The 57,671-nt window shown below is 40.9% G+C and carries 52 protein-coding genes and 1 other annotated feature (2 of these 53 running past the window's edge); of the genes, 15 read left to right on the top strand and 37 right to left on the bottom strand.

What is annotated here, in order from left to right; translation table 11 throughout:
* Window positions 1-11, bottom strand: partial view of a septation ring formation regulator EzrA gene (gene ezrA, locus CSV69_RS01155; protein WP_085426571.1) — the beginning only. Its footprint begins 1,681 nt before the window's first position; the window shows 11 of its 1,692 coding nt (coding positions 1-11); it begins with the start codon at window positions 9-11; its stop codon lies beyond the left edge, outside the window.
* A gap of 205 nt (window positions 12-216) precedes the next feature.
* A complete protein-coding gene (locus CSV69_RS01150) occupies window positions 217-2,163 on the bottom strand; it encodes a FapA family protein (protein WP_158232580.1) in 1,947 nt (648 codons plus the stop codon).
* 180 nt (window positions 2,164-2,343) lie between these two features.
* Here CSV69_RS01150 and CSV69_RS01145 point away from each other — a divergent pair, with 180 nt between their 5' ends.
* A complete protein-coding gene (locus tag CSV69_RS01145; RefSeq protein ID WP_085426573.1) occupies window positions 2,344-3,147 on the top strand; it encodes a S1C family serine protease in 804 nt (267 codons plus the stop codon).
* A 116-nt stretch (window positions 3,148-3,263) separates the two neighbouring features.
* On the opposite strand, the gene CSV69_RS01140 is transcribed toward CSV69_RS01145, so the two are convergent.
* Window positions 3,264-3,581: a YflT domain-containing protein gene (locus CSV69_RS01140; protein WP_085426574.1), complete on the bottom strand. Its 318-nt coding sequence runs from the start codon at window positions 3,579-3,581 to the stop codon at window positions 3,264-3,266.
* Window positions 3,582-3,797: 216 nt separating this feature from the next.
* Between CSV69_RS01140 and CSV69_RS01135 the strand changes: the two genes are divergently transcribed.
* Window positions 3,798-4,178 carry a carboxymuconolactone decarboxylase family protein gene (locus tag CSV69_RS01135; RefSeq protein WP_198166214.1) on the top strand — a complete coding sequence of 127 codons (381 nt, stop codon included), beginning with the start codon at window positions 3,798-3,800 and terminating at the stop codon, window positions 4,176-4,178.
* 44 nt (window positions 4,179-4,222) lie between these two features.
* Here CSV69_RS01135 and CSV69_RS01130 read toward each other — a convergent pair whose 3' ends face one another.
* Together CSV69_RS01130 and megL are read right to left on the bottom strand one after the other, a co-directional pair.
* Window positions 4,223-5,368, bottom strand: a complete 1,146-nt coding sequence (locus CSV69_RS01130) for a baeRF3 domain-containing protein (RefSeq protein WP_099692554.1) — start codon at window positions 5,366-5,368, stop codon at window positions 4,223-4,225.
* A gap of 433 nt (window positions 5,369-5,801) precedes the next feature.
* Window positions 5,802-6,992, bottom strand: a complete 1,191-nt coding sequence (gene megL / locus CSV69_RS01125) for a methionine gamma-lyase (protein ID WP_085426576.1) — start codon at window positions 6,990-6,992, stop codon at window positions 5,802-5,804.
* Window positions 6,993-7,336: 344 nt separating this feature from the next.
* On the opposite strand from megL, the gene rpsD reads away from it, so the two are divergent.
* Complete coding sequence (gene rpsD / locus CSV69_RS01120; RefSeq protein WP_085426577.1) at window positions 7,337-7,939, top strand: 30S ribosomal protein S4; 603 nt, start codon at window positions 7,337-7,339, stop codon at window positions 7,937-7,939.
* A 202-nt stretch (window positions 7,940-8,141) separates the two neighbouring features.
* Here rpsD and CSV69_RS01115 read toward each other — a convergent pair whose 3' ends face one another.
* The 5 genes from CSV69_RS01115 to CSV69_RS16590 form a co-directional block, all read right to left on the bottom strand.
* Entirely contained in the window at window positions 8,142-9,233 is a 1,092-nt protein-coding gene (locus CSV69_RS01115; protein WP_099692553.1) for an NAD/NADP-dependent octopine/nopaline dehydrogenase family protein, read from the bottom strand.
* Between the two features lie 60 nt (window positions 9,234-9,293).
* Window positions 9,294-10,685, bottom strand: a complete 1,392-nt coding sequence (locus CSV69_RS01110; protein ID WP_099692552.1) for a YfcC family protein — start codon at window positions 10,683-10,685, stop codon at window positions 9,294-9,296.
* Between the two features lie 122 nt (window positions 10,686-10,807).
* On the bottom strand, window positions 10,808-11,530 hold the full coding sequence (locus CSV69_RS01105) for a GntR family transcriptional regulator (protein WP_158232579.1): 723 nt from the start codon (window positions 11,528-11,530) through the stop codon (window positions 10,808-10,810).
* Window positions 11,531-11,874: 344 nt separating this feature from the next.
* The gene (locus CSV69_RS01100; RefSeq protein ID WP_099692550.1) at window positions 11,875-12,516 is read right to left on the bottom strand and encodes an HD domain-containing protein; all 642 of its coding nucleotides are present in this window, start codon (window positions 12,514-12,516) and stop codon (window positions 11,875-11,877) included.
* A 514-nt stretch (window positions 12,517-13,030) separates the two neighbouring features.
* The gene (locus tag CSV69_RS16590) at window positions 13,031-13,234 is read right to left on the bottom strand and encodes a hypothetical protein (protein WP_143560342.1); all 204 of its coding nucleotides are present in this window, start codon (window positions 13,232-13,234) and stop codon (window positions 13,031-13,033) included.
* A gap of 218 nt (window positions 13,235-13,452) precedes the next feature.
* Here CSV69_RS16590 and CSV69_RS01095 point away from each other — a divergent pair, with 218 nt between their 5' ends.
* Window positions 13,453-13,869, top strand: a complete 417-nt coding sequence (locus CSV69_RS01095; protein ID WP_099692549.1) for a hypothetical protein — start codon at window positions 13,453-13,455, stop codon at window positions 13,867-13,869.
* A gap of 155 nt (window positions 13,870-14,024) precedes the next feature.
* Here CSV69_RS01095 and CSV69_RS01090 read toward each other — a convergent pair whose 3' ends face one another.
* Together CSV69_RS01090 and tyrS are read right to left on the bottom strand one after the other, a co-directional pair.
* The gene (locus tag CSV69_RS01090; protein WP_099624693.1) at window positions 14,025-14,369 is read right to left on the bottom strand and encodes a hypothetical protein; all 345 of its coding nucleotides are present in this window, start codon (window positions 14,367-14,369) and stop codon (window positions 14,025-14,027) included.
* Window positions 14,370-14,384: 15 nt separating this feature from the next.
* Window positions 14,385-15,650 carry a tyrosine--tRNA ligase gene (tyrS, locus tag CSV69_RS01085; protein ID WP_099692548.1) on the bottom strand — a complete coding sequence of 422 codons (1,266 nt, stop codon included), beginning with the start codon at window positions 15,648-15,650 and terminating at the stop codon, window positions 14,385-14,387.
* A 370-nt stretch (window positions 15,651-16,020) separates the two neighbouring features.
* Between tyrS and CSV69_RS01080 the strand changes: the two genes are divergently transcribed.
* From CSV69_RS01080 to CSV69_RS01065, 4 genes are all read left to right on the top strand, one after another.
* Window positions 16,021-18,963 carry a transglycosylase domain-containing protein gene (locus CSV69_RS01080; protein ID WP_099692547.1) on the top strand — a complete coding sequence of 981 codons (2,943 nt, stop codon included), beginning with the start codon at window positions 16,021-16,023 and terminating at the stop codon, window positions 18,961-18,963.
* A 266-nt stretch (window positions 18,964-19,229) separates the two neighbouring features.
* Window positions 19,230-19,862, top strand: coding sequence for an N-acetyltransferase (locus tag CSV69_RS01075; RefSeq protein ID WP_085426583.1), 633 nt, complete (start codon window positions 19,230-19,232; stop codon window positions 19,860-19,862).
* A 15-nt stretch (window positions 19,863-19,877) separates the two neighbouring features.
* Window positions 19,878-20,522: an acetoin utilization AcuB family protein gene (locus CSV69_RS01070; RefSeq protein ID WP_085426584.1), complete on the top strand. Its 645-nt coding sequence runs from the start codon at window positions 19,878-19,880 to the stop codon at window positions 20,520-20,522.
* On the top strand, window positions 20,519-21,673 hold the full coding sequence (locus CSV69_RS01065; protein ID WP_085426585.1) for an acetoin utilization protein AcuC: 1,155 nt from the start codon (window positions 20,519-20,521) through the stop codon (window positions 21,671-21,673). The genes CSV69_RS01070 and CSV69_RS01065 overlap by 4 nt, the downstream gene beginning before the upstream one ends.
* Window positions 21,674-21,790: 117 nt before the next feature.
* Here the strand turns inward: CSV69_RS01065 and ccpA are convergent, their stop codons facing one another.
* Both ccpA and CSV69_RS01055 read right to left on the bottom strand, forming a co-directional pair.
* Window positions 21,791-22,792: a catabolite control protein A gene (gene ccpA / locus CSV69_RS01060; protein WP_085426586.1), complete on the bottom strand. Its 1,002-nt coding sequence runs from the start codon at window positions 22,790-22,792 to the stop codon at window positions 21,791-21,793.
* A gap of 134 nt (window positions 22,793-22,926) precedes the next feature.
* Window positions 22,927-24,009: a bifunctional 3-deoxy-7-phosphoheptulonate synthase/chorismate mutase gene (locus CSV69_RS01055; RefSeq protein WP_085426587.1), complete on the bottom strand. Its 1,083-nt coding sequence runs from the start codon at window positions 24,007-24,009 to the stop codon at window positions 22,927-22,929.
* Window positions 24,010-24,173: 164 nt separating this feature from the next.
* On the opposite strand from CSV69_RS01055, the gene CSV69_RS01050 reads away from it, so the two are divergent.
* A complete protein-coding gene (locus CSV69_RS01050; protein ID WP_369823916.1) occupies window positions 24,174-26,309 on the top strand; it encodes a cell division protein FtsA in 2,136 nt (711 codons plus the stop codon).
* Between the two features lie 102 nt (window positions 26,310-26,411).
* Here the strand turns inward: CSV69_RS01050 and CSV69_RS01045 are convergent, their stop codons facing one another.
* The 9 genes from CSV69_RS01045 to CSV69_RS01005 all read right to left on the bottom strand — a co-directional run bounded on the left by CSV69_RS01045 (window position 26,412) and on the right by CSV69_RS01005 (window position 36,124).
* Complete coding sequence (locus tag CSV69_RS01045; protein WP_099692546.1) at window positions 26,412-27,182, bottom strand: YtxH domain-containing protein; 771 nt, start codon at window positions 27,180-27,182, stop codon at window positions 26,412-26,414.
* 60 nt (window positions 27,183-27,242) lie between these two features.
* A complete protein-coding gene (locus CSV69_RS01040; protein ID WP_099692545.1) occupies window positions 27,243-27,695 on the bottom strand; it encodes a DUF948 domain-containing protein in 453 nt (150 codons plus the stop codon).
* A 162-nt stretch (window positions 27,696-27,857) separates the two neighbouring features.
* Window positions 27,858-29,171 (bottom strand): UDP-N-acetylmuramate--L-alanine ligase, encoded by a 1,314-nt coding sequence (gene murC / locus CSV69_RS01035; protein ID WP_085426590.1) that lies wholly within the window; start codon window positions 29,169-29,171, stop codon window positions 27,858-27,860.
* 130 nt (window positions 29,172-29,301) lie between these two features.
* A complete protein-coding gene (locus tag CSV69_RS01030) occupies window positions 29,302-32,259 on the bottom strand; it encodes a DNA translocase FtsK (RefSeq protein WP_233192307.1) in 2,958 nt (985 codons plus the stop codon).
* Window positions 32,260-32,464: 205 nt separating this feature from the next.
* A complete protein-coding gene (gene ytpR, locus CSV69_RS01025; RefSeq protein WP_099692544.1) occupies window positions 32,465-33,070 on the bottom strand; it encodes a YtpR family tRNA-binding protein in 606 nt (201 codons plus the stop codon).
* The gene (locus CSV69_RS01020; RefSeq protein WP_099624699.1) at window positions 33,067-33,882 is read right to left on the bottom strand and encodes a DUF1444 domain-containing protein; all 816 of its coding nucleotides are present in this window, start codon (window positions 33,880-33,882) and stop codon (window positions 33,067-33,069) included. The genes ytpR and CSV69_RS01020 overlap by 4 nt, the downstream gene beginning before the upstream one ends.
* A gap of 32 nt (window positions 33,883-33,914) precedes the next feature.
* Window positions 33,915-34,433: a hypothetical protein gene (locus CSV69_RS01015; protein WP_085426593.1), complete on the bottom strand. Its 519-nt coding sequence runs from the start codon at window positions 34,431-34,433 to the stop codon at window positions 33,915-33,917.
* Between the two features lie 78 nt (window positions 34,434-34,511).
* Complete coding sequence (locus tag CSV69_RS01010) at window positions 34,512-35,027, bottom strand: DUF84 family protein (RefSeq protein WP_099692543.1); 516 nt, start codon at window positions 35,025-35,027, stop codon at window positions 34,512-34,514.
* A gap of 23 nt (window positions 35,028-35,050) precedes the next feature.
* Entirely contained in the window at window positions 35,051-36,124 is a 1,074-nt protein-coding gene (locus CSV69_RS01005) for a M42 family metallopeptidase (protein WP_085426595.1), read from the bottom strand.
* A 199-nt stretch (window positions 36,125-36,323) separates the two neighbouring features.
* Between CSV69_RS01005 and CSV69_RS01000 the strand changes: the two genes are divergently transcribed.
* Window positions 36,324-36,638 carry a hypothetical protein gene (locus CSV69_RS01000; protein ID WP_085426596.1) on the top strand — a complete coding sequence of 105 codons (315 nt, stop codon included), beginning with the start codon at window positions 36,324-36,326 and terminating at the stop codon, window positions 36,636-36,638.
* A 354-nt stretch (window positions 36,639-36,992) separates the two neighbouring features.
* On the opposite strand, the gene CSV69_RS00995 is transcribed toward CSV69_RS01000, so the two are convergent.
* From CSV69_RS00995 to dat, 4 genes are all read right to left on the bottom strand, one after another.
* Window positions 36,993-37,838 carry a YtnP family quorum-quenching lactonase gene (locus tag CSV69_RS00995; RefSeq protein WP_099624703.1) on the bottom strand — a complete coding sequence of 282 codons (846 nt, stop codon included), beginning with the start codon at window positions 37,836-37,838 and terminating at the stop codon, window positions 36,993-36,995.
* Between the two features lie 116 nt (window positions 37,839-37,954).
* Window positions 37,955-38,599, bottom strand: coding sequence for a tRNA (guanosine(46)-N7)-methyltransferase TrmB (trmB, locus tag CSV69_RS00990; protein ID WP_085426598.1), 645 nt, complete (start codon window positions 38,597-38,599; stop codon window positions 37,955-37,957).
* A 39-nt stretch (window positions 38,600-38,638) separates the two neighbouring features.
* On the bottom strand, window positions 38,639-39,607 hold the full coding sequence (locus CSV69_RS00985) for a nuclease-related domain-containing protein (RefSeq protein ID WP_099692542.1): 969 nt from the start codon (window positions 39,605-39,607) through the stop codon (window positions 38,639-38,641).
* Window positions 39,591-40,475: a D-amino-acid transaminase gene (dat, locus tag CSV69_RS00980; protein ID WP_099692541.1), complete on the bottom strand. Its 885-nt coding sequence runs from the start codon at window positions 40,473-40,475 to the stop codon at window positions 39,591-39,593. The genes CSV69_RS00985 and dat overlap by 17 nt, the downstream gene beginning before the upstream one ends.
* Window positions 40,476-40,852: 377 nt before the next feature.
* Here dat and CSV69_RS00975 point away from each other — a divergent pair, with 377 nt between their 5' ends.
* Entirely contained in the window at window positions 40,853-41,074 is a 222-nt protein-coding gene (locus CSV69_RS00975; RefSeq protein ID WP_085426601.1) for a DeoR family transcriptional regulator, read from the top strand.
* A 51-nt stretch (window positions 41,075-41,125) separates the two neighbouring features.
* On the opposite strand, the gene CSV69_RS00970 is transcribed toward CSV69_RS00975, so the two are convergent.
* Both CSV69_RS00970 and CSV69_RS00965 read right to left on the bottom strand, forming a co-directional pair.
* Window positions 41,126-41,857 (bottom strand): pseudouridine synthase, encoded by a 732-nt coding sequence (locus CSV69_RS00970; protein WP_085426602.1) that lies wholly within the window; start codon window positions 41,855-41,857, stop codon window positions 41,126-41,128.
* 3 nt (window positions 41,858-41,860) lie between these two features.
* Entirely contained in the window at window positions 41,861-43,477 is a 1,617-nt protein-coding gene (locus CSV69_RS00965) for a putative polysaccharide biosynthesis protein (RefSeq protein WP_085426603.1), read from the bottom strand.
* Between the two features lie 151 nt (window positions 43,478-43,628).
* Between CSV69_RS00965 and CSV69_RS00960 the strand changes: the two genes are divergently transcribed.
* Window positions 43,629-44,885, top strand: coding sequence for a BaiN/RdsA family NAD(P)/FAD-dependent oxidoreductase (locus CSV69_RS00960; protein WP_085426604.1), 1,257 nt, complete (start codon window positions 43,629-43,631; stop codon window positions 44,883-44,885).
* A gap of 215 nt (window positions 44,886-45,100) precedes the next feature.
* Here CSV69_RS00960 and leuS read toward each other — a convergent pair whose 3' ends face one another.
* Complete coding sequence (gene leuS / locus CSV69_RS00955) at window positions 45,101-47,515, bottom strand: leucine--tRNA ligase (protein ID WP_099692540.1); 2,415 nt, start codon at window positions 47,513-47,515, stop codon at window positions 45,101-45,103.
* A gap of 80 nt (window positions 47,516-47,595) precedes the next feature.
* Window positions 47,596-47,813 (bottom strand) — a binding site (T-box leader).
* A 146-nt stretch (window positions 47,814-47,959) separates the two neighbouring features.
* On the opposite strand from leuS, the gene mnmL reads away from it, so the two are divergent.
* Complete coding sequence (gene mnmL / locus CSV69_RS00950) at window positions 47,960-48,913, top strand: tRNA modification radical SAM protein MnmL/YtqA (protein WP_099692539.1); 954 nt, start codon at window positions 47,960-47,962, stop codon at window positions 48,911-48,913.
* 1 nt (window position 48,914) lies between these two features.
* Window positions 48,915-49,523, top strand: coding sequence for a tRNA 5-(aminomethyl)-2-thiouridylate-methyltransferase MnmM (gene mnmM, locus CSV69_RS00945; RefSeq protein ID WP_099692538.1), 609 nt, complete (start codon window positions 48,915-48,917; stop codon window positions 49,521-49,523).
* Window positions 49,524-49,560: 37 nt separating this feature from the next.
* On the opposite strand, the gene CSV69_RS00940 is transcribed toward mnmM, so the two are convergent.
* From CSV69_RS00940 to CSV69_RS00920, 6 genes are all read right to left on the bottom strand, one after another.
* Window positions 49,561-50,286, bottom strand: a complete 726-nt coding sequence (locus tag CSV69_RS00940; protein ID WP_099624708.1) for an SDR family NAD(P)-dependent oxidoreductase — start codon at window positions 50,284-50,286, stop codon at window positions 49,561-49,563.
* A 25-nt stretch (window positions 50,287-50,311) separates the two neighbouring features.
* Window positions 50,312-50,446 (bottom strand): hypothetical protein, encoded by a 135-nt coding sequence (locus CSV69_RS17225; RefSeq protein WP_255396834.1) that lies wholly within the window; start codon window positions 50,444-50,446, stop codon window positions 50,312-50,314.
* 101 nt (window positions 50,447-50,547) lie between these two features.
* Window positions 50,548-51,213: a 3'-5' exonuclease gene (locus tag CSV69_RS00935; RefSeq protein WP_085426608.1), complete on the bottom strand. Its 666-nt coding sequence runs from the start codon at window positions 51,211-51,213 to the stop codon at window positions 50,548-50,550.
* Between the two features lie 68 nt (window positions 51,214-51,281).
* Window positions 51,282-53,210 carry a DUF294 nucleotidyltransferase-like domain-containing protein gene (locus tag CSV69_RS00930; RefSeq protein ID WP_099692537.1) on the bottom strand — a complete coding sequence of 643 codons (1,929 nt, stop codon included), beginning with the start codon at window positions 53,208-53,210 and terminating at the stop codon, window positions 51,282-51,284.
* A 186-nt stretch (window positions 53,211-53,396) separates the two neighbouring features.
* Window positions 53,397-54,944 (bottom strand): solute symporter family protein, encoded by a 1,548-nt coding sequence (locus tag CSV69_RS00925; RefSeq protein ID WP_085426610.1) that lies wholly within the window; start codon window positions 54,942-54,944, stop codon window positions 53,397-53,399.
* Between the two features lie 13 nt (window positions 54,945-54,957).
* Window positions 54,958-55,284 (bottom strand): DUF485 domain-containing protein, encoded by a 327-nt coding sequence (locus tag CSV69_RS00920; RefSeq protein ID WP_085426611.1) that lies wholly within the window; start codon window positions 55,282-55,284, stop codon window positions 54,958-54,960.
* Between the two features lie 457 nt (window positions 55,285-55,741).
* Between CSV69_RS00920 and CSV69_RS00915 the strand changes: the two genes are divergently transcribed.
* Window positions 55,742-56,401 carry a GntR family transcriptional regulator gene (locus CSV69_RS00915; protein ID WP_099692536.1) on the top strand — a complete coding sequence of 220 codons (660 nt, stop codon included), beginning with the start codon at window positions 55,742-55,744 and terminating at the stop codon, window positions 56,399-56,401.
* A 53-nt stretch (window positions 56,402-56,454) separates the two neighbouring features.
* On the opposite strand, the gene brnQ is transcribed toward CSV69_RS00915, so the two are convergent.
* Window positions 56,455-57,671, bottom strand: partial view of a branched-chain amino acid transport system II carrier protein gene (gene brnQ, locus CSV69_RS00910; protein ID WP_099624710.1) — the 3' portion only. The gene runs 166 nt beyond the window's last position; the window shows 1,217 of its 1,383 coding nt (coding positions 167-1,383); the start codon falls outside the window, past its right edge; its stop codon occupies window positions 56,455-56,457.

The raw sequence follows: 57,671 nt of genomic DNA, 5'->3' as shown, positions 1-57,671 counted from the left end.
ATGTATATCATCTCGCTATGATCCCCCTATCCCACACTTCGCGCATAAAGTGACTACTTTAGATATTATAGTATATCGTAACATGTTTAAAGCATTTTCGTCTTCTATTCACATCTTTTTTAAAAAACAACGAACTTTTTATCACATCTTGGGAGAATTCAGGAAGGATCCACACATTTTTATGTTCTTTCTCTACAAATTTTGCGTCTATTTTATTTACGTAATGGATAGAAGGCCTTGTTCATTCAATTTTGCTGTTACTTGTTGACGAATTTGCAAAAATTCATGGCGTTGCGATCCAATTTGAATCAATGTCCCAGGATAGGCTTTTGCGATATGGATGCTTCCTTCTTCATTTGTTTGGATAAATGTTTTCACACCAGCATTTGATCCTGTTTCATCTAATTCAATATGTCTTCCTGCAATGACTTCCCCGCCCCGACAGACACCTTTAATCGTAATATCATGTAGTGCCGTAACGGAACAATTATAGACACCTTTCGAACGAATATGAATATCTCCATTACTATATAAAATACTATTCAATGCGAATGTAGCTTGCAATACGGACTCTGGCCGGATTTCTTCGCTGTATACTTCTAGTAAATTATTTGCTTCCTTAATCAATTTACGTAAATACAGGATGTTCGTTTGTTCCTCTCGTAGCGGGTCGATAAATAGCAGATACAATCGATCGGCAAAAGCTATCCACTCTTTATCTAATCGTCTCGTATGGTTTTTCACTAATTGAATAAAATGTTTATTCAATTCTGTGAAATCACTATACTTTTGTTCCAATAATAACTGAATGACTTGTTTCAATATAAAAGGTGCAACTTCCTCTGGATCTTCATTACGTAATGTAAAGATCTGAACGAGTGCCGATTCAATATTGCGTAAGTAGAGCAAAACCTCCGTTAAATCATTGACCATCATGGTAATAACCTTTTCCTGAATGCCTACCGTAACGGTAGAAGAAAATATACTGCCTTGTATGAATACCGATTTAGTCCCACGAATGGAAGCCTTCGTACAATTTTTCATAATTGTTATGATGCCAGAAGCCGCGATAAACATAGACGGATGGACGCTACCCCCAATCCATACGTCCCCTTCAAAATGAATATTGCCACTTTCCAAATTCACATCGGATGCATGACGATATTCTCGATTCACATAAATTTTTGCAAGCTTACTCCGCCATTCAATAACGGGTCTTCCGTCAATTTTCGCATATAGCTTATGCACGACACTATCTACAGTATCAAGGGGACGCACGATAATATCTTTAGGCGGTTTTACTTTATACGTTTCACCTTTCAAATTCTTGCCGTTACTCCCTTGTACCGCTGGGATATATGTCGCAATAAGCTGACCTGCCTTGACCGTTGGAATGAAATTATGTTCTCGAAAATCAACCAATTCCTCTTCGTCTTCCTCTATCTTTTTGAAGTTCAGGTGAATATCGAGTCGGGCATCCTGACTTTCTATAGGAGGAATTCCTCTCGCCACGATAATCTCTGTATACTCCAACGTATTCACGGCTTGCCGAATACCATTCAAGGAAATACCCGTATCAATTCCCATACTATTCAATTCTTCCACTAGCTGTTCTGTGGTCAGTTCATTGTATACATCTACTTTTTCAGATACTTGTATATTCAGGATTTGTTTCCATGGTGAATCCTGCAACGTACGAGTAATTCTCTTTCCTGGTGTCACGACAGCGGTTGCAACCATAAGATCTTCATCTAGACGTATCACAAAATGTGCAGCTACATCTTCTGAACGCGCACTGCATTCTACACTATCTGTCGACAATACAATCGTTCGCTCTGTGCACTCCGTTCCGTTGATCCGTAGTTCGACACCTATAGAAGGAACAATGATTGGATAGGTTAGTTTTCCGAACCGAACTTCTAATCTTTCATTATGAACTCGAACACCTGCCAAGATTTCTTCTGCTTGCTCATGAACACTTTCCTTTTTTTCTTTTTCATTGACTGTGACTTCTGCTAGCACTTTTCTCAAACCGAACATCGATGTACCTGCGGGCCGTTTTACATGGACATGCACGTCATCCATCGTCAGTTGCAAAATCTCCAGTGCTTCTTTGATCGCCTCTGCTACCGTTTCGGCTTGCGTTGTAATGGATCTGGCCATGTTTCCACCTCCATTCATATAGGCATTTATCTTCATATATAGTATAGCATATAACAGATTCTAAATAACTATATTTTCAAACTTTTCAATCCTAGCAACTATGATTTTACGTTTAAAGTTCTGCACGCTTCCTTTGAGTTCATTATCTGGTAAACTATGTACGAGAAAGAGGTGGGAATAGTGGATAATAAAGATCCGTATCAAGAAGAGTTGGATGATGATGAGCTGCAAGATTTAGTACTCGACGCACAGCGTGAAGCGTTAGAAAAAGCAGCTGCTGAAAAAAATGTTCGACGCACCTACCGCCCCTTCCCAAAGTGGATGTTCTGGATCATGGCAACTACTTTGGCACTCAGCACATTCGCCATTGTCTTTCAAATTTATTCAATCCCTGCGTTAGAATTTTTAAAAGCATCATCAGAGTTATCTTCTGATCCACAAATAGCAGAATATAAAGAAGCAGTCGTCGTAGTTGCTACTGAGAATACAAAAGGTACAGGCTTCTCTATCAATGAAGAAGGGACGATTATCACGAATTATCATGTAGTCGAAGGAAATGAATCGATGATTGTCTCTTTTCCTGACGGTCAACGATTTACCGCAAATGTTACAAACGTGTTTCCAAATATCGATCTAGCGATATTGGAAGTAAATGGAACGGACCTCCCTCATTTAACATTGGCAAAAGAAACGATGTTTTACGATCAGGAGCCGATCACATTTATAGGGAATCCGTTAAGTTTTTCCGGAATAGCGAATAAAGGCCACACAATTGATTACATACAATTGTCCGATTGGGATATTCCTGTTGTGATGATAAAAGCGCCTGTTTATAGAGGTAATAGCGGAAGTCCTGTTATTAATGAAGAAGGTAAAGTAATTGGTATTGTATTTGCTACGCTAGATGAGGAAACACATGGTAAGGTTGGATTGTTCATTCCTGTAGATGCTTATTATGATGCAATGGCTAATGAAGGAAGATAAGTTTTAGAAAGTGGTATGGGATTTACATTGCAGATAAATTCGTAGTAGTTTGAGATGTGTACACAAAAGTAAAACCGGTGAAAGGAATAATATCCTTTTACCGGTTTTTTAGAATCTTACTTTTTAGCGACTAGTAATAGTCTGCCTTTATCCAGTTCGCTTTCGCCTTCTTCAGCTTCTGCTTCTGATAGGCCAATTGCTTGCATCTGCGCGCGCAATGTATCGCCACGTGATGTGAACATGTTCTTCATCGCATTGAGGAAGCCCATTTCCGCCATACCTACTTGTTCTGAATCAAGTGCATCCGAAATTTTGTCTTCACGATCTTCGCTATGTGCGAAAATGAAGATTTCTTCATGTGTGTAGCCTTGTGCTACCAATTCTTCAATCTTCTTTTTTGCTTGTACCGCATTCTCTAGGAAAAACTTATTCATTTGTCATTACCTCCACATATATTTGTATTCGTTCTACTCATCTATACCTACTCTAAGCGATTTTTAAACAATAACGTTGATTTTCACATCCTTCGAACCATTGCTTGAATTTAAACTGATAAGAAGTGCGTATTTTACAGACAGAAAAACAAAATAATAGTCAGAATATGCTATACTTTCTTTATTGTTCATTTACAAAACAAGGGGGCTATTTCATTGTCGACAGGACGTATTGAAGCGGGTTTAGAGAAGATCAGGGAGTATGTGAGTGAAGAAGAAGCCGAACGTATGATGACGGCGGACGCATTAAAAGAACTGGCGCCAGATTTACGGAAATACATAGTGGAGTTTGCGTATGGTGAGATTTATTCACGATCTGGACTTGACAGCAAGCAACGACAATTGGTGACACTCTCATCACTTGTCACACAGGGAGCGACTACGCAAATCCAAACGCATGTTAAACGAGCATTGACAGTAGGTTTGACTAAAACGGAAATTGTGGAAAGCATGATGCAACTCATTCCATACGTTGGATTCCCACGAGTACAAACTGCGTTAACTGCTGCTAAAGACATACTTGAACAAGAAAAATGATAGAAAAATGCGGTCAAGAGATATCTCTTGCCCGCATTTTGTTCTTACCATCTAAAGATAGCAGCTGCGCCTGTTTCGACAGGCATACGTTCTTTCGGAAGAACGACTACTTCTCCTCCAGTTTTAAAAACGATTTCCGCTAAATCATCTAGCACGTCATCCACTGCAGTTTCTTCCAAATCTTTCGTCTGGATTTCTCCTGTTTCTAAATTAATTTTACCCGGATATAGATAACCGTCTTCCAATACAAGTCGTCTAATACGATCTTCACTCGCTGCCTTGGCAATTTCTTCAATGTTTGCTGAACCTTGATCACTTGCTTTAGCATTTTCAAAGTTCTCCACTAAATCTTTTGTCTTCTGCAAATACGTTGGTTCGACTATTTCCCAAGCCATTTTACGTAACTGCTCTAGGCTTAGCGCATCAAAGTCGGATTTAATACCATCGGCTTGCAAATGCGGGTTATGACTCAATTCCTTAAATTGCGTCTGATATTCGCCAAGTGTTACTAAATAAAGCGGGAGATCCATTGGTTTAGAGTAGTTTTCTGCAACCGTTCGATCTACATATCGGAAGTAACGTTCAATATCGATATCTATTTCATCTTTCTTACCTCCGTGACCGTGCATCATCGCCGTTCCAGCACCACCTGAGTTGCCAGTGCCTAAGTATGACTCGGTCACTTGATCACCAATCGCTTCTGCTTTCGTCTTCGCTAATTCTTCAGGGATCTCTACTTCCTCTACGCCATAGCGATTCCCTTCAAACAGTTTAAACTCTTGTCTATTCACGCCGAGTAGATGATAGCGATCTGCAGATTGGAATACACGAATAAGCGGTTTAATATGGAAACTATCAGATACAATCGCCAGTTCAGGCACGGGACGTTGCAGCCGATAGGCAATAATACGATCTTTCGTTGCGAATAACGCTAGTCCATCTCCTGCATGTGCCCAGAATGGACGCTCACCTTGAAGCTTCTCAAGTGGAGCCAATAAACTTTTCACTTCATCGGCAGAATGGTTTTTTGATAACTTTTCATGTACATTCTGTAATAAATTTTTAAAACGTATCGGATCTTGTTGATTTTCAGGTCTATACCGGTGGGTCGGTTGATAAATGGAGATGCATGTCTCCGCTTGCTCCATCAAAAACTTATGGGGAAATTCGTTTACAATCTCTACGTTCATCTTAATCCCTCCAATAAATATTTTCCTGTAGACAACAACAACAGGCTCTATTTAACTTGTTCCCTATTCACTTGTTTGTAAACTATTTGTTTATTTATAGGAGGAGAGCAAGGCCTTGACAAAAAATCACAATTCGTGTATAGTTATTGTTTGGGATTGATAACAGATCTGACGTAACAAAAGGCGTTCTGCAGATGTTTATTCGGAACACTTATTCATCACTGGCGCGACTATAGGGTCGCAAGGACGCAAAAGTAGGTAGGGTTTGCGTTGCTTAAGGGAAACAACCAGTAGAACACGACCGCGGCAAAAGAGGTCCAATCAGAATCTACATGCTATATAAATCAACACACATAATCGTTGTCAAACGTAACATTAGAGATCCTATTACAAAAAGCGAGCTCCCCGATATGGGACGCTCGCTTTTTTCAATTCAAATGGCTTCAAACGCTTGATCTAAGTCTGCCATGATATCATCCATATGCTCAAGACCTACAGATAAGCGTAGTAACGTATCAGACACGCCCATCTTCTCACGCTCTTCTTTCGGCACACCTGAGTGTGTCATAGTAGCGGGATGTTGCATAAGTGTCTCCGCGTCGCCTAGACTAACAGCCAATCTGATTAGCGTTAAATGATTCAGCAACTTTTGAGCCTCTTCTTTTCCACCTTTAATCGTAAAGGAAATCAATCCACCACCTAACTTCATCTGCTTTTGTGCAATCTCAAACTGCGGATGCTGATCATCAAACGGATAGAATACATCTTCTACTTTCGGATGTTTTTTTAAATACTCGAATAGGATCTTTGCATTGGATGAATGTCGTTCCATACGAATAGGCAAGGTCTTAATACCTCGCAATAATAGCCATGCATCAAACGGCGAAATGATGCCACCATAATCTTTTAAGACTGTACCATGCATTTTCGCTATCTCATCAGCATCTTTACCTACCAACAAACCTGCGATCACGTCGCCATGTCCATTAATGTATTTCGTCGCGCTATGCAGTACGAAATCTACGCCGAATGATAGTGGTGTTTGAATATAAGGTGAACAGAATGTATTATCCACTACCACTTTCAAGTTGTGGCGCTTCGCTACATTCACTACTGCTTCTAGATCAACTAATTCCATCGTGGGGTTAATTGGTGTTTCTACATATATACATGTCGTCTCAGGCTTCACAGCTTTTTCTATCTCTTCTTCCGTTTTCATCGAAATCAAATCATGTGTGATATTATATTTCTCTTCCAAGATTTTCAGCAATCCGAATGTACAGCCGTAAATTCCACGTGAACAAATCACATGTTCATTTGCTTTTGTCAAATGAACCAGCACTGCACTAACCGCTGCCATACCAGAAGCAAATGCAAGACCTGCTGCTCCCTCTTCCATCTTGGCGATACGTTCTTCAAGTACCGCTACTGTCGGATTCCCTAGACGCGAGTAAATATTTCCTGCTTCTTCACCAGCAAAACGCCGCTCTCCTTGTTCAGCTGAATCAAATACGTAGGTTGAGGTTTGATACAGTGGCACAGCCAAACTTCCCTGATGATCTTTGCTGTCGTATCCTTCATGAATCATTGCTGTTTCTTTATGCCAGTTAGTATTCTTCTGCATATCGATTCCTCCTAGTTCTACCTTATTCATAAACGAATGAATGCGCTTAATCCTTCTCTAATCTAGTGTACATCGATTAGTAAAAAAACGAAAGAACAATATCTTTTCTCTACCTTCTATATATAACGCTTGACCTAAAGGCAATAAATTGGTATGCTAATCTTTGTGTAAAATATTCGCAGCAGTTATGTGTTCTATTTTGTCCAGTCTATTCCTTTTTAAAGGTGCACCACGTAACCTCGAGGCTGCAGGGGCGAAGTTGCAAGATTATAGAATGGCAGATGGATTGAACATATCTGGTCTTATTTTACAACAAAATAAAACCAACAGAGGAGGAGTCTCTCATGGCTCGATATACAGGTCCATCTTGGAAATTGTCACGCCGTTTAGGTATTTCACTAACAGGCACTGGTAAAGAAATTGAAAAGCGTCCATACGCACCAGGACAACACGGTCCAAACCAACGCAAAAAACTTTCCGAATACGGAATGCAATTACAGGAAAAACAAAAACTACGCTTTATGTACGGAGTTAACGAACGTCAATTCCGCACTCTTTTCAACAAAGCTGGTAAAATGCAAGGTATTCACGGTGAAAACTTCATGATCCTTCTTGAAGCTCGCTTGGATAACGTTGTTTACCGTATGGGTCTTGCACGCACTCGTCGTGCAGCTCGTCAGCTAGTTAACCACGGTCACGTATTGGTTGATGGCAAGCGCGTTGACATCCCTTCATTCGCAGTTAAGCCAGGTTCTGAAATCTCTCTTCGTGAGAAGTCTCAAAACTTGAACGCAATTGACGAAGCTCTAGAAATCAACAACTTCGTACCAGATTTCGTTACTTTCGATAAAGAAACGAAAAAAGGTACATTCGTACGCCTTCCAGAGCGTAGCGAATTAGCTGCTGAAATCAACGAAGCATTGATCGTTGAATTCTACTCTCGTTAATAACAATAAAATCCCGTTGGCTGAGATTCTTCTCGGCTCGCGGGATTTTTTGTATTCTACTAAACACCTTTGTAGGTCAAAATTTGTTTGAATCTATTATGAACACGAAATGCGCCATTCGAAAAGTTCCGTCTTTATATAAAGGCATACTCTTTTCCCCAAGCAAAAAGGATCCTCAAAACGAGGATCCCTATCAGTATATTTATTTCCGACCTGTACGCACAAATTCGAGAATCTCCTCAACCGTCATACCTTTTACACCTAACGCTTCAAGCGTACGCGCGTCTTCCATTAGACTTCTTCCTAACAACAGCTGCCCCATCGTTGCTGCAGTTTGCATATGAATTGTCGGAAGATCTAACATATTTCCAAGTTCAATGAACGGAATTAGCCCCATCGGTATATCTTCTGTTAGGTAGCGCGTCTCTAACGTATGTTGTCCGCCGATGTCTTGATAAACCGGATTACTGCTGACTGATTCTGCTAACGTCTCTTTAAACACATCATACTCGATTTCTAACTGTTCCAAACAAGATGGTAAATCCAAACCTAATGCTTTAGCTATCGCCAAGCGTTCTTCATCCATTTTCTCTACATATTTTCCAATGCTGGGCGTGAATCCATCTACATAGAAACGCCATTCTTGATCTGATTCAATGACTCCTGTATTAAACAGAGTCGTAGCTGGATGTAAAATAGGATTTGTATTATCAAAACTAGTGACTAGTATACTGTCACATGCTTCAAATTGCGGGAATGCTTCTTGCAATATTGCTACAACCCGATCTGTTTCTGTAGCAGGTAACGCCGCCGTTAAAATACGATTCTTTAACCCAAATACTTGCGTCGTACCAGGCTTTATAATGCGGCAACCATACAGCAACGTATTCGTCTCTCCTAGAGTTACGTCAGCAGTACATCCAGCATCGTCTAATACTTTTCTAAATATAAGGGATCCGAATGAAGCAGCGGGATTTAAGATAACGATTTGACCATCCTGCAAATAAGGTGCACATGATTTAGCAACAGAGGCATGAGCAGTGGCTGGCACCGTCACAAAAACAACATCCGCGCCTGTTAGTGCATCTTCTATATTAGTAGTAGCACATGATACACTTCCAAAACCCGTTAATGCATCTTCGAGATACACGCCGCCTTGTTCTTGGATTACTTCGATCGTTTCTTCAAATATATCGTAAATCGTCACATCAAACCCCATCATTCCTAAGTGTCCTGCTGTAGTCTGTCCACCGTTTCCTCCACCAATAATCGTCCATTTCAATGTTTTATTCATCTAAAATCACTCCAGTCTGATATTTACAAAATTACGCTTATCATTCATTATTTTTTAAAATTAAAACGGACCCCAGTTTGTCCAAACACCGATAGCCAATATAATCATGACCCAGACCGTCCACTTCAACACCAACGGTCCCGCAAAACGAACCCATTTTCCAAATGGTACTGCAGCAATTCCAAGTGCAGCCATTAAGACAGGATGTGTAGGTGTGATCATATTCCAGTATCCATCTCCAGACTGAAATGCTTGAACAGCAATTTGACGGTTAATCCCAATGACATCACTAATAGAAGACATAATCGGCATGACTACGGCTGCTTGCCCAGTCGAAGATGGTATAACAAAGTTGATCAACCCTTGTGAAATATACATACCCCATGCCGCAAATACACTATGGAGATTTCCAAGTGGCACAGATATTGCATAGACTAGCGTGTCAATAATTTGTCCTTCTTCCATTACAACGAGAATTGCCCGTGAAAGCCCAATAATCAGTGCCGCTGCTGTCATCTCTGCCGCACCTTTCATAAACTCATCTGTAAACTGATTAAAACTACCATTAAACGCAATCATTCCGATGACAATTCCCATCAGAAGCATAAGAGCGGAGATTTCTCCTAAATACCAACCGTACTTTAGAACACCAAACACTAGAGCTACTAATGACAGGCCGAGAATCGCCATAATCCATTTATGACGTTTAGTCATTGTCAGATTCTCAAGCAACGTGGTATCTGTCTCAACCTCTTCTTCACCGACTAACAAACTAGTAGATGGGTTCAACTTGACCTTTTTCGCATAGCGCAATGTATGATGAATCGCAATTATGAGTCCACCAACCATAAGAATGGTTCTTAACCCAATACCTGAAAATAAAGGAAGCTCAGCAATCCCTTGAGCAATACCTACGTTAAAGGGATTTAATGGACCTGCAGAATACCCAGCATACACGCCTACCACAACGATGGACACCGCAACAATACGGTCATATCCCATCGCAATTGTTGCCGCTAAAACAATAGCGACGAATGGTAGTGTTTCTTCTGCCATTCCAAACGTAGCGCCTCCCATTGCAAACGCTGTCATTGCAATGATAATGAATATCGACTCTTTTCCTTTTAATCGATGAATTAATCTAGCGAGAGCTGCATTGATCGCCCCACTTTTCACGATAACCCCGAATACTCCACCCACAATTAAAACAAACGCAATAATTTCAGCAGCACCAACAATTCCACCAAATACAGACGAAAGAATCCCCCCTACCCCTACAGGTGTTTGCTCTGTATAATTGAAACTATCGGCAATGATAAGTTCCCGTCCTGTTTTTTCATCCAACGCCCGATCAAATTGTCCTGCAGGTACGATGTATGTAAGCGCAGCAACAATAACGATCATAAACATAAGTAAAGCAGTTGTCGTAGGTGGCTTAACTTTCCATTTCATATTCTCCACGTCCTTTACGTAGTTAGTGTACTTAGCTATTTGAGAGTATAGTTATTTATTAAAGTATAATGTTATAACATTATATACTATAGAAAACTATGCAATGCATAGTATCTAGACAATTATGTCAAATTCAGTTCTAAATAATACTTGTCTTTGTCTTGCTTCATGACAAACTTTGAATATTCGACTGCATCATCCGTGTCCGAAAACGTAATTCGTTCCCACACAAAAAGAGGTGTGTTTTGGCGAACCCCTAGCAACTCCACTTCTTTTTCATTTGCCACCGCACCAGAAAAGTAGTTTTTCGATCTTTTTAAAGTAATCCCACAGATAGTTTTTAATACATCATAAATAAACACATTTTCATCTTCGATCCGCTCTTCTGCTGGCCAGATATTTTGAGGAATGTACGTATATTCCAACGACACCTTTTCACCATCTTCGTATCCGACACGTTCTAAATAAACAAACTCTGTATCCACTGTCTTTTCTAACCTTTTGGCAATACTAGGATTTTTTTTATGATATTCATTGCAAAGTAGATCGTGGCTATTACTGACTTCTTCATCCATCCTTATAAACTCAGACTTATGAATATTCTTCTCCTTCTGCTCACCCGTTACAAATGTTCCACGCCCCCGTTGGCGAACAAGCAACCCTTTATCAACAAGGTTCATAATCGCTCGTTTAATAGTAATATTACTAACATCCAGCAAGCTAGCTAATTCCGTTTCGGTTGGTAGTTGGTGCCCTACATCCCAAATACCAGAAACAATATGTTCTTCTAACTTACTTTCAACTTGCGAGTACAGTGGAATCGCAGCTGACTTATCAATTTTCAAACAAGACATCCCTTTCTAGTAGAGTATAATGTTATAACTATTCAGATTATAGCAACTCAATAATACGTTGTAAAGATAATTCTGAAAACGTTTTCAATAATATTTTTTGAAACTAGCAAGGAAGTCATTATATGATTCAAGTGATTACGTTAATAAGAAGCGGGGTAAAATTTATTCAAAATGAACTAAAAAACTGCATCCTATCAGATCGACATTTTGAACATGTCTCTCTCATAGAATGCAGTTTGTTTTGCTATTAGTGAAATTAATGAAAGCGATATAAAATGTAGTTTATACAATTTGAACAATATATCGAATGTAAGTAATCTACATAGCCTTCCACCCTAGTCACAATATTCTTCCATGATCCGCAATGTAATACCCTTCAATTCATCATGTTCTGTAAATTGTTCGCTCAACATATCCGTAAGTATATTTTCGAGGAAGTATTCGACACAGTGCATATCTTGAAACTGCAAAATGGTTGTGAGTGCTTCTTCGTAGATTTCTAAAAATAAGGGTTCAGGATTATTCTTTTGGATCTCTCCAAACGATTCATATAGCAAATCCACTTTATCCGCAACCGATAAAATTCGGCCTTCTAACGAATCATCTTTCCCCTCTTTAAAACGTTCTAGATAAATACTCTGAAACTCCGCAGGAATTTCTTTTTCCACAAAGTTTTTCGTCATCTCTTCTTCTACTTCACTAAATAATTTCTTCAACTCTTTCGATGCATATTTTACAGGTGTTTTAATGTCACCAGTGAAAAGTTCCGCATAATCATGATTCAAAGCCTTCTCATATAAAAGCTTCCAATCTATTTTGTTGCCAACTTTCTCTTCTACCGTCCCAAGAAATTGAGCAATTTTTGTTACTTTAAATGAATGGCTGGCAACTGAATGTTTTTGATATTTAAATTTCCCCGGACATCTAATAATCTGTTCTAAATCTGATAAACTTTTAAAGTATTGATGTATCCCCATTGTCCTCATCTCCTAACGAGTTTCTGTTAGTAATTAAATACTACATCATAGTCTTCTCGGTAAATTTATATTGTTTCTGTACACTCTTTAACTCTGGTCTTTAATATTATTCCCTATCCCCAATGAAGTATGCTTACTATCACGTATTTGCACAATGGAGTTACAGGACTCTTATCATTTGTTCTGCATACATATTTCGAAACGAGGATACTCTCTGCCCCCTATATAGAGTCCAAATGCGAAAAGGATAGAAGGTGTGGAAATGTTTTTTTCCACACGACTAGATCTTTATTCTTATTATTAAAGTTATTTAAAGTTATTTGGTTATTGGTATGCCCCAAACTGACAGATGCATTTGTGCAATACCGACACATGAAGTTGTTCAAAACCGACAGATGGCTTGCTTACATTCGACATGCAATGGCTGACTGATTATTTTATAAAAATATCAAATGAAAAAGAACGCCCGTGGAAAATGGCGTTCTTAATTTGTATAAAAATGGTATTGTACCGTTTATCCTTCGTCTTCTGTAACTGAAACATATAATACGTCTCTGTAATAGAAACAATATAACGTTCCTTTACTATCTGTAAAAACGATATCGTTACTTCTAGAATTTGTAGCTATACTTAAAGCATCTTCTTTATCTATCGCTTCTACTATTCTTAAAATATTTCCAGCGTTAGCAAAGTGATAATGTACTCTGTACTTTTTCAAAATTTTCACGTCCCTCTAAATCTTATTATTCGACATAAAGATTGAAAACCCTTTTATTCATTCGATTAAATTCCAATTACACTATATTAATTACGAATGTACGTTCTTTACAAGTTATTCGAAACATGATAAGATAAAAAACACATATAGAGTATTTAAATCTCCAGTAGACGTTTATTATAAAAAAACACATATAAAAAATTAAAAGGAGGATTTCTATGACAGATCGAGAACTTCTTGAACTTTTGGTTGATAAAGTAACAAATATTGAACAGGATTTTTTCGGTGTTAAGACTGATGTTTCTTCGCTAAAGACTGATGTCTCTTCACTGAAGTCTGACGTCTCTTCACTGAAGTCTGATGTCTCTTCACTGAAGTCTGATGTCTCTACACTGAAGTCTGATGTCTCTACACTAAAAAAGGATGTTTCATCTATTAAAGAAGAGCAAATATTTATGAAACAGGCTATATTTGAACTGGATGCGCGCTCCATCGTTACTAGTCATAAAATTGATGCTTTAACTGAACAAGTCTCCTCTAATACAACAAAGCTAGATGACCTGCGCACTACTCAGCGCCTCGTAAGCGATCACGACACCGACATTCGTATGATCAAAAAAATGTTAACACAATAAAACACAGTGTTCTAGAGTACCTATGTATTAAATTTCTTTGTTCGCTTATGCTACCCTAGCTGTTTATTATATAGGTACTTTTTATTGGCCCCATCAGTTGTAATCTTCATTTCCCGCAAAAAAAGACACCCCCGAAGAGATGCCCCACAATCTACTTATTTGCGTAATTTATCATAAATCCGATCCATAATACTTACCATGAAAACTTCATGCTTGTTTAACGCGGCTGATGCAGCTTCCACGATATTTTCAGATCGCATAGCCGTTGCTTGTTTGTTCGCTACGTTCCATAGTTTGAACGCTTCGATTAATTCTTGATGCTCACCAGCGAAAATATCAGGTGGGGTTTCTTCTTTAACGGCTGCCGCCACATTAGCGAATAGCTTAGTCGCTCCTTTGACACCTTCTGGACTTTGTTCCTCAATGGCATCCATCATTTCATTAATCGCGTCGCCAATTGAACCTAATGTCATAGCGTACATCATATATTCCTTTTTCAATTCGTTATCTCCTAATTAAACAAACTTCACCATGCTATATTTCTTTTTACCGCGTCTCACAATTGTGAATGCATCTTCCAAACGTTGCTCTGCTCCTACTGTGAACGCTGTATCTGTAATGCGTTCTCCGTTAAAGGAAATTGCACCATTCGTTACATCTTCACGTGCTTGACGCTTCGATGGAGATACACCCGCTTGGACGATGAAGTCGACAATGTTTTGATCTGCTTTTTCCATCTCAACAGTCGGTACGTCTTTAAAAGCATCTTTCATTTCAGACGCAGTCAAGGCTTTTAAATCCCCGCTGAACAATGCGGCTGAAATACGGATCGCTTGGTCAAGTGATTCTTGACCATGAATCAATCGTGTCATTTCTTCAGCTAGTGTCTTTTGAGCTTTACGTAGATGCGGCTCTTCTTGCACAGATACTTCTAGCGCTTCAATTTCTTCGCGGCTAAGGAATGTAAAGATTTTCAAGTACTTCACAACATCCGCGTCAGCAGCATTGATCCAGAATTGGTAGAACTCGTATGGTGATGTTTTCTTCGCATCCAACCATACTGCACCACCAGCAGATTTACCGAACTTCGTGCCGTCTGCTTTAGTGACTAATGGAATTGTAAATCCGTATGCTTTTACTTCTTCATCATGCATCTTACGGATAACTTCTAGACCCGTTGTAATATTCCCCCACTGATCCGATCCACCAATTTGCACACGACAGTTGTAGTGATCGAATAGATGATTGAAATCTGCACCTTGCATAAGCATGTACGAGAACTCTGTGAAGGAAATTCCTTGTTCCAAACGTGATGCTACGTTATCTTTTGCCAACATGTAGTTGACGCTCAATAATTTACCGTAGTCACGCAAAAATTCGATCAATGACATTGAACCGATCCAATCATTGTTATTCACAAGTTTCGCGCCATTTTCTGTTTGGAAATCAAAAATCATTTCAAGCTGCTTTTTGATTCCACGAACATTATCCGCGATTTGATCTGTCGTTTGCAATTGGCGTTCTTCTGAGCGTCCAGAAGGATCCCCGATCATTCCTGTCGCGCCACCGATCAATAGAATTGGCTGGTGTCCGTGTAACTGAAAACGGCGTAGTGTAAGCATTGGAACGATATGACCGATATGCATACTATCTGCTGTTGGATCTACTCCACAGTATAAAGAAATTTTTTCGTCCGTAAGAAGCTTTTCTAATCCTTCTTCATTTGTCTGCTGGTATAGCAAACCTCTCCAACGTAAATCGTCCATTAATTCATTTGACATTTTCCATTTCCTCCTAATTTCAACGTAAAAAGTCCCCACACGATCAATAAATGATCATGCAGGGACGTTAGTTGATTAATTCATAACGCGGTACCACCCGGCTTGAGAGCTGAAAACTCTCCGGCTTTAAGGCGCAGGTAACGTTGCGCAAAACGTACACTCCAAAACTGTAATTCATGCATAGTGCACCGAACAGCTTCCACTAACCGCTGTCTCTCTATGACGGAACTCACTATCACTACTTCGGTTTTTTCGACATGTAATTTCGTATGTGTTCAATTTTACCCATCTTCCATTGAAAGTCAACATTTATTGCATAACTTCTGTTTAATCTATGATATAATGAGTAAGATTTTGGGGGGAGAAAACTTTGAATAACGAAAAGAATAATAGAATTAAGCAACTTGAAGATAAGTTTGAACAAGCGAAAAAAGAGCCTTGGGCCAAAAAACTTCGCATCGGTACCGGCGTACTTTGGAACTTGTTTATTTTACTCATTATCTTCGCCGTGATCGGTGCTGTATTTGCAGGTTCTGTTGGGGCTGGATATTTTGCTTCCCTAGTCGCAAAAGAGCCCTTACGTTCAAAAGAAGAACTTCGCGACCAAGTGTTTAATTATGAAGAAACATCTGAAATGTTCTTTGCGAACAACATTTATCTAGGCAAGATCAACTCGGACATTGAGCGCCGTCAAATTACACTGGATAAAGTAAATCAATATGCATTGGACGCAGTTCTTGCCACTGAGGATGAATACTTCGAAGAGCACAAAGGCATTGTACCAAAAGCAATATTCCGCGGAGTCTTCCAAGACGTTACGAACTCGGACAGTCAAACAGGTGGATCGACGCTAACTCAACAGTTAGTGAAAAACCAGATTCTGACGAATGAAGTTTCCTATGAACGTAAAGCTAAAGAAATCTTGCTGGCTATGCGCTTGGAACACTTCATGACGAAAGATGAGATACTCGAAGCCTACTTGAACATCATTCCTTATGGCCGTGATGTGACAGGACAGAATATCGCGGGAATTGAAACGGCAGCACGAGGAATCTTCGGAATTAAAGCAGCTGATCTAAGTTTACCGCAAGCTGCATATATCGCAGGAATTCCGCAGGCACCTTATACGTACACACCGTTTTATAGTAAGAATCAAGGAATTAAGGAACGCGAAAAGCTGATGTACGGGGTAAACCGTATGAAGACCGTGCTATTCCGAATGCGTGATGCAGGTTATATTACGGACGCAGAATGGAAAGAAGCAAAGGCTTACGACGTGACAAAAGATTTTAGACAGCCGTCACGACGTGCGACTGAACGATATCCGTATGTCACACAAGAAATTCAAAATCGCACAATCGAAATTTTAGCGGAAGTACTAGCCGAAAAAGATGGTATCGATAAAGAACGTTTTGATGAAGATTCCAAGATTAAAGAAAAATATGAAATCATGGCAGACCGTTCTATGCGAACAGACGGCTATCGAATCTTCTCGACTATCAATAAAGACTTGTATGACAAAATGAATGAAGTGGCTGATATCTTCCAGTACTACGGATTTACGTATACTTCAGAATCAGTAGATGAAGAATCAGGTAAAACGATTACTACAGAAAATCCTGTTCAAGTCGGCGCAACGATGCTCGAGAACCATACAGGGAAAGTACTTTCTTTCGTTGGTGGGCGCGATTATGAACTTGAAGCATTGAACCACTCTACACAAGCTTTCCGACAAAATGGTTCTTCCATTAAGCCATTACTTGTTTACGCCCCAGCTATTGAATATGGTGTAATCGGTGCAGGAAGTCCCCTAGTCGATGTGAAATATAATTGGTCTGGTTGGAAACCTGGAAACTATTTTGACCGTGAGCTTGGTGTACTATCTGCTAGAGAGTCTTTGGCACGTTCACAAAACTTATCAACAGGTCGATTATATAACCAAATCTATGACCGTAAGCCAATTGATTTCCTCAAGAAAATGAATTTCTCAAAGGTTACGGATGATGATGCTCAAATCCCTGCCGCTTCACTTGGCGGATTGAAGCACGGAGTAACAGTAGAAGAGAATACGAACGCCTTCGCTACATTTGCGAATGGTGGGCAGTTTATTGAATCCTATATGATTGAACGGATTGAAGATATGAAAGGCAATATCGTATTTGAACATAAAGCGGAACCTGTTGAAGTGTTCAGTCCGGAAACTTCTTATATCATCACCGATATGATGCGTGATGTATTAAAAGGCAACGGTACAGCTGCGAGATTACCTGGATTGATGAATTTCCGTCCCGATTTAGCTGCTAAAACGGGAACATCCCAGCATTATGGTGATGCTTGGTTAGTCGGTTATAATCCGAATGTATCGCTAGGTGTTTGGATGGGTTATAAAAACCAAAATACACCATTGTATAACGGCTACAACAGTGGTCAAATGCATCCATCAGAACGGACAGCAAGATTGTACGGTCAATTGATGAACACAGCAAACACTGTAATTCCTGAAACCATCAAAGCCAGAGATACATTTAAACGTCCTGCCGGGGTTGTTACACGTTCATTCTGTGGCATTTCAGGTCTAGCACCTTCAGCAGCTTGTTCAGCAGCAGGACTGGTTCGTTCGGATCTATTTAATTCGAAAAAGATGGTTCCAACAAAAGCAGATGATAGTATTGTTTCTTCTGCAGCAGTTCGAGTAAACGGTAAAGTATATCAGGCGTTAGCTTCAACACCGCGTGAATTTGTCACATCTGGTGGAATTGGCGTAACTACTGAATACGGCAAGCGGATGCTTGGACGTTTGGGTGGAGATGCCTCTAAACTACTTGCTGGTCGTGGTGCCTATTCAAGCAGTGTGGCAGGATCTGCCTTCCCTGCAGACAATGTACCACCAGCACCAGTATCAGCAGGACAGAATGGTTCCGTTCTAACATGGACTGGTTCTTCATCAAATGATGTCATCGGTTATTACATCTATCAGAATGGTGTCAGAATCGGTACGGTTCATGACGGAGCATCCAGATCGTATAAAGTCGGGTATGGTTCGTACTATGTGCGCGCAGTAGACATTACTGGCCTGTTATCAGGTCCTTCCAATACAATCACAAATGCTGCACCTGCACCGAAAGCTCAGCCAAAACCTGAGACGAATAGTGATACAAAGCCAGGAACATCGACTCCAGAAACGAAGCCGGATGCAAAACCGGATACCGGTTCTGAAGCAAAACCCGAAACTAAACCTGAAGCTACACCAGAACCAAAACCGGAAGCTACACCGGAACCTAAACCGGATGCAACTCCTGCAGAAAAAGAATAACGGATCAACCGGAATACAATCGTATATTGTATTCCGGTTTTTTCATGAAGTGCTTCTGTACATGCATTCTTCCGCCTATTCCAAAATCTTCGGCACCGCCCTTTCATCCACGACTAAAGTTTATTACCGACAATTCAGTTATTTCATGATAATAATATACTTTTACTATCTATAAATTGTATACTGAATAGAGAGCTACACTAATCGTACCTACAGCGATTATTTATATGTATAAAGGGTAGAATGATTAGGAAGGGGTGAACTGTTTGGAACATATAAAAACCTACTTTTCCAGAACGTTTCCGCATGAAGAAGGTGAGCTTGTCATTGAAGGTCCTGTTTCATCCGAGCAATTAGCATCGTTTGAATTTCATGAAGGACTAAAAGCTTTTCGTCCACCAAAACAACAACAAGAGGCATTAGTAAAGATTGCCGCATTCCCTGAAGGACGTATTAATATAGCGAGAATTGAAAATATGATTGTCGGATATGTGACGTACTTGTATCCCGATCCACTTGAACGTTGGTATGAAGCAGACTTAGATAACTTAATAGAGCTAGGCGCCATCGAAGTAGTTGCCGCGTATCGCGGTGCACGCATCGGTAAGTCTTTACTGGAATTATCGATGCTTGATGACGCAATGGAAGATTATATTATCATTACGACAGAATATTATTGGCACTGGGATTTAAAAGGCACAGGGTTAACAGTATGGGATTATCGTAAAATGATGGAGAAAATGATGCGTGCAGGTGGAATGGAATTTTTCTCTACGGATGATCCCGAAGTATGCTCCCACCCTGCCAATGCATTAATGGCAAGGATCGGAAAACGAGTCGATCAAGAATCTATCCAACAATTTGATCGTGTACGTTTCAAAAATCGCGTTAATTACTGAAAGTGAGGAATGGTCATGCTCGTACAAGATATTATGAAAACAGACGTGATTACACTTAATTCCACGCATACGATTGCAGATGCGGTACAACTAATGAAAGAAAAGCGAATTCGCCATATTCCCATTGTGGAAGATGGGCGCGTACAAGGTTTGGTGACAGACCGCGACGTGAAAGAAGCGTCTCCTTCAAGTATTTCTGAGAGACTGGAGCCTTCTCTTTATGAAACAACACTCGATAAAATTATGAAAACCGACTTATTGATCGGACATCCACGGGACTTCGTAGAAGAAGCTGCATTGATGTTCTATACGTACGAAATTGGGTGTCTACCTATCGTTTCCAATTATCAACTCGTCGGAATTTTAACTAAGACGGACTTATTGTATAACTATATCGAACTGACGGGTGCCAATCAGCCAAGTTCTCATATTCAAATTCGTGTACCGAATACACCCGGCATTCTGTATGAAGTGTCAAAAGTATTCCATGACCACAATACGAACGTGCTCAGTGTACTCGTCTATCCTTTTCAAGATGACGAGCAGTATAAAATTCTAGCCATCCGGATCAAACGAATGAATCCGCTCCCAATCATCGAAGGGTTAAAAAAACAAGGGTTTGAAGTCCTTTGGCCAAGTGAACCGGAGATGGGCGTATGACAAGACAAGCGAGCTTTATCTTTTCAACCGACCAACTAAACTATGAATTTTCCGATACGCACCCTTTCAATCAAAAAAGAATCGTATTGACCAAGAGTTTACTAGACGAAATGAATACAATTGAACCAGATGAAATCGTCATTCCACGTACAGCAACAGATGAGGAACTGCTTCTAGCTCACGATGCAAAGTATATTGAAATCGTAAAAAAAGCGAGTAAAGGTGAAGTGAGTGAAAATATTGGCAGTATCTATGGAATCGGTACAGAAGATACCCCCTTCTTCCATGGCATGCATGAAGCCAGTGCATTGCTAGTAGGCGGTACGCTTACTGCGATTGAAGAAGTAATGGAAGGTCGTTCAAGATATGCGCTGAATCTCGGCGGTGGCTTGCATCACGGATTCCAAGGTAAAGCATCTGGATTTTGCATTTACAATGATAGTTCAGTAGCTATTAAATACTTACAACAAAAGTACGGGGCGCGCGTACTGTATGTAGATACAGATGCCCACCATGGTGACGGAGTGCAATGGACGTTTTACGATGATCCGAACGTCTGCACATTCTCCATCCATGAAACAGGTCGCTATTTGTTCCCTGGGACAGGCAATGTGACAGAGCGAGGAAATGGTGCAGGCTATGGCGCTTCATTCAATTTCCCTATTGACGCATTCACAGAAGACGAATCATTCCTGCACATCTATAAAACGGCTCTACGTGAAGTCGCAGCACACTTTAAACCAGACGTTATTCTTACACAAAATGGAGCCGATGCACACTACTTTGATCCATTGACACATTTATATAGCACAATGAAAATCTATGAAGAGATTCCGAAACTAGCAAAAGAAATTGCTGAAGAATACTGCGACGGCAAATGGATCGCAATTGGTGGCGGTGGATATGATATCTGGCGCGTAGTACCTCGCGCATGGTCACACCTATGGCTAACGATGAAAGATATCCCAACGCCTACTGGGCGACTACCTGAAGCCTGGCTAAACAAATGGCAACCCGAATCCCCCGTTCCTCTTATAGAGACTTGGGAAGACCCTGATGACTTATACGAAGCAGTCCCTCGCAAAAATGACATCAACGAAAAAAACGAGCAAATGCTAACAAGAGCACTGCACGTTATAAGAAAATCATAATAAAAAGCAACTTATCGCAAAGATAAGTTGCTTTTTACATTTCATAATCTCACAGAAAATATAGTAAGTGTATAAGATCAGAACAACATATCCGTTTTTCAACAGCGTTATTCTTTTTTACTTCCTAACTGACTGCCGCTCTTCCAAATAATAAGGCAAAATAACTTCAGTCTCTTCCACTTCTTCCTCGCTCATTAACTTCGTCAACAAGCGCATGGACACAGCACCTAAATCATACAGTGGCACTACAATCGACGTTAACTGTGGACGCACAATACGCGCTAAAATTGAGTGCTGGAAACAAATAATCTCCATGTCCTCAGGAATTCTCAGATTTTTATCACGCACTCCGTTCATGATACCAACAGCAATTTCATCGCTGCTCGCCATGACAGCGGTCGGAGGATCAGACACTTTACCTAGCACATTCCAGCATTCGTACGCGTCATCATACGTATTGTCAGTTTCCACGATCAAGGACTCATCGATTGTCATTCCCGCTTCTTCCAACGCACGAATATATCCCACACGCTTGCAGACACGATTAATGTCACGCGTAAACGGTCCCGAAACAAAAGCAATGCGTTTGTGACCGTTGTCGATCAACTTCTTCGTTGCTTCATATGCCGCTTGTTCATGATCAATATTGACAGAGGGTAAACTGGTTTCAAAATCCAACGTCCCTGCTAAGACAATTGGAACATTCGCCGTTTTCATTTCTTTACGTACTTCAGGTGAAATAGAATCACTCATGAAGATCAATCCATCTACTTGCTTACCTAAATGATCTTCAAACAATTCAACCTCTCGAGAGGTACTCTTGTCCGAGTTGGAAAGAATGATATTGTATTCATACATCGTGGCAACGTCTGCAATCCCTCTAGATAACTCTGCATAGTAACTCTTAGACATATCGGGGACTATTACTCCGATCGTCGTAGTGCGTTTGCTGGCCAGTCCACGAGCGACAGCGTTTGGTCGGTACCCTAATCGTTCAATACAGTCCAATACTTTTTTGCGAGTCGCCGGCTTCACGTTTTGATTGCCGTTCACTACACGTGAAACCGTTGCCATCGATACGTTTGCTTCTCTTGCTACATCGTAAATTGTGATAGCCATTTTTGCTCCTCCTATCCTTATTCTCTACTAGTATACCGTGTTCTTACGGATTATAAAGTTTTTCTATGCAGAAATATGTCATTCTATACAGAAAAACACCGAACCTTAGTAATAAAGGTTCGGTGTTGGATGTTTTAAATCGTTTGGTGTGTGTTCATGAAGCGAGTAATCTCTTCGTAGAACTCGTCAAACTGTGCAATATCCATTTGCTGCGCTGAATCCGATAATGCTACGGCTGGATCTGGATGAACCTCCGCCATAACGCCGTCTGCTCCTACTGCGATTGCTGCTTTCGCTGTTGGAAGCAATAAATCTTTACGGCCAGTGGAATGTGTAACGTCCACGAATACCGGTAAGTGCGTTTCTTGCTTCAAGATTGGAACAGCAGAGATATCGAGCGTGTTTCGAGTAGCCGTCTCATATGTACGAATTCCTCGTTCACAAAGCATGATCTCCGTATTACCTTTAGAAATAATATATTCAGCTGCGTTGACGAATTCAGAAATCGTTGCAGACATTCCGCGCTTTAGAAGTACTGGTTTGTTGACCATCCCAGCTTCTTTCAGCAATTCAAAGTTCTGCATGTTACGTGCACCGATTTGGATCACATCGATATACTCAAGTGCTTCCTCCAAGTGTGACGGTGTAATGATTTCTGTGACGATAGAAAGTCCAGTTTCATCTGCAACTCGCTTTAGAATTTTTAAACCTTCCAGGCCTAAACCTTGGAAATCATATGGAGATGTACGTGGCTTGTAAGCTCCTCCACGGATCATCGTTAATCCTTTTGCTTTGATTGATTTTGCTACTGCCAAAACCTGCTCGTAAGATTCTACTGCACAAGGTCCAAATACGAAAGACGGATTTCCGTCTCCAATTTTATGGCCGTTTACATCCACAATCGTGTCTTCAGGTTTTCTAGTACGGGATACGAGCAATGCATTCTTCTGCTCATCTTGCTGTACTTCTAGTGCTGACATGAAAATAGACTTGAATACCTGTTCCAGGATACCGTCTGGCAAAGGACCATTGTTGGCCTTCTTCAAGACGTTGAGCATCTCGCGTTCGCGAACCGGATCATATCTATTAACACCTTGCTTTTCTTTTAACTTGCCAATTTCTTGGATAACGCCTGTACGTTCATTGATCAATTTAAGAATATCTAAGTTTAACTGATCAATCGTACCTCTCAACTCACCTAAATCTTGCTTGCTCATAATTCTGTCTCCTCCCCGTACATATCTTCCTTTTCTAACGCCGGAATCTATGTTACATTTTTATATAATAGACCTAGTATAATGAATACTCTTTGAAAAGTCACGCAATTTCACCGAATTAATCCTTATTCACTATTTTCACATAGAAAAAAATTGAAAAGAGGTTGGAAATCCTGATTACTAAGTTATTCGCTCTTGATATCGGGACACGCTCCGTAGTGGGCATTGTACTGGAAGAACAAAACGATTCATTCCATATTGTAGACTTGATTTCAAAAGAACATAAAGAACGCTCGATGATTGATGGACAAATACATAATATTTTAAGCGTCGCATCCATAATTCAAGAAATCAAAGAAGAGTTGGAACAAATTCATGGTCCTTTAAAGCGCGTAAGTGTAGCGGCAGCCGGTCGTTCATTGAAAACAGCAGAAGGAACCGTAACCGTCGATATTTCAGAACGAACATTGATTTCCAAAGAAGATATTAACCGGCTGGAGTTATTAGCGGTACAAAATGCGCAAGAAAAGTTACTTTCCGCACATCAATCACAAGAGGATGACCACTATTATTGTGTTGGTTATTCTGTCTTGTATTATAAATTACATGATGAAAAGATTGGAAGCTTGATTGACCAAACAGGCAACACTGCAACCGTCGAAGTCATCGCTACATTCTTGCCTCGAGTAGTTGTAGAATCTTTGCTCGCTGCATTAAAGCGTGCAGACCTTGAGATGGAAGCCTTAACACTTGAGCCGATTGCTGCGATTCATGTGCTCGTTCCCCCTTCCATGCGAAGATTAAATATCGCATTGGTCGATATTGGAGCGGGTACATCGGATATTGCTATTGTTAGTGAAAATACTGTGACCGCTTATGGAATGGTGCCTGTGGCAGGCGACGAAATGACCGAAGCACTAAGCAGCCACTATTTGCTCGACTTCCCTATGGCTGAACAAATGAAACGACAAATCAATGATCAAGATATCTTGAAAGTTCAAGATATTTTAGGGTTTGAACAAGAAATACCTGCTGAAGAAGTGATTGATGTAATAAAACCTTCCGTGAAACATTTAGCTTTGTCGATCGCTAATGAAATCAAGCGATTGAATCATAACACTTCTCCACAGGCAGTTATGATTGTCGGCGGAGGTGGATTAACGCCTACTCTCACGAAAGAAGTGAGTACGCAACTGGACCTTCCTGAAAACCGTGTGGCCATTCGAAGTCTAGATGCCCTTTCAGGTGTCACACTTTCGGATCAGATCGAAGCTTCCCCTGCACTCGTCACGCCAATTGGTATCGCAATTGCAGCACAAAGAGCACCCATTCACTATATTTCCCTGAGTGTCAATGAACAATCCATTCGACTATTCGAATTAAAAGAACTTACAGTAGGCGACGCTTTGCTTGCAGCTCGGATTTCCGCCCGACAATTATACGGTAAACCAGGGCTTGCGTTGACTGTTAAGGTAAATGGGCAATGGCGAACGATTCCCGGCGAGCATGGTTCCTCTACGACCATCCTGTTAAACGGCACTGAAGCCGGCACAAAGGACAGCATAGCAAACCAGGACAACATTGAGTTGATGTTCGGCAAAGACGGTACAGACGCTACAGCGACAGTCAGGGACTTGATGGATGCACCCCAATCAATCACTTATCAACTGAACGGGGTAAGTAAGACTGTTATAGGTGAAATCCTGCTAAACGGAAGGCCCGTTACGATGGATACCAAGATTGCAGACCGTGATGAATTAACCTTACATCAAACAACAAGAGTAAAAGACATCATAACGTCCCATTCAAATTTTGAAACAGATGCTTATACGATTATATGGAACGGTACTCCCCATCGTTTAAAGCAACGTGAGACTGTCTATATCGCAAACGGCCAAGTAGTATCGGATGCCTACCAGATTCAGGCAGACGATCACATCGAAACGCGTCATCCTGGTGCTCTTTCATTAAAAGAAATAGCGAAAGATTTGGAGATTGTTCTTGAAGAGCGTGCCGATATACTGTTTAACGAAAAGCCTATCGTCATCAAGAAGCAACGAACTGCCGTCTATGTAAACGAAGAACCAGCAAATCTTGACTACCGTGTACAGCCAAATGACAAAGTTGAGTTCAAAGTATTATCCCATTCCCCTATTATTTTTAGTGATATATTTTCATTCACTGATTTCACGTTACCCACACAGTCCACGGCATCTTATCGATTACTGCGTAACGGCGAATCTATTCGCTTCAATGATTTGATATTTGGCGGTGACCAACTAGAGATCATATTCGAATAAAAGCTACGCTGTGCAGACAACTGCATAGCGTAGCTTTTTATTGTGTGTTCTTCATCTAGTAGTGCACAAAAAAACCTCCCAATAAAGGAAGGTTTTTAACTATTACTTAGAGTGGCTTTTGTTGTTACTGTTTGAAGAAGTATTGTTTCCTTTAGACTGCTCATTCTTTTTAGCAGTTGTATCTGCTTTAGGAGATTTGTTATCTTCTTTTTTATTTGAAGAATCTTTTGCTTTTGAAAGATTTCCTGATTCTTCGTTATTTTCTTTTGTACCTTTATAATCCGTGGCTTCTTCACCTTCAGATGATACAGTTCCGTCATCCATAGGAATATTAGCTTTTGACGTTGCAGATTTCACCTTGCCCACTAGCTGCTCAGATTGCTCTTGGATGTTGTGGGAAAACTCGGAAGTTTTGTCTTTTGCCGCTGAAGTGAATGCTGCTGTTTTTTCTTTTGCAGTATCCGTGAAGTCAGCTGTATAATCTTTTGCCGCACTTGAGTATTCTGCCGCTTTGTCTTTAGCTGTACTAGACAGCTCAGCAGCTTTATCTTTTGCTGTGCTTGATAGTTCTACTGCTTTCTCTTTCGCAGTTGAACTCAATTCAATACTCTTGTCTTTCAGTTGTGAAGCTTGTGTAGTTAAATCTTCACGCATTTCACGGCCAGTCTTCGGTGCTAGGAATAGCGCAGTTGCCGCCCCAATAACTCCACCAATGATCGCACCGGCAATGAAACTCCCTGTGCCGCTACTATCTTCATCATACAGATCATTTGTTGAACGGTATGTGTAGTTTGCTGGATATTGTGGCTGTCCGTAAGTGTTTGAGTAGTTACCTTGGTTGTTGTTGTTGTAGTTTGGTTTGTTTTCTGTCATTTTTTTCTTCCTCCTGTGAATTAGCTGTTTTTTTGTATGTTTCAAAGGAAAATGCTTGTACTAGGAGCGCGCTTTGTACACTGTCCAACCAGCGGACTTTTCAGGTTGCCGTTCCTTTATTTGATCGTATAGACCAACCGCAACAGTTCCCCATTGTACTACTTGCGCGATTTTATCACTGTTTTGTTCAGCTTGGGTAGTGACTGAGCTCGAGATCCGATGAACGGATTGATTGAGCGTGTTCACTGAGTCGCCTACTCCCTTTACCGCATCCACCACAGTGTTCAGCTTGTCCGCTTTCCCTTGCAGATCTTCGGCCAGCTGATTCGTTTTTTGTAGGAGCTGTGTACTTTCTGTAGTCACTCCTTCCAATTGCTTTGATAAGTCATCCACTGTATGCGAGACACTTTGTAAAGATGTTTTTAAAGACCCCAATGTCATCGCCAGACTTACACAAAGAATAAGAAATGCGATTGCCGCAATCACTGCAGCAACGTAAAGTAAATTGATCACCTTCGTAATCCTCCTAAAGCATATTCTTACGAAAACTTTACCCCTCTTTCAGAGTTTCTAAACTTTTCGTCCTACTACATCCTGTTCGACATAACTTAGCTATTCCCTTTAACAAATTCCTAAAACTTCTTAAAAAAAGAGAGACAGCCCTCTCATAAAAGATTAGGCTGTCTCTTCTGTAGTTATGTCAGATTTGAATTGTTTTAAATATTGCTGGATATCTCCAGCACCCATGAACAGGATTACAGGATTTTGATGTGATGCTAGACCTGACATATCATTTATTTTTAAATGTTGAGAATGTGGAATTTTATCGACCAAATCTTGAATCGTTAAACTTCCTTCTTGTTCTCTCGCAGAGCCGAAAATATCACATAGATACACATGATCTGCTTCAGAAAGACTTTCTGCAAATTGATCTAGCATCGCAGCTGTCCTGCTGAAAGTATGCGGTTGGAATACAGCAATCACTTCACGATTTGGATATTTTTGACGTGCCGAGTCCAATGTCGCACGAATTTCCGTTGGGTGATGGGCATAATCGTCCACGATGACACGATTTTCTAATTCCATGACAGAAAAACGTCTTTTCACACCCGTAAACGTCGCGAAGCGTTCATTTACAATTTCAGCTGGAATATTCTCATAGTGACATAGCGTAATAACGCCCAATGCATTTTTTATAGCATGATCACCTGTCTGCGTAATAGTGAAACGATGATAGAATTCATTTCGGATGAATACATCAAACGAGCAACCATTTTGATCTTTTTCAATATTCGCCGCGTAGAAATCATTAGATGAATCTAAACCGTAATAGACAATCGGAACCTGACATTGTAGCTTTTGAAGGTTATCGTCGTCTCCGCAAGCAATTAATGCCTTTTTGACTTGGCTTGCCATTTCTCCAAACGCGTCTAGAATATCGTCCAAACTTGTAAAATAGTCTGGATGATCGAAATCAATATTCGTCATGATCGCATAGTCTGGATGGTATGCCAAAAAGTGACGTTTGTATTCACATGCCTCAAATACAAAGTACTCTGTCTCCTTGACACCTTTTCCCGTACCGTCCCCAATTAAAAAAGAAGTTGGCGCAAAGCCGCCTAAAACATGCGCAAGCAAGCCTGTGGTAGACGTTTTACCATGCGTTCCCGTTACCCCAATGGATGTGAACTGTTCCATGTAAGAGCCTAGGAAGTCATGATAACGAATAACCTCTAAACCAAGTTCTTCAGCACGGACTAATTCAGGATGGTCATCTTTGAATGCGTTCCCCGCAATCACTTTCATACCCGGCTGAATATTATTTTCGTCAAAAGGTAGTACTTTTATATTTCTTTCATGTAAAGGATCTTCTGTAAAAAAGTATTTTTCCACGTCAGAACCTTGAACTGTGTAAGAAGAGTCATGTAGTAACTGGGCAAGGGAACTCATTCCTGATCCTTTAATGCCTGTAAAATGAAACAATGTCATATTGAAACCTCCCGGGAATTCTTTCATCCCTCTTTTTATCTCCAACTGTCCTAAAATAGACTCGGAGATTATTTCTTGTCATAGTATATCATGTGTTCGTTAAAAGTTTAGATACGAACGTGTGGATTATTTACTTCATGAAGCTTTCAAATGCTTGTTCAGTCAAAAAGACATCGCGCGCTCTGCTTCCTCTTTGTTCAGATATAAATTGATTGGCTTCCATTCGGTCAATTAACTTCGCCGCCCGATTGTACCCGATGCTGAAATGGCGCTGTAATGACGAGGTCGATGCACTCCCCTGCTCTATGACAAAGCTGCAGGCTTGCTCAAATAACGGATCCGATTCCTCTTCTTGGACAGCGGCCGCCAGCAAATCATCTTGGCCGAATAAGTAATTCGGTTCTGCTTCATTACGAACATGTTCTATTATACGCTCGATTTCATCATCCGTGACAAACGTCCCCTGAAGACGGACAGGCGCTGATTGACCATTCCCTAAGTACAACATATCCCCTTTACCAAGTAGACGATCTGCCCCTACCGAATCCAAGATGGTCCTTGAATCCACCTGTGAGGAAACAGCGAATGCAATGCGTGTTGGGATGTTAGCTTTGATCGTTCCGGTAATGACGTCAACAGAAGGCCGCTGTGTCGCAATGATCAAATGAATACCGCAAGCTCTTGCTTTTTGCGTAATTCGGCTAATCGACACTTCTACATCTGCAGGAGCCATCATCATTAGATCAGCTAATTCGTCGATCACTACTAAGATATAAGGCATCTTTAAAGAGAAACGGCGTGATTCCATGACCATTTCGTTATAACGTTCTATATTACGTACTGCGGAATGCGCAAATAATTCATAGCGTCTTTCCATCTCATTGACTGCCCATTTCAACGCGGCAGTGGCTGCTTTAACATCCGTAATAACAGGACTCAACAAGTGAGGAATACCGTTATACGGTGCTAGCTCAACCATTTTAGGATCAATAAGTAATAATTTCAAGTCATGATGTGAAGCTTTATACAGCAAACTGATCAGTATAGAGTTGATACAGACGGATTTACCGGAACCTGTTGCACCAGCAATCATCCCGTGTGGCATCTTCCGCAAATCAATCGTTTGCGGCTCCCCTGTCAAGCTTAGTCCGAGCACTGCCTCTAAAGGTGAGTCGGAATTCATGAATGCGTCACTATCAATAACCTCTGAAATTCGAACAGCACGTGTTTTACGATTCGGGATTTCAATACCAATCATACTTGTTCCTGGAATGGGTGCTTGGATACGAATATCCCTAGCCGCCAAAGCCAATTTTAAGTCATCAGTTAAGTTTCGAATCTTACTGACTTTTGTTCCCTGCATTACAGTTAATTCAAACATCGTCACAGCAGGTCCTTGAACCGCTTGTACGACAGTCGCTTGTACAGCGAAGTGAGAAAGAGTATCTTCTAATGTTTCAGATTGCGATGCAAGCCACTCTTCATCTATTATTTCTTCTTCTGGAGGTGCAAGGTACTGCATAGTTGGGAATCCATAATGTGGCGGTTCTTCTTCAACTATTTCCGCCTCTGGTTCTTCTATAATCGTTTCGGAAGTTGACGCAACAGTTTCTATCACTACGACTTGAGACTCTTTCGCAATGGCTTCCGAGTCCTCCGCGCGTGGTTCTACTATCACAGTCTGTTGTTCTTCAATTACGGGTTCTAATTGTTCTAGCGCTTCTGCTTGTTCCACTGCAGGCTGCTGAACTTGATCCGTCTCTATTTCAAACGACTCTTCTACTAATTGTTTCTTTGCGGCATTTTCTGCAATTAGCTCTTCTACTCTAGCAGCTAATCTTTCTTTATCAGATTTAAGCATCAACACATTAAATGGTACGATTTTTTCTTTCTTGATCGGTTCTTCTTGCTTTTCTATATCATCCATTTCGGATGCCATTTCTTCTACTTCTTGCTCTTCAATGTCTTCGTCCACTGGAACAATTATTGGTTCTTCAGGTGTCTCTTCAGGTGTCTCTACAAATTCCTTTGTTTCAGTTGCCACATGCTCAGGCTCTTTTACTTCTACTTTCACTTCCGTTGCTTCTTCTGTTTGCTCTAGTTCTTCTGTTACGGCAGAGACTACAAGTGACTCTTCTGGCTCTATAATGATTTCTTCTGTTTCAGAATAATCGTTGTCCTGTTCAGCTTCTTCCACTACTTCTTCTGCCACTGGCTCTTCTTCTGTCTGCTCAACGTGAACCATATCTTCTTCGGGCTCTGTTTCAGATGCAAAAGAAACCGTTTCTTCGATTTCTTCAGTATGTTCTTCTGTAGAAGTCACTTTTGGCTGTCTTTTTTCTGATGAACTAGCGAATAGCGGTGCTTCGCTTGGTTGTTGATTGGTAATCAAAGATAGTGGCAATTCCTCATCAAGATCTTCTAGCTGTCCGTGTAATTCTTGATCTTTCATATCTTTCTTTTCTATAACCGACTCCATAGCTTCACTAATTGGTGAACTACTTTTCAGTCCGTAGATAGGAGACGGCACATGTGTAGGCGTGAATGGTCTTCTCATTTTCTTTGGCTTTTCAATTTTCACAGGTTCCTGTTGCTGATATGAAGGTTCCTGTGGTTCTGCTGGATGCTTAGATTCATATGGTTCGATTCGCTGCGGCTCTGCATGTAAATTCCGTTCAGGTTTCCCATTAGAAAACGGAAGAGGTAACGGATTAGATGTAGGCGGAATAATGCGTGCAAATTCACGTCTAGTTTCCGCACGATACACTTTACCATTGGTCTCAAAACGGCCCGGCCAACGTTCATTCTGTTGCAAAGGAATAATTTCATAGGGTTCTTCAACTATTTCATCTTGCAAATAATCTTTTGTATATTCATCATGATGGGTCTGTGGTTCCCATCCGTAAATTTCATAGTCAGAAACTATCGGAAATCTAAAGTTCGTTTTTTTATTTTCATCAAGTTTTTCATCGTTTTTTTCATTAAGTTTTTCATTGTATATTTCATTGTTATTTGCAGGAGTTTTTTGTTCATATAAAGGTTCATCTTTTTCATTGCCTTCTTCCATTTGCTGAAGGCGTCTTTTCATATTCCGTAACCAGCTCAAATATATCACTCTTTTCATGTCAATCATTTCATTTTAACAGGTTCTCTATGAGGAAATCAAACAGTTCTATGTACTTTCCGTATAAAATAGTGATTTGTAACCCTATGTAACAATAATACAAAAAAGCTTTTGCTACAAGCTTAACGAGCCTTGTGCAAAAGCTATTCATTATAGATATATTTACATTTTACGCTTCGAAAGCTTCTCCGACGATTCGGTCATCTTCCAATACAAGAATACCTTTTTCTTCAGGTGCATCTTTCAAGCCCAATTCTTTAGCAGAACAGATCATGCCTGACGAAGCGACTCCACGAAGTTCAGCATCGCGAATGATCATACCTGAAGGCATGACAGCACCCACTTTCGCTACCACTACCTTCTGTCCCGCTTCTACGTTAGGTGCGCCACAGACGATCTGTAGAGTCCCCTCCCCTACTTCCACTTGGCAAACATTTAATTTATCTGCGTTTGGGTGCTTCTCTTTTTCTGCAACATAACCTACTACAAATTTAGGAGTGAAATCCAATTCAAGCTCTAAGTCTATGTCATTTTCTTTCAAGGCTTTTTGCAGTTGTTCGCCAAGCTCTTCTGTCAACTCTACTTGACCCACTGCTGAAATCGGAAAATAACTTGTAGCATTAAATAAATTGAAAGCCACAACGTTTCCTGTCTTTTCGTCTTTGATAACTGTTACATTATTTGTTCTTTCAGCTACAATAGCTGCCGGTCTTTCTGTTGTAAGTTGTACGAACAATACGTCGCCAACACCTTCTGGATTATAAAAGATATTCATTTTTTCTTTTCCCTTCTAGCCAATCTGTTTTTTGCCATAATGAAAATTGGTTCGAGTTTACCATCTTCATAAATGAAAGATAGTGACGTAACAGGAACGGCACCTGTTGTGAAAAACTGCATAGCGATTTGCGCAATGACGTCATAACCTGTGTCGTTTCGAATATCACCGATTATCAACACATCTTGGTGAGGAACGGAAACAACCATATGTCCCTCGATTTTCTCTTCCATTTCCTTCAAAAAGGGTTGGTTCAATATTCTGCTTGCATCATAACCATCATTATTATTGATGAAGTAGAAGATATTGTCAGATACGATGTCCTGCTTATAAGCTGTTGGTAACGTCTTGACTTTAAACATCGCAACTTCTTGAATTTCCTGTTCTGTCATCTGCATATCGGAAAGCATACCGTGGTCAATCAAGCGGTAAGTATTTCCTAAATCCAACGCGTAGAAAATCCGTGTTTCTGCCGTATGATCTTTCGTCAAGAAAGTTTCCCCAGCAGAACTTTCAGTCGGGAATGAAGTTGAACGGATAACCGGGAAAATATTATTTTCCCCTGCAAAACCTTTTGCTTGTTCTTGCTCCATTGCGCTGAACGTCTCCAGGATGGTATATGCTACCTCATCGATTGCACGCTCTTTTTTTTGCTCATACTTTGATAAAATTTCAGGTAACGAGATATCAATACCTTTATGAAGAGTATGGTGGACAATTCGCAATTTGTCTGCCTTGCGATCAAATTGCCAATCAAAGTTCTCTTTAGGTAAGCGGTTCTTCAGCTCTTCTACCAAATCTTTAGCTTCCATTCGTCGTCCCTCTCCTTCCGTACTCAATTTTTTTATTGATCGTCATGTTGAACTGAACGAGCAATTTCCATCATTTTTTCCAAGTAGGCGCTAGTGTTTGCTTCGTCTGTTACAGTTTCCACCTTCGCTCCACCTACGTTGGCAATTAACTCAACTTGCTTTTCACCTTTTTCAATAACCGCAACAAAGCCAAATGCTTCATCTTTAGAAAATGTTTGTGCACCTACTAAATTTTCCGGTTCATCCGTCAATAGCACATCATAATAGACATGACTATTTTTCTTTTCATTTGGATTAACGGTTAAGTAAAATGAATCATGTCGTTTAGTTAAGACAATCGTTTGTGAAGTTGATTCTTCATCTACACGTATAGTTGGCGGTTTATAGAAGTCAATATCGCCTACCGCATGATTCGTTTTTTTGCTATTCAATTCAAAAACTTTTTTCGCTGAGACAAATGCATCGTCAGTACGGACTTCCACTTTCTGATTACATCCTACTAATACGACAGCTAGTAGCAACAGCAAGAAAACCTTTCCACTTCGCAACATTCAGGTTCCCCCCTTCTCTACTTTCGTTCACTTTTCTATCAGTCCTATTCTAATCGCACGCTGTCGCTATTGCAATCGTCAACTCTGACGTGACATGCTATACAAGAGCTGCCCGATTAATAATTGCATAATATGTTCAAAAAGTGCATCTCTTGGTACAAGTTGCGCTGTCAACATTCCCATTGCGCCTTCTGACATACGGACATTTCTCTTTTTAAAATAGTCATCCACCGCGTCACCCAGTTCTTTACCACTATGAATTTCCTCGGCTAGCTCTTCTGGCAATGGAATTTGTGCGCCCGCGGCAGTATACGTTTTGCCTTCCGGTGTAGTGAGGGCACCCCAATTGCAAAGGTACATGGTGTCCGCAATCATGTGGACACCGCCTTCCAAGCCAATACCATACGTATCGTTTGCGACAGCAACCGATCGATTAATCGCACCTTGGCGCGTTTCCTCTTCGCTCATCGGCTGGGCGCTAACGCCTGACGAAACGGACACGGAAGAAACAGAACTATTTTCCAAACACTGCTCGATGATTCGAACGACCGCACGCTTCTTCGCCTGATTTTCAGAGCCTAGAACAAATTCCATTCAGTCCCCTCTTTTCTAAGAGCCTAGCTATTTTGCTTTAACGTTTCTACTGTAGTTTTATCACATGCTTTTACTAACTTTGTAATTAATTCCTTAGCTGCTGCATAATCATCTGTGTGGATGATCGAAGCCGCAGTATGGATGTAGCGAGAACAAATACCGATGACTGCACTTGGGACGCCGTTATTCGCCACATGTACTTGCCCTGCATCCGTGCCGCCTTGAGAAACAAAATATTGATACGGTATATTGTGAGTTTCAGCGGTATCTAAAACGAACTCTCGCATGCCGCGATGAGTGATCATCGAACGGTCCATGATACGCAATAATGCGCCTTGGCCCAACTGCCCAAATTCTTTTTTATTGCCGCTTGCATCATTTGCAGGACTTGCATCGAGTGCGAAGAATAAATCCGGATCAATCATGCGAGCCGCTGTTTGTGCTCCACGCAAGCCGACTTCTTCCATAACCGTTGCACCTGAATACAACGTGTTTGGCAACGTTTCATTTTTCACTTCTTGCAACAGTTCAACAGCTAGACCACAGCCATATCGATTATCCCATGCTTTGGCCATAATCTTCTTTGGATTTGCCATCGGTGTGAACGGACAAATCGGCAAGATCTGCTGGCCCGGACGAATTCCGAAGCTCTCTGCATCCGCTTTATCATCTGCGCCTACATCGATCAGCATATTTTTGATATCCATCGGTTTACTGCGCTCTGCATCACTTAATAAGTGTGGCGGAATCGATCCAATGACTCCCGGAATTTCTGTATCTTCCGTGATGATCTGGACTCGTTGCGCAAGTAAGACTTGGTTCCACCAGCCACCTAACGGCTGAAAACGAAGCATACCATTATCTGTAATACCCGTTACCATAAAGCCGACTTCATCCATATGTCCGGCAACCATGATCTTCGGTTGATCTTCTTTTCCGTGGCGAACGCCAAAGATTCCACCCAAACCATCTTGAATAATCTCATCCGAATTTTGTGCCAACTGCTCACGCATAAAAGCCCGGACACGGTATTCATTACCTGGTGCGCCCGGAAGTTCAGTCAGTGTACGAAATAACTCTAATGTCTCTTTTTTCATCTAAATCCCTCACTTTTTCAGTCTATTCGTATTATATCCAGTAACCAAACAGATGAAAACTAATTAGGTTAACAATCTGCTTACACAAAGGTGCCATATTTTACCGATTACTCAAGCGAGAAAAGCTTTTGAATCGCCATGCCCTTTTAAACTATGTTACACTATAAGAAAAGATTTGCGAAGGAGGCTGCACTTAGCCATGAGAGTAAAAGAATTTGTTGCTGGAATTTTAACCGGAGTTGCTGCAGGCGTAGTAGTGAATGAGGCTTTTAACCGTTATAACGAAGAGGTACCAGCTGATAACGTACTTAAAAAAGTAAAAGACGCATTTAAAGAAGAAGGACCAATCGACGGTTCTTGGATCGTAATGAAGCCAGAACCTTACACAAACCATGTCATCTCTATGGACGTTTACCGTGGTGGCGTTTCACGTATGAAAGACGGCAAACTAGAGCAATATGAATTCGCAGCAGATGCGAAAACAGGCACTGTCGTAGAGCTAGTTCGCCAGTAATCAGTATTTAACTATAAGAAAAGAGGCTATCCGAGAAGTATCTACTTCTTGCGATAGTCTCTTTTTTTTAAAAGGTGTTTTACATTCAGAAAAAGACAAACCCCGCGTCAATGGGATCTGTCTCTAGGACTTAATTTTTTAACAATGCATAAACGTTCAAATTTCAGAAGATGACACCAGTTGATCGTAAGTGTAAGGTGGCGACTCCTAGTGGATCAGCGTGAGCCTTGAGACCCCGCAGGAACGAAGTGACGAGGTGGCTCAAGCCCCGCCCACAGGAAAGCGTCCGCCTGGAACGTCGATCAACTGCACCTCCCCATTTCAATCACTTGAACTTGAACTTGAACTCAACCCTTACCGAGAACGAGGCAAGCTATCCACAATCTTCTTTCCATCCTCACTAAACTTTGCCATGCGATACACAGCATCATGATAGAAAATAAAACCATATTCATTTGGAAGCGCTTCCTTCATAATGCGCTCTTTCGCAAAAATCGAGTCCATCGGATAATCATCATAAGCTAGTACCCACAATGGGTTCGTATGCGCATGCGTCGGCATAATATCCGCCATATGAATCAGTGTCTCGCCGTCCTGTTCTAACTTAATCACACTATGACCATCACTATGACCGCCAGTATGTATCATTTTTATGCCCGGCACTACTTCGATTTCATCTTCAAACGTTGTCACTTGTCCTTGAATCGGCTCCCAGTTTTCTTTCCAGTACGTATTTCGCGAGCGAATATTCGGTTCTCTCATTTCATCCCACTCGACTTGTGAAGTGTAGATCTTGGCATTTTTAAACACTGAAACGAGCTGATCGCCTTCCCACTGCGTCAAACCTGCCGCATGGTCATTGTGAAGATGGGACATCAACACAACATCGATATCATCTGGCGTCATACCTAGTTCTTCCAAGCTTTCTTCTACACGTGTTTCAGCACGCACACCCAAATTGCGCTTTTTCTTCTCGTCCAACTTACCTTTACCTATACCTGAATCGATTAAATAATTTTTGCCTTCGTATTGAATTAGGATTGGGTCTGTTCGTAGTTCAATCAAATTATTTTCATCTGCTTCATAGCGTCTTGACCATAATGCTTTCGGAACGACACCGAACATCGTACCGCCATCCAAATAGTTTACGCCACCGTCTAACCACGTTAGTTTCATGTCATGAAAAGTTAATTGATCCATTATATTTCCTCCCTACATTCCTAAATTATCTGTTGTAATGACGTGATACTTCTCCACCAACCTATAGCGTGAGTGGAAAAGTATCACGTCAGACAACTAGTGATCTAGCCTATTAATCAGCTTTGGTACTGCGCTTCCAAACGATAAATCGGTTGACCTTTACTTGAGAACTTTTCTTCGTACTCTGTTAACACATTGTCTTCCGGCATGTTTGCATGTAAATCTAGTGAAACGGATAGCAGTTTCATGCCATAGTTCGTCAAGGAGACAAGAGAATATTCAAACAACGGGCGATTGTCTGTCTTAAAGTGAATTTCTCCATTCTCCTTCAAAACACCTTCATATTTCGCTAAGAAGTTTGGATGTGTCAAACGACGTTTCTCATGGCGATCTTTTGGCCACGGATCAGAAAAGTTCAAATAGACTCGATCAATCTCTGATTTTGTAAAAATAGCTTCCAATTCTTCGCCATTCACACGCATCAAACGTAGATTGGCAGGTTTTTCTGCTTCGATCGTTTTCTCCAACGCTGAAACGATAACATTATCAAAATGTTCAATACCGATATAATTAATTTCTGGATTAGCCAATGCCATTCCAATAACAAATTGTCCTTTTCCTGTACCTACTTCAATATGGATAGGAGAATCGTTTCCGAACTCTTCCGCCCAATGACTTTTCTTGCCTTCCGGATCTAAAATCAACACATCCGGATGCTCTGCCATGAAATCTTTTGCCCATGGCTTATTTCGTAAACGCATACTGGTTACACTCTCTCTTTGTCTGTAATTTCTAATCTATTACTCTTCCACGATTTCTTCCCCATCAAACAATCGGCTCATTGCTGTAGTTTGTGCATGATCCAAAATAGCCTGTGCCGCTTTAAATTGGGTATGCTTCATAGGACTCGGATTGCTACATAACTTTGTCAGCCATTGTTCATATGTTTTGCGGTCAATCGTAGTAACTTCAAATGGCGTTCCTGGATAATCAATATAGCCCGTTCTTGAAACAATCAATTTCTTGATCGGAATCTCCACTTTCGCTGCCTTGAAAAATGATGAAACAATTTTCTCCATCCTACTGAGCGCTATAGTAGGATTCAGTACTTTCTCTTCTTGATCCCCAAACTTTTTGAGCCAAAATCTTTCGCCAGTACCTATGTACGCAGCCAATCTTTCATCTTCGAGCACCGTTATGCAGTAGCATGTAGTAGGTGCCAATAAGATAATGTCTAACTCGACAGGCGCTTTATTCACTTTGACGATTGGATAATAAAACAACAAAAAGCTATCAGGTAAACGTAATGTCAGTTGTTTCAATAATGGGTCAGAGAAATACTTCGGGTCTACACGAGATCGGTCATACAATGTAGAACTCGCCCACTTTAATTGGAATTGAAACAGTTGATCGCGATATGCCTTCTTTAATTGCTCAACATTTGAAGGTTGTCCCGAGATGGAAGCTTGAAAGTCTAAATCATCGTCTTGATCTTCCGCACCGTCCTCCGAAACTGTGGACTCTTGCGCGAATTCCACATCTCTTCGTTTGCGCCATTTTCCGAATAATACCGTATACCATCTTGAACGCTCTTGCACATCTTCTGGAAAAGTAGCCGCTTGCTCTACATGCAAATCAGCACCGTGTTCCCATTGATTTTTAATACGCTTCCATTGATAACGTTTCAGACGGATAAATTGGGTAGGATAGCGCGTTAAGTCATTCTCGTACCGAGATACATAATCGACGAGTTTAACTAGCTGGGCCATTTGATTCTCTTTCCTCAACATTACCAGACGCTACTAACATCGGAATCTGTGCTTCAAACGCAACTTGCAACTTTCTCGTCAACGGACCTGGGACTCCTTGTCCTATAGGTTGCTGATCAATCGTCACGGCAGGCGTAATCTCTGCATTCGTCGATGTATAGAAAAACTCATCCATCTCTAATGCTTGCGGCAGCGTGAATTCTTTTTCTTCAACCGGAATATTCAAATTCTTAGCTAACTGCAAAACGACACGACGAGTAATCCCGTTTAGGATAAAATTATTCGCAGGGTGCGTGTATAGCACGCCATCCTTAATGCCGAATACATTGGAAGATGAACCTTCACGTACCAACCCGTCACGTACGAATAGCGCTTCTTGACATCCATGATCAAATGCCTCTTGTTTCGCCATCACATTACCGAGTAGGTTCAAACTCTTTATATCACAACGAAGCCAACGCACATCTTCCACAGACTTCATGGCAGCACCTTGCTGAAGATAGTGCATAGGACGTTCATTTTCTACCGCATACCCAACTACGACAGACTGAATACTTTCGGGGAATTGGTGAACGCGTGGCGCAACACCACGGGTTACTTGTAAATAGATATGTCCCATAGTAATCTCATTTTCAGTTTGAAGTTTTTGTATGATCTCGCCTAATTCTTCAATAGTATATGGCATGACCATACGAATTTTTTCTGCACTTTCTATTAAACGCTCCAAATGTTCTTGTGCAGTGTACAATGCGCCATCGTATATTTTAATTACTTCGTAGACGCCATCGCCAAAAGCATAACCACGATCATTTACGGATACATGCACTTCATCTTCTTCTAGAAATTTTCCGTCTTTAAAATAGATCATACCACCGTCACCTCTTCTGTTATGAAACTTCAAGCTGTCCTACCGCCAGTTTCTTCTGTTCCTATTTTCACATGTTTACCGAATAAAATCAATTAGACCTTGATAGAGCGTCAATGAATTTTCTTGTTAACAGGGAAAACTAGCTAACTGTCTAACTTAAAAACTATTAATTCGAATTTATGCAAATAGATAAGCGAAAACATGTGCGCTTTTGTCTATAATACGTTATACTACTAGTGTCAGAATCATTCACTAACTATTCTGGCATAACATAGTATCGAGGAGCGGATCAGGAAAGATATTATCAGAGAATACCCCAACAGTCTTCTTTTGCAATGTTGGCGTGAAAATATGAAGATGAAGGAGTGGTTTCTTAGATGAACCCAGCTACCGATCGCATGTTAATTCGTATCAAAGATGTCTATCTGTTCATTCGGGATAACGGAAAAGTAACGACGGAGGATGTAGCGGATGAATTCAACATTTCAACCCGCACTGCTCAACGCGACTTAAACGTTCTGGAGTACAATGAATTGATTAAGAGCTCAGTCCGCGGCGAATGGACGACGACGTCCAAGAAAGTGAAATTATCTTCCTGATCCTGTCTCCTATATACAAATTTTCAACGCAAAAAGGCTGACGCTTTTGCATCAGCCTTTTTGCTTGGAACGATCTATTTCTTTCAACTGCTGTAATTCCCCATCCGTCAACTCTCGGTATTCCCCTAACTCCAAATCCGGATCTAATTCTAGAGGTCCCATTGTCAAACGCTTCAGGTATACCACTTTTTTCCCTACCGCTTCAAACATTCGCTTTACTTGATGAAACTTTCCTTCTGTAATCGTCAATTCAATTTCTGACTCTTCAGCAGAATGCAAGATATGTAAAATACCCGGCTTCGTTTCATAAGCATCATCCAAGATCACGCCGCGCGCAAAAGCTTCGGTGTCTTCTTCCGTTACAATCCCTGCCACTTTCGCGTAATACGTTTTAGGTACTTCTTTTTTAGGTGACAATAAATTATGCGCAAGCTTTCCGTCATTTGTCAGCAATAATAATCCTTCTGTGTCTTTATCTAAACGACCTACTGGAAACGGTTCGAAATGTCGATCTTCACCTGCAAGTAAATCAACAACCGTTTGATCACGGTTATCTTCCGTCGCAGACAAGACACCAGGTGGTTTGTGCATCATCAGGTAGATAAATTCTTTGTAAACCACTTCTTCACCTAGAAGCGAAATATTGTCCGAAACTGGATCCACGTGCTGGGCAGGATCTTTCATCACTTCCCCATTTACGCGGATCATGCCTTTTTTCAACAGTTGTCGAACTTCTTTACGTGAACCGTATCCTGTATTTGATAATAATTTATCGAGTCTCATTCATTACCCTCCAAGTCCGATGCGTCTCATAATACGTGTCAGACGATCACCGAATAGTTGTTGTGCAAGTCCTGATTTTAAAGCGAGGAATCCGTATATTACCATACCGACGCCCGTTCCAATCATGACATACAGCAAAGCTTGCCAACGACCTACAGGAATATGCGCCATGTTCAGACCTTTGTTTGCCAGCCAAACACCAGCAAACATTACCGCGTTGAACGCTAAAATCAAGAATAAACGTCTAATGACCATTTCAGATTTATAATTCAATGCTTTTTTAATGACGAACAAGTTAATACCCACTGCTACTGAATAGCCAATGGCGGTAGCTAAAATCGCACCGTTTGTTTCGAACATCTTGATCAATGGGATGTTGATTAGCATCTTAATAAGTAGACCCAGTAACGAGGTGAAGACAATCCATTTATGATGGTCAATTCCTTGCAAGATCGCAGCCGTTACCGTGAACATCGCGAAAAGAATCGCCACTGGTGCGTAAGAAGCCAATACGCTTGCACCCGCCACATCATATTGATACAAGAATTGATATACTTCACTGTTTAAGACAATCAAGCCTATTACCATAGGAATCGTCAAGAACAACATAATTTGATACGTCTGATCAAGTGAACGTGTAACGCCTTTTTGATTATTCATCGTATAGTCTTTCGTAATAATTGAAATAAGCGCCATGGAAAAACCAGTCGCAACCATTACAGGAATCATGACAATTTTATGTGTCAAAAAGTTTAGTTTCGTTAAATACAAATCCGATACACTAGCGAGACCGATAGAACTCATCGCACTGTTAAATGTAATCATATCAACAAATTGATAGATCGGATTGATTGTTCCAACTAGCACAAACGGTAAAACATAGGCAAATACTTCTTTATAAATTTGTTTTAGCGGGATAGAACTTGCCGGTGGACTGTTCGATAATAAATAATCAAATTCATCTCTATACTTCTTCCAATAATAGTAGAGACTCCACAGACCTGCAAGCGCACCAATGAATGCTGCAAACACCGCAAATTGAACTGCGATTCTTGGTGACAGACCGAGTACATTGACGACTACGAATGCACCGACTAGGACAACAATAATTCGTACAATCTGTTCGATTAATTGAGAAACAGAAGTCGGTTCAAATTTTTGATAACCTTGAAGGTATCCCCGCGCAATGCTCAGTAACGGAACCGCAAGTAACGCAAAGCTCACCCAGCGAATGACTGTCGCAATATCGTGTACGGTAAAAATCTGTTCATCGCTTTTGATAACGAGTTCGGCAATGGGATTCGCAAGGAAAAACAATGCAAGAAATGATAGAAAACCAGTTACAGACATAACGACCATACCCGATTTCATTAATTTCCTGCCGGTCGCATAATCGCCTAATGCATTATACTTGGAGACGAATTTGGATATCGCAAGAGGTGCTCCAGATACGGCTACTGCTAGCGCTAAGTTATAAGGTATGTATGCGTATTGATAGAGTCCAACACTATTCTCTCCAACGATTGCATAAAACGGAATTACATAAAGTAAACCAAGTGCTTTTGATAAAAATAGGCCAATCGTTAAAATGGCCGTGCCCTTCAATAAATTCGATGCCATAATTGATTCCTTCCATTCCTTAAGAGATACTTGTATAGTTTACCCCTCGACACTCATTTGTACAATCTTTAACTGAAGACTAAATCAAAAAGCAATCGCACCTATATGGTGTATAATGAAAGACAAAACGAAATGAAAGAGTGGTTCTACAATGTATGATGTAATCGTAATCGGTGGCGGACCTTCAGGCTTAATGGCCTCCATTGCGGCAGCCGAACAAAAAAAGCGTGTGCTGCTAATTGAAAAAGGACGAAAGCTTGGCAATAAATTAGCCATTTCTGGCGGCGGTCGCTGCAACGTCACAAATAGATTGTCACAAGAAGAAATTATTAAACATATTCCAGGTAACGGAAAGTTCTTATACGGACCGTTCTCTGTTTTCAATAATCAAGATATCATTCAGTACTTTGAAGGGCTCGGTGTACCATTAAAAGAAGAAGATCATGGCCGCATGTTCCCTGTTTCAAATAAATCCAAAGACGTCGTTAATGCGCTATTGAATCAAATGGATGAACTCGGCGTAGAAATACGCCTAGAAAGTCGTGTACAGAAGTTGCTAATGGACGACGAAAAAATTCTCGGCGTCCGTTTAGAAGACGGCGAAGAGATTCGCGCGCATGCGGTAGTAGTTGCAGTCGGTGGTAAAGCGGTTCCGCAAACAGGTAGTACGGGAGATGGCTATCCTTGGGCTGAACGCGCAGGACATACTGTCACGACACTGTATCCAACAGAAGTGCCCTTGCTATCACGAGAACCATTTATCGTTTCAAAAGATTTACAAGGTCTCGCACTACGTGACGCAAAAGTATCTGTTTTAAATAAAAAAGGCAAAACTCTCGTAACCCATCACATGGATATGTTATTCACTCACTTCGGATTAAGCGGTCCTGCCATTTTACGTTGCAGTCAGTATGTGGTGAAAGAGCAGATGAAGAATGGCAAGCAGCCAGTTTTGCTTCAAATTGATTCGATACCTGATCAGCACGAAGAGCAACTAACACAAACTATCGCGAAGATTTTAAAAGACGAACCTAAAAAACAAATCAAAACTTCATTAAAAGGACTTGTTCCTGAACGATGGCTGCTGTTTTTATTGAAAAAGGCGGGAATTAGCGAAACAGAAATCGGTCTAGATATTAAACGGGAAGATGTTCGCACACTGGCCCAACTTTTGAAAACGTTCCCTGTGCATATAACAGGTACGCAACCAATCGAGAAGGCATTCGTAACAGGCGGCGGAGTTTCCGTTAAAGAAATCGAGCCGAAGACGATGGCTTCACGAAAAAAAGTCGGACTCTTCTTCTGTGGCGAAATTTTAGACATCCACGGCTATACAGGCGGTTATAACATTACCGCAGCGCTTGTGACAGGTCGATTAGCTGGGATGAATGCTGGTTTGGTTGGCTGACTGTTTTTTCTATGAGCGGATATGAGTCGGCTATGATCGGTTTGCGTGTGTGATAGAGCACTCAACCTGATTCATAGAGCGCTTAACGCATGCCATAGAGCACTCAACTCGTCCAATAGAGCGCTTGCCGCGAATGTATGAGCACAACCAAATATCCAAGACATTATAAAAAGCCGGTAGGAGAAATAAATCTCCTGCCGGCTTTTCGCATTTCATTACCCTGCTACGATATTAACTAGACGGCCAGGAATCGCGATGATTTTCTTCAATTCCTTGCCTTCCATCCACTGCTTCACGTCTTCGTTTTCCAAAGCCGCTTGTTCTAATTCTTCTTTCGTGCAATCTCTCGCTACGGTAATCTTCGCACGGATTTTCCCGTTGATTTGTACCGCCACTTCCACTGTGTCATCCGACAATTTCGTCTCATCAAATGTTGGCCACTGTGCGTAAGCAATCGTGTCCATGTGCCCTAGTTTCGACCACAGTTCTTCAGCCAAGTGAGGCGTGATAGGTGAAATTAATAAAAGGAATCCTTCGATGTATGCTTTTGGCAACTTCTCCGCTTTATAGCTTTCATTGATGAAGACCATCAATTGTGAGATCGCTGTGTTATTACGCATAGCTTCGTAATCCTCTGTAACTTTTTTGACCGTTTGATTATAGACTTTTTCTAGTGGTCCGCCAGTTTCATCCGTCAATTTGTCCGTCAACGTATCATCTTCATTGACAAGTAAACGCCAAATGCGGTCAAGGAAACGACGTGATCCGTCTAAACCATTTGTCGACCATTCTTTCGATGCGTCAAGTGGTCCCATGAACATTTCATAAATACGCAATGTGTCTGCACCGTGTGAATGAACGATATCATCCGGGTTGATGACGTTGCCTAGTGATTTAGACATTTTCACATGTCCTTCGCCTAAGATCATTCCTTGGTTAAAGAGCTTTTGGAACGGCTCTTTCGTTTGTACAACACCGATATCGTACAATACTTTATGCCAGAAACGAGCATACAATAAATGCAGAACCGCGTGCTCCGCCCCACCTACATAGATATCAACCGGCAACCAGCGCTCAGCCAACTTCGGATCAATGATCATGTCATCGTTATTCGGATCGATATAACGCAAGTAATACCAGCAGCTTCCCGCCCACTGTGGCATCGTGTTCGTTTCACGACGACCTTTCATACCTGTTTCTGGATCCACTACATTGACCCACTCCGTAATGTTTGCAAGTGGTGATTCACCTGTTCCGCTCGGTTTAATATTGTCTGTTACCGGCAACATCAACGGCAATTCCGATTCATCAACAGTAGTCATCGTGCCATCTTCCCAATGAATGACAGGAATCGGCTCGCCCCAATAACGCTGGCGGGAGAATAACCAGTCGCGCAGACGATACGTAATTTTGCGTTCACCGTTACCATTCTCTTCGAACCACTCAATGGATTTCGTAATGGCTTCTTCTTTTCCTAAACCATTTAAGAAGTCCGAGTTCACGTGCTCGCCTTCTCCTGCATAGGCTTCTTCTTCAACGTTACCGCCTGCCACTACTTCTACAATCGGTAAATCGAATTTCTTTGCAAATTCATAGTCACGCTCATCATGTGCAGGAACTGCCATGATCGCACCTGTACCATAAGTAGCCAAGACGTAATCTGCGATCCAAATCGGCATCTTCTCGCCACTTGCTGGGTTGATGGCATACGCTCCAGTGAATACGCCTGTCTTATCTTTCGCTAAATCTGTACGCTCAAGATCACTCTTAGATTTCACTGCATCAATATACGCTTCTACTGCTTCGCGCTGATCATCTGTAGTGATCGTGCTAACCAATTTAAGCTCAGGAGCGAGAACTGCATATGTCGCACCGAAAATCGTATCAGGACGTGTAGTAAAGGCTTCGAATGAATGCTCAGTATCCGCAATTTCGAATTTCAGCTGTGCGCCTTCAGAACGACCAATCCAGTTACGCTGCATGTCTTTTAAGCTCTCAGGCCAATCCAAATCATCCAAGTCTTCTAACAGACGATCCGCATATTCCGTAATACGTAAAACCCATTGGCGCATCGGACGACGTTCAACCGGGTGATTTCCACGCTCAGACAATCCGTCGATCACTTCTTCATTCGCAAGTACTGTCCCTAATGCTGGACACCAGTTAACAGCTACTTCATCGATATACGCAAGACCGCGCTTATAGAGTTGAATGAAAATCCACTGCGTCCATTTGTAATAGCTTGGATCCGTTGTATTGATTTCACGAGACCAATCATACGAAAATCCAAGATCCTGCATTTGGCGTTTAAATGTAGCAATGTTCTTCGCTGTAAATTCAGCTGGATCATTCCCCGTATCAATTGCATACTGCTCAGCAGGCAATCCGAAAGCATCCCATCCCATTGGGTGCAAAACGTTATATCCTTGCTTACGTTTGAATGCACTCAAAATATCTGTCGCGATATAGCCAAGTGGATGTCCCACGTGAAGTCCTGCACCTGACGGATAAGGGAACATATCCAATGCATAAAACTTAGGCTTGGATGGATCATCAATCATTTTGTATGTATCGTGATCTTCCCAATACTTTTGCCACTTTTCTTCAATTTGCGTATGTTTATAACTCATGTCAAAAATTCCTCCAATGTAATTTAATTTCTGTTTCTTGTATTGGTGAGTACAGATAAAAAAAGACTCCCGTCCCTCTATAAAGGGACGAGAGTCTATATAGTTTCCCGCGGTACCACCCAAATTGACGGATTACGCCGTCCAACTTGATTCCTTAACGCGGAGTACGGTATTAGTTACAAGTATTCACCAATACAGGCTCAAAGGCGAGTTCGTTCCACACTAATACAGACTTGCACTGGCCGTCTGCTCTCTAAAAAGTAGCGTATGAAGTACTATTCCTCATCATTGCCTTCATTATTTTCTTCAGTTTACCCGAAACAGAAGATGAATACAAGCCTTCCCTGTTGCTTTTTGTCGTATATCAAACCGTTCATGCAATTTGTTATGTGATCTCTCTGTATATTCCGTGGTACAATATCTGATGTAAAGGAGCTGTACATAATGAATGAAATCAATCTTCCGTTTCCAAGTGAAGGGAAACGATACCATACATGGTCAAGACATTTGAAGGATACATTCGGAAGTAAAATTGCAAAAGTCGCGCTAGATGCGGGGTTTGACTGCCCAAATCGTGACGGTACGGTTGCACATGGCGGCTGTACGTTTTGTAGCGTAGCGGGTTCAGGTGATTTTGCAGGTGATCGCGTAGATGCAATCGAAGTCCAATTCGCCGAAATCAAAGAGCGATCCCAACGCAAATGGAAAGACGCAAAATATATGGCTTATTTCCAAGCGTATACGAATACTCATGCCCCTCTTCCTGTTTTAAAGGAAAAGTTCGAAGCAGCGTTAGCCCAAGAAGGCGTTGTGGCATTATCCATTGCGACGCGTCCTGACTGTCTACCGGATGACGTAGTCGAGTATTTAGCCGAACTTAATGAACGCACGTATTTATGGGTGGAGCTCGGTTTACAAACGGTACATGAATCTACAGCCAAACTCGTGAACCGCGCTCATGATTTCGAATGCTATAAAGAAGGCGTCGACAAGTTACGTAAGCATAATATCAATATCTGCAGTCATATCATCAACGGCCTACCCGGTGAAACAGAGGAAATGATGATGGAAACCGCTCAAGCCGTTGCCGAACTTGATGTACAAGGTATTAAAATTCATTTACTGCATTTATTAAAAGGAACACCTATGGTCAAACAGTACGAAAAAGGCAAACTAGAATTCCTAACGAAGGAAGCGTATATCAACCTAGTCGTCGATCAACTGGAAATCATGCCTCCTGAAATGATCGTGCATCGCATCACGGGTGACGGTCCTATCGATTTATTAATTGGACCGATGTGGAGCGTTACGAAATGGGAAGTGCTGAATGGGATTGATCAGGAACTTGAAAGACGCAATAGCTGGCAAGGGAAAAAGTATTTGCAAGAGGTGAAATAATGTGACAGACATCTTGTTGCATCGCGTATTGCCGATAGCGAAACGTCTAATTTCGGAACGCGTGCAACCTGGAGATACAGTGGTCGATGCGACTGCTGGCAATGGTAATGACACAGTCTTCTTAGCTGGATTAGTCGGTGATGAAGGACAAGTACTAGCATTTGATATTCAACAACAAGCACTTGATGTAACGGAGCAAAAACTTGGTGAATTGGCTAGTCGTACTACATTAGTTCATGACAGTCATGCAAATGTCTGCAAATATGTGCAAAGTGAAATTAGCGGCGCCATGTTCAATTTAGGTTATTTGCCATATAGTGAAGATCTAAGTATCGTCACGACACCTTCATCAACCATAGCGGCACTCGAGTCGTTGCTTAGTTTGCTGAAAAAGTCAGGCATTATAACGATCACTGTTTATGATGGACATGAAGGTGGCAAAGAGGAACGTGATGCGTTGCTCGATTACGTCTCGACATTATATCAAGGTGATGTTCATGCCATTCGATATGAATTGCTTAACCAGAGAAGAAATCCTCCGTTTTTGCTTGCGCTCGAGAAGATGAAAGACTTTACTGAAGTACGGAAGTTAGAAGCCGGGGAATCATAAAGCTCGTTGCCACGATACTTGTGGCAACGAGCTTTTTTTAGTAGAATTTACGAATGTCTGCGATTGTATCTGTTTCAAGGAAGTCGACTTCCATTGCAAATCGCTTTAGTTTTTCTGCTGTTTCGTGTGCAGAACTTAACTGCCCTTCTTGCTTGTACGCCTCAAAACGTTTCAAGTGTGGAAATTGTTGTTCAGATGATGAGCGAATCGTCTCCTGCATCCCTGTATCGATAATTCCCGGCGCGATAGAAACAACACCCGTTGGATAGGTGGCTGCTTTTTGCTCCAATGCAATAACACGCGAAAATTGATCAAGTCCTGCCTTAGTCGTGCAATACACACCCCATCCTTCAGATGCGCTACGTCCGGCTCCAGAAGAGATGTTCATGATTTTCTTCGTTCCCGTGAAATCTTTCAATGTATCGATAAATGTATTCGTTAATAGAATAGGTGCCGTTAAATTTACTTTAATCGCTTGCTCTACTTTTTGAGGATCCAACGAACCTACTAAACTAATCGGGTCAACCATACCCGCATTATTGATTAGCGTGAATGAGCTAGCTTCTCCAACATGCTGACTAATTACACCTTGTAAAATAGCAGTCGCTTTCTCGACATCAGCCAGATCTACTTCAAACATTGATTGTTCTTGTTCAGGGTTTGTCCTAGCCAAGCCATACACCGTAGCCCCTGCTTCTTTGTATTGATACAGTAGTTCTTTCCCTATTCCTTTTGATGCTCCTGTAATAATAATGATATCCATATGTATCCGCTCCTTTTTATATGAATCAACTAGTTAGTGATTGCACGTATGCTGCTGCATCTTCCACGGTTTTATTCGGTAACTCAAAAAATAATATCCAACAATACACTGCGATAGCTAAAATAATGACGATCAATAAAATCAATTGATGCTTATTCATTAATTCACGTCCTTCACACATGGTTCAACTCTTTCATTCCTACTATATCACAACAAAAAACAGGCCCGCCACTCTTTGAATGACGGACCCAGCGATCTAAATTAAGTTTGTGAAGCAAACTTATGTGCACCACCATTTTTTATACGCAGTAAATCTGCCAGCGTCTTCACGCCATGACGATCGAGTTTTCTCAGTAACGCTGTGAATACATGTGCTGTTGTCAAAGCATCCCCCAACGCACGGTGTCGTTCAAAGATCTCTGTACCAAATAGACGCGCATAATCTTCCAAGTCTTGTTGCTCACCTGTAGGATCCAAATAGTTAATCAAATGCATCGTATCGAATGAAGTCGGCGTTTGAAATGTGCATTTCTGACGACTTAATTCTTTCTTTATGACCATTTCATCAAAGCTGACATGATGCCCTACCCAGCCCCCACTTTTATGTTTTTCAATAAACGCAAAATATTCTTCAATAGCAGGTAATGGCATAGGCGCATGATCAACTTGTGATTGCTGTATAGAAGTCAGTTTGCTGATGACAGGAGGAATATCCCTTGATGGATTCACAAATGTTTGAAATACATGATCGGTAACCTCGAATCCCTCTACTTGCACGGCACCTATCTCAATCATTCGATCATCTGCTCCAATTGCAAATCCGGTAGTTTCTGTATCAAATACTGTGAAATTCATATCTTGCAGCGGCGTATTCAACTGTAGTGATTGTTGTAATTCATACGTCAACATTTTCTTTTTCCAAAACATTATGTCGCCCCCTATCTATATAGTACATTATGTGCGAGCTGTGTACAGGGACCTTTATCTATATTACCTTACAGTTTTGATAATAAATGTGATTGAAGAGCTCTGACCGTATCTAGCGTTGTTCGCAATTCATTCAATTCCCATCTTCGTAGATCGCGCAAGTCGATTTCCGTAGAAATCTTCTCTCCACGTAAATGTTTTTCCCATGACATAGAAATTCTAATACTTAAAGATATTTCATATGCATGACGAATCTCTTCGGCAAAGTCTTTCGTGATTTTCTTCTTTTTCTGCAAAGCTGAAATAATTTCAAGTGGCGTTGCATTGATGATCCCGTTACTAACTCCTAAAATTTGCAGACAGTGATGAAGTGGGAATAGCGCATGTTTCTTAATATCAATAATATCTGCTTTACTGCGCCCCCTGAAAATATTCAAGAAGTTCTGTTGCAATTGTGGGATTGGTTTCTCTTTTTCTTGTTGCGCCATATAGTAAATAAAAGTGGCAGACTTCTTCAAAAGACCATGAACCATCGTGATGAAACGTTCATTAACAGCAGATTCACCGTACAGGAATCGGAATGATAGGAAGTTGTATCCGAGCAGTATTTGTTCAGGTGTAGATTGAAGCGCCCATTGACGAATACGTTCATGCCAAATTGCCATCGTTCCACGCCACTGTGTCTCGCTAGCCATCATAAATCCGATACATCTAGTATAGCCTGCCTGCTCAAGATGAACGACAATTTCATTACCAAGAAGTTCAAAATAGTTCTCGACATACTGGGATTCTTCCCTCGATACATCTTCGTAGACGAGAAAATGATCTTGATCGGTCAGCATAAACTGCTCACCACGTGCCCCACTTCCCATCTGGTACCAAGCAAACGGAACAGGCGGTGTTCCTTTCCCTTGATCTTCAAGAGATTGCACAGCAAGCATGACACAATGTTTTGCCAGTCGATCATAAAACTTCGTCACGATTTCTAATGTGTGAATGGTCGATATTTCATCTTGAATTAAATTGGATAGCACATCGTAAATCGCTGCTTTTACAACAGGCAAATTTTCGAAGGAAGCTTCTTCTATAGTTTTTAATATATTCATGGAATTACGATCACGTTTCGTCATCAATGTAGCGAACGTCACAATGCCTACAGGTTTACCTGCTTTCACAACTGGTAAATGCTTAATTCCATGTTTGTAGAATTTAGTCAAGGCCTCATAATAATAATCAGTTACTCTTACCGTATGCGGCTTTTTCGTCATGATGTCTTTTGCCCGCAGTCCATTTGGCGAAGCACCGTCTGCTATTACACGTTCAACAAGATCTTTTTCGGTTACGATTCCAATAAGTTTACCTGCCTGATCTGTAATAATAATTGAACTAATCGAGTTTTTAATCATCAATTCCGCAATTTCTTTTGTTTCAGCTTCCGCATGAATTGTTATAACTGGACTACTCATGAAATCTTGTACACGACGAACATACGGCTCACTCTCGCCATATTCGTCAGCCAAACGAACTTGCTCCCCTAAAGAGGTATAAACATTCGCCAAGCGAATCGACATCTTGCGTAATACATAATCGCGTACGTTTTGATCATCCATACGTTTTTTTATCACTTCATACGGAACCTGTAGACAAATCGAGTCTTCTGCTACCACCATATCAATGTGATGCTTATCAAGCGGCCTAGCCATTTCCCCCAAGTAGTAAGCAAAATTGGAAAAGCCGATAATTTCATCTTCCTGAATGAATTCTAACGTTACCGAACTGCCATCTTGTCCTTCTATTTGAACCTCTGCCGATCCTTTTAACACGATGAGCAATCCTTCTTGTGGTGTTTTGAAATAGTTGGATTTATCCGCTTCCTCATATATCTTTAATTTACAACCTAGCAATAATTGATCAAATTCATTTTCTGTTGTATCGATAAATAAAGGATTTCTATGGATTTTATCATATAACTCACGATCTTTTACCGTCTTCAACATTTCAAAACCTCCTGTTCATGTACACTTTAACAAAGCGTTCACTTCACATTATTCGAATACATATGTCAACAGTACCGTTATATTTAGGTTAAACAATATTCCAGCAGGTAGAATTGATAAAAAACGGTCTCCTCTTCTGACGTGCTGACAGAAGAGGAGACCGTTAGTTGTAAATCTAGCTAGTTATTATAAATCAAGCTCTTTGTAGCCAGTTTCTGCTTTGAAACGAACTTCTGCATAAGAAACTTCGTCTTTTTCATGACGCTTAGAGCTAACAATTGTACCGATCCATGCAGCAAGGAAACCTGCTGGTACGGAAACAATAGCCGGGTTAGCATAAGGGAATAGTGGAGTACCAGTGATAAGTGTCATTCCCTCAACTGGGTTCATTACAGATGGACTGACCGCAACAAGAACTAGCGCTACGATAAGACCTGTTAACATCGATGCCACAGCACCTGTTGTGTTAAATTTCTTCCAATAGATTGTTAATAGAATTGTTGGTACGTTTGCCGATGCAGCAACACAGAATGCCAGTGATACTAAGAACGCAACGTTCAACTTTTCAGAACCTAGTGCAAGAAGGATTGAAGCAACACCGATAGCGATTGAAGCCCAACGAGCTGCAGCAACCTGTTGTTTCTCAGTTACATTACCATTTTTGATGATTTGTCCATAAATATCGTGGGCGATTGCAGAAGCACCTGAAAGTACAAGACCTGCAACAACTGCCAGGATTGTAGCAAATGCAACAGCAGCTACGAATGATTCAAGGGCATCTCCACCAAGGACTCCGGCCAGCATTGGAGCTGCCATGTTTCCTGCGGCGTTTTCTGCGATGATTGCGTCTGCTCCAACGAATTTAGCTGCACCAAATCCAAGGAAGATCGTCAATACATAGAAGATACCAATAATCCATACAGAATAAATTACAGAAGAACGTGCTGTTTTCGCATCTTTAACTGTGAAGAAACGCATTAAGATGTGTGGAAGACCAGCAGTACCTAGAACGAGTGCGATCAATACAGAGATAAGACCGATTGTGTCTTTATAAACAACCCCTGAGTGAAGGAATGCTTCGCCATGCGGAGTAGCAGTTTTCATTGTCTCGAACATACCGATGAAGTTGAAGTTAAACTTCATAAGTACTAAGAAGGAGATAATGATTGTACCCAACATCAAAAGAATAGCCTTAACGATTTGTACCCAGCTCGTTGCAGTCATTCCACCAAATAGAACGTAGATCAACATCATTGTTCCAACGATTAGAACCGCAATCCAATACTCGATACCGAATAATAATTTAATAAGAGCACCCGCACCAACTAATTGTGCAAGCATGTAGAACATTACAATTGTAATTGTGTTCAATGCTGCTGCTCCACGCACTTTCTTAGCGCCGAAACGAGCACCGATCATATCTGCCATCGTAAACTTACCCAAGTTACGTAGTGGCTCAGCAATTAAGAATAGAACAACTAAATAAGCTGTTAACCAACCAATACTGTAGTAGAAACCATCAAATCCGTTAAGTGAAATCGCACCCGCGATACCTAGGAATGATGCTGCTGATAAGTAGTCACCAGCGATGGCCATACCATTTTGCCAACCTGTTAATGATCCTCCGGCAGTGTAGAAATCACTTGCCGTAGTTGTTTGCTTTGCCGCCCAATATGTAATGTAGAGCGTCAACGCGATTACCGCGAAGAATATAGCATAGGAAATCCAACTCATGAACACAACCCCCTTATTTTAGAACGTTTTTCTCTATAATTTTGTCTACTTCAATATCAAAGTGTTTTGCTTTATTCATGTATATGGATGTGAATACCCATACCATAATGAACATCGAGAATGCATAGATCCAAGTCCATGTCATTGCGCCAATTGCTGGTGTTTCAAGAATTTTTGTATAACCTGTTAAGAGTGGAAGAATAAAGTACGCTGCGAAGAAGAAAATAACAAAAGGTGTGGAGAAGCTCTTCTTTCTTTTAACAAGACCTTTAAAGTCTTCAGTTTGAACGAGTTTTTCATAGTCTAATGTGGATTTACCACGCGAAACTTGATTAGTCATTAGTTAATCCCCTTTCTATTTTATATAAATTAGCAAATTAGTTCTTATTCCCCTCCCTTTTATTGAAAACGCTTTCATCCCTGAGCCAAATAGATAATATGTTACAGTGGATGTAATTGTTCATTTGTTATAGTACACATGTAAACAATAACAAAATTCTGCTAGTTTTGCAACACCCTTTTTTGAAGATTTGTAAAATTTAATCTACTAAGCTAATACAAAACCTGCATAGACATAAATCTATCAAATACAGGCGGAAACTACAAGAACTATTTAAAATTATTTAATTTGATTCTTTAAAAAAGATCAAAATTCACTATTGGAATTCCCATTTTTTTTTGCAAGTTTTGAATAATACTGTTAAACAACAGTGAAAAGATGTAGTATATTGTATATCGGCTGTTAGTGCAATTCGACTTATATAAAGACAACTTTTATAGAAAGATGGTGTGATATAATGCCTATCCCTACTAATCATGCACAACCTGTACGTAAAACCGCTAAGGAAAATGCGTTTAGTCAATTACAGAAGTGGATTATTGACGGAACACTCCAACCTGGAGAAAAGCTAAATGACGTAGAATTAGCAGAGGCACTCGGAGTGAGTCGTACGCCTATACGTGAGTCGCTTCAATTATTGGAAGTACAAGGGTTCGTTCAGATGTTCCCCGGTAAAGCAACGCAAGTAACCGATGTAGATCGTGAATCTATTTCTGATTTACTCCCTCCACTTGCTGCACTACAAGCACTCTCAGCTGAACTTTCCATACCCAATCTAACTGACAGTGTGATCAAGAAATTGCGTGACACGAATAAGAAATTCGCCCTAGCAGTTGAAAAGGAAGACTATTTTCAAGCTCTGAAAATTGATGAAAAGTTTCACCAAATCATTGTCGACACAGCTAATAACCCATATATTTCTTCTTTGCTTGTCTCCCTGCAAGCTCATGTGCGCAGACTTTTCTTCCATAATTCCATTATATTGACGGAGAAATCAATTGCAGAACATGAACAGATTATAGATTTGATGAGCAAGCGTGAAGGTGAGCAGGTTACAACTGTTATGCGAGAAAATTGGTTACGAGCCATTGAGGAGTTTCACTCTATAAAAGAATGAAGTTATAAATAAACGTGAAAACAGGATCCAATATATCGGATCCTGTTTTTCTTTTATATTTTATTACTATTCGGACCCGTTTGGATATTTACTGCTTCTTTATTGGATAGTGCTACAGCTAAAGCTGTGATCACCGTCACAATCAAAACAGGAACTAACCAGCCGATGCCTTGCGCGTAGTATGGGATGTACGCTGTATATATGTCATCTACAGTGACAAGCCAGTTCGGCATAGTCTTTTCTACCAGAGTGTAAAACTTCACGAGCGCTTCAACAAAACTTATTAGGAACGCCGTGATCGTAGCTGTTCGATATACTAAGCTGGATTGACGGAATAAGGGACCAGTGAACGTCAATATGATTAGTACCATCGCCAGAGGATAAAGTAATACAAGTACCGGAATAGAATAATTGATAATATTCGCTAGACCAAAGTTTGCTACAACCAAGCAGAATGTCGAAAAGAATACTACAAATAACTTATAGCTAATTTTCGGGATAATCGCATGAAAATACTCTCCACATGCTGTAAGTAGACCAATTGCGGTTGTCAGGCATGCTAACATAATCACTACTCCGAGTAACAATAGACCGGTCGTACCAAATAAGTGTGAGGCAGTTTCACTTAATACAGACCCTCCACCATCAAGATAACCAAATAAATCAACTGAAGTAGTCCCTAGATACGCAATACCTAAATATATAATGGCTAAAAATCCAGAGGCTACAAGTCCCGTCTTAGCAGTAGAAGCCAATATCTGCTTTTTACTAGTAATGCCCATCGCATGCAACGCATTAATGACAATAATTCCAAAAACGAGTGAAGCCAATGCATCCATCGTATTATACCCCTCAAGGAAACCAGTAAAGAACGGCGTTTCATTGTATGGAGCTTGTGAAACTTGTGCACTTCCCATTGGATTAAGAAGAGTCATACCAATTAAACCAATCAATAAAATAATGATAAGCGGAGACAAATACTTACCTACTCGATCAACGATTTTGGCAGGGTTTAATGATAGCCACATACTGATTCCAAAGAATGCCAATGTAAATAGGAAACGAGCAAGATCAATAGAAAAGCCATTCAAAAATGGAGCGACCCCAATGTCAAATGCCACAGCTCCTGTACGTGGTGCCGCAAAAAAAGGACCAATTGTTAAGTAAAGTATTGCTGTAAATAGAACAGCATATACCGGATGTATTCGACTTGCCAAGTCCTGTAAATCTTTCTTGCCAGAGAAACCGATAGCCAATATACCTAAAAAAG

The sequence above is a fragment of the Sporosarcina sp. P26b genome (assembly GCF_002743245.1).
Taxonomy (GTDB): domain Bacteria; phylum Bacillota; class Bacilli; order Bacillales_A; family Planococcaceae; genus Sporosarcina; species Sporosarcina ureae_C.
Note: the sequence above shows the minus strand (reverse complement) of the source record. Positions and strands in the feature narration are given on the sequence as shown.

What these genes read in the sequence shown, in the direction of transcription:
- CSV69_RS01150 (WP_158232580.1), bottom strand. Translation starts at nt 2,163, where the DNA reads ATGGCCAGATCCATTACAACGCAAGCCGAAACGGTAGCAGAGGCGATC.
- CSV69_RS01140 (WP_085426574.1), bottom strand. Translation starts at nt 3,581, where the DNA reads ATGAATAAGTTTTTCCTAGAGAATGCGGTACAAGCAAAAAAGAAGATT.
- CSV69_RS01130 (WP_099692554.1), bottom strand. Translation starts at nt 5,368, where the DNA reads ATGAACGTAGAGATTGTAAACGAATTTCCCCATAAGTTTTTGATGGAG.
- megL (WP_085426576.1), bottom strand. Translation starts at nt 6,992, where the DNA reads ATGCAGAAGAATACTAACTGGCATAAAGAAACAGCAATGATTCATGAA.
- rpsD (WP_085426577.1), top strand. Translation starts at nt 7,337, where the DNA reads ATGGCTCGATATACAGGTCCATCTTGGAAATTGTCACGCCGTTTAGGT.
- CSV69_RS01115 (WP_099692553.1), bottom strand. Translation starts at nt 9,233, where the DNA reads ATGAATAAAACATTGAAATGGACGATTATTGGTGGAGGAAACGGTGGA.
- CSV69_RS01110 (WP_099692552.1), bottom strand. Translation starts at nt 10,685, where the DNA reads ATGAAATGGAAAGTTAAGCCACCTACGACAACTGCTTTACTTATGTTT.
- CSV69_RS01100 (WP_099692550.1), bottom strand. Translation starts at nt 12,516, where the DNA reads ATGGGGATACATCAATACTTTAAAAGTTTATCAGATTTAGAACAGATT.
- CSV69_RS01095 (WP_099692549.1), top strand. Translation starts at nt 13,453, where the DNA reads ATGACAGATCGAGAACTTCTTGAACTTTTGGTTGATAAAGTAACAAAT.
- tyrS (WP_099692548.1), bottom strand. Translation starts at nt 15,650, where the DNA reads ATGTCAAATGAATTAATGGACGATTTACGTTGGAGAGGTTTGCTATAC.
- CSV69_RS01070 (WP_085426584.1), top strand. Translation starts at nt 19,878, where the DNA reads ATGCTCGTACAAGATATTATGAAAACAGACGTGATTACACTTAATTCC.
- CSV69_RS01065 (WP_085426585.1), top strand. Translation starts at nt 20,519, where the DNA reads ATGACAAGACAAGCGAGCTTTATCTTTTCAACCGACCAACTAAACTAT.
- ccpA (WP_085426586.1), bottom strand. Translation starts at nt 22,792, where the DNA reads ATGGCTATCACAATTTACGATGTAGCAAGAGAAGCAAACGTATCGATG.
- CSV69_RS01055 (WP_085426587.1), bottom strand. Translation starts at nt 24,009, where the DNA reads ATGAGCAAGCAAGATTTAGGTGAGTTGAGAGGTACGATTGATCAGTTA.
- CSV69_RS01045 (WP_099692546.1), bottom strand. Translation starts at nt 27,182, where the DNA reads ATGACAGAAAACAAACCAAACTACAACAACAACAACCAAGGTAACTAC.
- murC (WP_085426590.1), bottom strand. Translation starts at nt 29,171, where the DNA reads ATGACATTGTTTCATTTTACAGGCATTAAAGGATCAGGAATGAGTTCC.
- CSV69_RS01030 (WP_233192307.1), bottom strand. Translation starts at nt 32,259, where the DNA reads ATGAAAAGACGCCTTCAGCAAATGGAAGAAGGCAATGAAAAAGATGAA.
- ytpR (WP_099692544.1), bottom strand. Translation starts at nt 33,070, where the DNA reads ATGAATATCTTTTATAATCCAGAAGGTGTTGGCGACGTATTGTTCGTA.
- CSV69_RS01020 (WP_099624699.1), bottom strand. Translation starts at nt 33,882, where the DNA reads ATGGAAGCTAAAGATTTGGTAGAAGAGCTGAAGAACCGCTTACCTAAA.
- CSV69_RS01015 (WP_085426593.1), bottom strand. Translation starts at nt 34,433, where the DNA reads ATGTTGCGAAGTGGAAAGGTTTTCTTGCTGTTGCTACTAGCTGTCGTA.
- CSV69_RS01010 (WP_099692543.1), bottom strand. Translation starts at nt 35,027, where the DNA reads ATGGAATTTGTTCTAGGCTCTGAAAATCAGGCGAAGAAGCGTGCGGTC.
- CSV69_RS01005 (WP_085426595.1), bottom strand. Translation starts at nt 36,124, where the DNA reads ATGAAAAAAGAGACATTAGAGTTATTTCGTACACTGACTGAACTTCCG.
- CSV69_RS01000 (WP_085426596.1), top strand. Translation starts at nt 36,324, where the DNA reads ATGAGAGTAAAAGAATTTGTTGCTGGAATTTTAACCGGAGTTGCTGCA.
- CSV69_RS00995 (WP_099624703.1), bottom strand. Translation starts at nt 37,838, where the DNA reads ATGGATCAATTAACTTTTCATGACATGAAACTAACGTGGTTAGACGGT.
- trmB (WP_085426598.1), bottom strand. Translation starts at nt 38,599, where the DNA reads ATGCGTTTACGAAATAAGCCATGGGCAAAAGATTTCATGGCAGAGCAT.
- CSV69_RS00985 (WP_099692542.1), bottom strand. Translation starts at nt 39,607, where the DNA reads ATGGCCCAGCTAGTTAAACTCGTCGATTATGTATCTCGGTACGAGAAT.
- dat (WP_099692541.1), bottom strand. Translation starts at nt 40,475, where the DNA reads ATGATCTATTTTAAAGACGGAAAATTTCTAGAAGAAGATGAAGTGCAT.
- CSV69_RS00975 (WP_085426601.1), top strand. Translation starts at nt 40,853, where the DNA reads ATGAACCCAGCTACCGATCGCATGTTAATTCGTATCAAAGATGTCTAT.
- CSV69_RS00970 (WP_085426602.1), bottom strand. Translation starts at nt 41,857, where the DNA reads ATGAGACTCGATAAATTATTATCAAATACAGGATACGGTTCACGTAAA.
- CSV69_RS00965 (WP_085426603.1), bottom strand. Translation starts at nt 43,477, where the DNA reads ATGGCATCGAATTTATTGAAGGGCACGGCCATTTTAACGATTGGCCTA.
- CSV69_RS00960 (WP_085426604.1), top strand. Translation starts at nt 43,629, where the DNA reads ATGTATGATGTAATCGTAATCGGTGGCGGACCTTCAGGCTTAATGGCC.
- leuS (WP_099692540.1), bottom strand. Translation starts at nt 47,515, where the DNA reads ATGAGTTATAAACATACGCAAATTGAAGAAAAGTGGCAAAAGTATTGG.
- mnmL (WP_099692539.1), top strand. Translation starts at nt 47,960, where the DNA reads ATGAATGAAATCAATCTTCCGTTTCCAAGTGAAGGGAAACGATACCAT.
- CSV69_RS00940 (WP_099624708.1), bottom strand. Translation starts at nt 50,286, where the DNA reads ATGGATATCATTATTATTACAGGAGCATCAAAAGGAATAGGGAAAGAA.
- CSV69_RS17225 (WP_255396834.1), bottom strand. Translation starts at nt 50,446, where the DNA reads ATGAATAAGCATCAATTGATTTTATTGATCGTCATTATTTTAGCTATC.
- CSV69_RS00935 (WP_085426608.1), bottom strand. Translation starts at nt 51,213, where the DNA reads ATGTTTTGGAAAAAGAAAATGTTGACGTATGAATTACAACAATCACTA.
- CSV69_RS00930 (WP_099692537.1), bottom strand. Translation starts at nt 53,210, where the DNA reads ATGTTGAAGACGGTAAAAGATCGTGAGTTATATGATAAAATCCATAGA.
- CSV69_RS00925 (WP_085426610.1), bottom strand. Translation starts at nt 54,944, where the DNA reads ATGAGTTGGATTTCCTATGCTATATTCTTCGCGGTAATCGCGTTGACG.
- CSV69_RS00920 (WP_085426611.1), bottom strand. Translation starts at nt 55,284, where the DNA reads ATGACTAATCAAGTTTCGCGTGGTAAATCCACATTAGACTATGAAAAA.
- CSV69_RS00915 (WP_099692536.1), top strand. Translation starts at nt 55,742, where the DNA reads ATGCCTATCCCTACTAATCATGCACAACCTGTACGTAAAACCGCTAAG.